Here is a 55,145-nt window from a genome sequence, read left to right on the forward strand (position 1 = left end):
AAGATCGCCATCGCCGGCAAGCCGTGCTCCTACAGGGGTTAGGTGTGCGGCGAGATTTCAGCGGTAATCATCCACTGGAACGCAGGCGCAAAACAGGTTTCTATCGCCGTAGACGTTATCAACCCGGTTCACCACCGGCCAGTATTTGTGCAGTTTGGTATGCGCATCCGGCGTCACCGCCTGCTCCATGCTGTACGGCCGCTCCCATACCCCGGTGATGTCCGCCAATGTGTGTGGCGAACGCTTCAGCGGGTTGTCCTCGGCCGGCCAATTGCCGTTTTCCACCTCACTGATTTCCGCCCGGATACTCAGCATCGCCCCGATAAACCGATCCAGCTCTGCCTTCGACTCACTTTCAGTCGGCTCAACCATCAAGGTCCCCGGTACGGGAAACGACATGGTCGGCGCGTGGAAACCATAATCCATCAGGCGCTTGGCAACGTCTTCTTCGCTGATGCCGGTCAGCACTTTCAGCGGTCGCAAATCCAGGATGCACTCGTGAGCCACCCGCTCGTTGCGCCCGGTGTAGAGCACCGGGAACGCCCCGGATAAATGCTGCGCCAGGTAATTTGCAGCGAGGATCGCCACTTCGCTGGCGTCAGCCAGTTGCGGCCCCATCATCGCGATGTACATCCAGCTGATCGGCAGAATGCTCGCGCTACCCCAAGGCGCTGCGCTCACTGCGCCGTTCTGCGGCAAAGGTCCGTCGATGGGCACCACCGGGTGATTGGCCACGAACGGCGCCAGGTGCGCCCGCACACCAATCGGCCCCATGCCCGGCCCGCCGCCGCCATGGGGAATGCAGAACGTTTTGTGCAGGTTCATGTGCGACACGTCGGCGCCAATGTCCGCCGGGCGTGCCAGGCCGACCTGCGCGTTGAGGTTGGCGCCATCCATGTACACCTGACCGCCGTGGCTGTGGATGACTTCACAGATCTCGCTGATGCCTTCCTCGTAGACGCCGTGCGTCGACGGATACGTCGCCATCAGGCAGGCGAGTTTGTCCCCCGCCTCCGAGGCTTTTTGCTTGAGGTCATCCAGATCGACGTTGCCGGCGTCGTCGCACTCGACAATGACCACGCGCATCCCGGCCATTTGCGCCGATGCCGGGTTGGTGCCGTGGGCCGAGGACGGAATCAGGCAAATGTCCCGCGCCCCTTGATGACGGCTCTCGTGGTATTTGCGGATCGCCAGCAACCCGGCGTATTCGCCCTGAGCGCCGGAGTTGGGTTGCATGCAAATCGCATCGAAACCGGTGATCGCGCAGAGCCAGCGTTCAAGTTCTTCGATCATCAGCGAATAACCCATGGCCTGATCCTTCGGCACAAACGGGTGCAGGTTGGCGAACTGCGGCCAGGTGATGGGGATCATCTCGCTGGTAGCATTGAGCTTCATGGTGCAGGAGCCCAGCGGGATCATTGACTGGTTGAGGGCAAGGTCCTTGTTCTCCAGTTGCTTGAGGTAGCGCAGCATTTCGGTTTCGCTGTGGTGCGCATTGAACACGGGGTGGCGCAGATAAGGCGAGGTGCGCAGCAGCCCGTCAGGAATCCCGGACTCCAGCTTTTCGGCGTCCAGTTCGTCGACACTCAGGCCATGATTGGCACCGAGGAACACATCGAACAACTTCGCGACGGTGGTTTCGTCCGAGGTTTCGTCGAGGCTCAACCCCAACTGCCCTCGCCCCAAAATCCGTAAATTGATCTGCGCCGCTTGAGCGCTTTCGATGATCGCGGTCTGGGTGCCTCCGACCTCCAGGGTCAGGGTGTCGAAATAGTGTTTGTTGAGGCGGCTGACGCCACGACGCTCAAGGCCGGCGGCGAGGATGCAGGTCAAGCGGTGCACGCGTTGGGCAATTCGCTTGAGCCCTTCGGGACCGTGGTAGACCGCGTAGAAACTGGCGATGTTGGCCAGCAGCACTTGAGCGGTGCAAATGTTCGAGTTGGCTTTCTCCCGCCGGATATGTTGCTCGCGGGTTTGCAGGGCCATGCGCAAGGCAACATTGCCGCGAGCATCCTTGGACACGCCGATGATCCGCCCCGGAATCGCTCGTTTGTACTCATCGCGACTGGCAAAAAACGCCGCGTGCGGTCCGCCGTAGCCCATGGGCACGCCGAAACGTTGGGATGAGCCGAAGACCACATCGGCACCCAACTCCCCCGGCGGCGTCAGCAACAACAGGCTCAGCAAGTCCGTGGCGACACACGCCAGGGCTTGCTGCGCGTGCAGGTGATCGATCAACGGCCGAAGATCACAGATCTCTCCGTGGGTGTCGGGGTATTGCAGCAGGGCACCGAACACCTTGTGTTGTTTCAAGTTATCCACTGAGTCGATGACCAGCTCGAACCCGAACCCTTCGGCCCGGGTCTGCACTACGGAAATGGTCTGCGGATGACAATGCTCGTCGACGAAGAACAGATTGCTTTTGGACTTGGCGACACGCTTGGCCAGCGCCATGGCTTCCGCCGCTGCCGTGGCCTCATCCAGCAGTGAGGCGTTGGCCAGTTCCAGGCCGGTGAGGTCGATGGTCAGTTGCTGGAAGTTCAGCAGCGCTTCGAGCCGCCCTTGGGCAATCTCTGGCTGATAAGGCGTGTACGCGGTGTACCAACCGGGATTCTCGAGCACGTTGCGCACAATCACGGTCGGCGTGAGGGTGCCGTGGTAGCCCATGCCGATCAGGCTGGTCCAGACCTGGTTTTGCTCGGCGTAACCGCGCAGTTTGGCCAGCGCGGCTTCTTCGTCGAGGGCGGGCGGCAGATCGAGCGGCCTGTTCAGGCGGATTCCCGGCGGCACCGTCTGCTCGATCAGTTCAACCCGGCTGCCGAGGCCGAGACTGTCGAGCATCGCCTGCTGCTCGGCGGCATCAGGCCCGAGATGGCGGCGCAGGAAGGCATTGGGATCGCGTAACTGACTCAAGGACGGCAACTGGGACATGACGGGCTCTCTCTTGTCTGGCGCTCAGCGTCGATGCAACACGGTCAAACCAGCATAGCAGTCGATATCCAAGCGGATGGCTTGGCGCCGACGTCCATTGCGGACATCATGCTCGGCATCTGCCTAATGTCCGCTGATCAGGTGCCTGTATTTATGAGCCAACTGCCTTTCCTGCCGTTCTCCAAACCCACCATCGATGAAGCGACAATTGCCGCGGTCGGCGACGTGTTGCGCTCGGGCTGGATTACCAGCGGCCCCAAGGTTCAGGCCTTTGAGCAACAACTCTCGGCGTATTTTGGCGGACGCCCGGTGCTCACCTTCAATTCCGGCACCTGCACCATGGAAATCGCCTTGCGCGTTGCCGGGGTCGGGCCGGGCGATGAAGTGATCACCACGCCGATTTCCTGGGTGGCCACGGCCAACGTCATTCTGGAAGTCGGCGCCACCCCGGTGTTTGCCGACATTGACCCGATCACCCGCAACATCGACCTGGCACAACTCGAAGCCGCCATCACCCCGCGCACCAAAGCCATCCTGCCGGTGTTTCTCGCCGGGCTGCCGGTGGACATGACGCGTCTGTACGCGCTGGCGAAGAAGTACGACCTGCGGGTGCTGGAGGATGCAGCCCAGGCGCTGGGCTCCAGCTGGAATGGTCAGCGCATTGGCTCGACCGGGGATTTCGTGTCTTTCAGTTTCCAGGCGAACAAAAACGTCACCTCGTCAGAGGGCGGCTGCCTGGTGCTAAACAATGCCGAAGAGGTGCGACTGGCGCAGAAGTACCGTTTGCAGGGCGTCACTCGCAACGGCTTCGATGGTCTGGATGTCGATGTGCTGGGAGGCAAGTTCAACATGACCGACGTCGCGGCAGCCATTGGTCTTGGGCAGTTTGCTCACATCGAAGCGATCACTGCTCATCGCCGTGAACTGGCCAGGCACTATTTCGCGTGTTTTGGTGAAGATTTCGAATCGTTGTACGGGGCTCAACTGCCCCCGGCGGATTTCGAGAACAGCAACTGGCATTTGTTCCAGCTGGTGTTGCCGGAGCGCAGGGATGGCCAGCCGGCTCGGGCGACCTTCATGGAGCAGATGCAGGCATTGGGCGTCGGTATCGGCTATCACTACCCGCCGATTCACTTGCTGAGCCTTTACCGCGAGCGCGGTTTCAAGGAAGGCATGTTCCCGGTCGCCGAGCGGGTCGGACGCCTGATTGTCTCGTTGCCGATGTTCACGGCCATGAGCAAAGCGGATGTCGAACGTTCGGTGGCGGCGGTCAAGGCCGTTCTAAAGCCTTGAATCGTTCCTTGTAGGAGCACGGCTTGCCCGCGATGGCGTTTTCGAGGACGCCATCGCTGGCAAGCCATGCTCCTACAAGAGCAACGTTATTCGCCGATAGCGGCTTTATAGCCTGCCGCGTCGAGCAGCTTTTCCAGGTCAGCCGTGTTGCTTGGCTTGAGCTTGAAGATCCACGCGCCGTACGGGTCGGTGTTGAGCAACTCTGGCGAACCGCCCAGATCTTCGTTGATCGCGATCACTTCACCACTGATCGGGGCATAGATGTCGGAAGCGGCTTTAACCGACTCCACCACACCGGATTGATCACCGGCAGCGAAGACTTTTCCAACTTCAGTCAGCTCCACGAACACCACATCACCCAGCGCTTCCTGCGCGTGATCGCTAATGCCCACGGTGACGGTGCCGTCGGCTTCCAGGCGGGCCCATTCGTGACTTTCGGCAAAACGCAGGTCGGCAGGAATATCGCTCATGTTCTGTGTCCTCAAGAAAAATGTCAGCGGTTTTAGTCCGCCAAAAAAGGTTAGATCAAGGTTTTGCCGTGGCGTACGAAGGTCGGCTTGACCACTCGGACCGGGTACCACTTGCCACGGATTTCCACTTCTGCGCGGTCGGCAGTTGCCATCGGCACGCGCGCCAGTGCTATCGACTTGCTTAGCGTAGGAGAGAAACTACCACTGGTGATCTCCCCTTCGCCAACATTGGCGATACGGACCACTTGATGAGCGCGCAAAACCCCTCGCTCCTCAAGGACCAGCCCCACCAGTTTGTGCTGCACGCCACCGGCCCGTTCGGCTTCCAGGGCCGTACGCCCGATGAACTGGCGAGTGTCCGGCTCCCAGGCAATGCTCCAGGCCATATTAGAGGCCAGCGGCGATACATCTTGATGGATGTCCTGGCCGTACAGGTTCATGCCGGCTTCGACGCGCAGAGTATCGCGCGCCCCGAGGCCGATCGGCGAGATGCCCGCGCCCACCAGATCGTTGAAGAATCCTGGCGCTTGATTGGCCGGCAGCACGATTTCCAGGCCATCTTCGCCGGTGTAACCCGTGCGCGCGATGAACCAGTCACCATCGGCCTGGCCTTCGAAGGGCTTGAGCATCTGGATCAGGTTGCCGCGGGACTGGGTCACCAGTTCGGAGATTTTGTGCCGGGCCTGAGGACCTTGAATGGCCAGCATCGCCAATTCGGAGCGCTCGTTGAGCCGCACCTTGAAACCATCGAGGTGAGCCTGCATCCAGGCCAGGTCCTGATTACGGGTGGAGGCGTTGACCACCAGCCGATAACCTTCGTCGAGACGGTAGACGATCATGTCGTCGACGATGCCGCCGCGCTCGTTGAGCATGGTGCTGTACAAGGCACGGCCAGGGCTGTGCAGACGTTCGACGTCATTGGCCAGCAAATGCTGGAGCCAGGCCTTGGCCTGAGGGCCGCTGACATCGATCACGGTCATGTGGGATACATCGAAAACCCCGCAATCGCGGCGCACCTGATGGTGTTCCTCGACCTGCGAGCCGTAATGCAGAGGCATATCCCAACCGCCAAAATCGACCATCTTCGCGCCAAGGGCGAGATGAAGGTCATACAGAGGCGTACGCTGTCCCATGGGTTTCTCCTTCCGGGCGTGGCGAGGGTGCGGACAGGTGCTGCACGGGGTGAAAACCTTGAAGTAGAAGGCTCCCAGCCGATTTCAGCCACCGGGTCTGTCAGACGGACCGCACCGAATGCCGCGCATTGTAGCCGCAAGGTGTAGGACTGGCACCTAGCTGTTTCGATGTGCCGATCGTCGAATCAATCCGATGACCGGCAACAGCCCGACCAACACCAGGGTCAGTGCCGGCAAAGACGCCCTCGCCCACTCACCTTCACTGGTCATTTCAAAAATCCGAACAGCCAGCGTGTCCCAGCCAAACGGGCGCATCAGCAGGGTCGCGGGCATTTCCTTGAGCACATCGACAAACACCAGCAATGCGGCGCTCAACGTACCCGGCAACAACAATGGCAGATACACCTTGAAAAAAAGCCGTGGCCCACTGACGCCAAGGCTACGTGCTGCTTCGGGCAAAGATGGCCGTATACGCGCCAGGCTGCTTTCCAGTGGCCCATAAGCCACCGCGATAAACCGCACCAGATAGGCCAGCAACAACGCCGACAGACTGCCCAGCAGCAAGGGTTTGCCGGCGCCACCGAGCCAGCCGGACAACGGGATGACCAGCTCGCGATCCAGGTAACTGAACGCCAACATGATCGAGACCGCCAACACCGATCCCGGTAAAGCGTAGCCGAGATTCGCCAGGCCAATACCGGAGCGGATCGCTCGGGTGGGTGCCAGGCGTCGGGCAAAGGCCAGCACCAAAGCAACGCTGACTGTAATCAATGCCGCCATGCCGCCCAGGTACAAGGTATGAAGGATCAGCCCGGTGTAACGTTCGTCCAGATCGAAACGCCCACGCTGCCAGAACCACACCACCAGTTGCAGCACCGGGATGACGAACGCACAGGCGAACACCAGGCCGCACCAGCTCATTGCCGCCAGCGCCTTGACCCCGCGCAGGTGATACAGCGCCTTGACCCGCGGCCGCTCGTTGCTCGCGCGGTTGGCCCCGCGCGCACGACGCTCGCCGTACAGCACCACCATCACCACCAACAGCAACAGGCTGGCCAGTTGTGCTGCCGTGGAAAGGCTGAAAAATCCGTACCAGGTTTTGTAGATGGCGGTGGTGAACGTGTCGAAGTTGAACACCGACACCGCACCGAAATCGGCCAGGGTTTCCATCAATGCCAACGCCACCCCCGCGCCGATGGCCGGGCGAGCCATTGGCAACGCCACTCGCCAGAACGCCTGCCACGGGGACTGACCGAGAACCCGAGCCGCTTCCATCAGGCCTTTGCCCTGAGCGAGGAACGCGGTGCGGGCCAGGAGATACACGTAGGGATAGAAAACCAGCACCAGCACAAGGATGACACCGCCAGTGGAGCGCACGCGCGGTAGCCTCAGGCCGCTGCCAAACCATTCGCGCATCAGGGTTTGCACGGGGCCGGCGAAATCCAGCAAACCGACGAAGACAAACGCCAGCACGTAGGCCGGAATCGCAAACGGCAGCATCAACGCCCAGTCCAGCCAGCGCCGACCAGGAAACTCACAGAGGCTGGTGAGCCAGGCAAGACTGACGCCCAGCAGGGAAACGCCGATGCCGACGCCGAGTATCAGGGTCAGCGTATTGCCCAAAAGACGCGGCATCTGCGTGTCCCAGAGGTGGGACCAGATCTGTTGATCGATGGTTTGCCATGACAGCAGTAAAACACTGAGGGGCAACAAGACCAGCGCAGCGATGGCGAAGACCAAGGGATACCAGCGGCGTTGGGCGGGGTGAGCCAAGGAAAACTCTCGTTAAATAATTGTGCCCACGCTCTGCGTGGGCACACATCTTGTGCCGCTCTGCATCACGCTTTGACGCGGAGCGTCGGGGGATGCATTCCCACGCAGAGCGTGGGAACGATCAGCGCTGGTGTCAGTTCCAGCCAGCGCGATCCATCATGCGGATCGCTTCAGCCTGACGCTTGCCCGCCACTTCCACCGGCAAGGTATCGGCCACGAACTTGCCCCAGGCCGCGACTTCTTCCGAAGGCGCTACCACCGGGTTGGCCGGGAATTCCTGATTCACATCGGCGAAGATCTTCTGCGCTTCAGGGGTGGTCATCCATTCCACCAGCGCCTTGGCCGCTTCCGGGTGAGGAGCGTGTTTGGTCAGGCCAATACCCGACAGGTTGACGTGCACACCGCGATCAGCCTGGTTCGGCCAGAACAGCTTCACGCCCAGGTCGGGCTTTTGCTTGTGCAGGCGACCGTAGTAGTACGTGTTGACGATGCCCACATCGCATTGACCCGCATTGATCGCTTCCAGTACCGCGACGTCATCCGAGAACACGTCGGTGGACAGGTTGCTCACCCAGCCCTTGAGGATCTTCTCGGTTTTTTCGGCACCGTGGGTTTCGATCATGGTGGCGGTCAGGGACTGGTTGTAGACCTTCTTCGCCGTGCGCAGGCACAGGCGCCCTTCCCAGTTCTTGTCGGCCAACGCTTCATAAGTGGTCAGCTCGCCCGGCTTCACTCGATTCGTGGAATAAGCGATGGTCCGCGCCCGCAGGCTCAGGCCGGTCCAGGCATGGGAGGACGCTCGGTATTGCAGCGGAATGTTGGCGTCGATCACCGGGGAGGTGAACGGCTGCAGGATGCCCATTTGCTCGGCTTGCCAAAGGTTACCGGCGTCAACGGTCAGCAGCAGGTCGGCGGTGGCGTTCTCGCCCTCGGCCTTGATCCGCTGCATCAACGGCGCTTCCTTGTCGGTGATGAACTTCACCTTCACTCCGGTTTTGGCGGTGTAGGCGTCGAAGACCGGTTTGATCAGCTCGTCGATACGCGAGGAGTAAACCACCACCTCGTCAGCGGCCTGGGCGGCGGTGCTGCCAATCAGGGTCAGGGCGAGTGCGGTCAGTAGACGCTTCGGCAACATGGGAGCGATCTCTCGATTGAAAAAGTGAGGGCAAATGATAAGGAATCACATTTAGCATCTCAATCGATCAGTTTGCGGAGGAGTTACCAGATGTTGCACTGCTTGGATTGTGTGGTGAATGTTCCGGCCTCATCGCGAGCAGGCTCGCTCCCACAGTGGTTCTGTGACAGACATCTACTTTGTGTCCACTGGAGATCAATTGTGGGAGCGAGCCGGCTCCGGGCGGCGTTCCGACGAAGGGGCCATGAGCCGCAACGAAAATGTCAGGCCTTGGCCAGCGCCGGCAAATCACCAGTCAACCCCAGCGCCTCGCGCACAAACAACGCCTTGGCCTCAGGCATCTGCTCAACCATCTTCAACCCGGCATTACGCAACCAGCGCACCGGCAGCGGATCAGCCTGAAACAACCGCTCAAACCCTTCCATCGCCGCCATCAGCGCCAGATTGTGGGGCATGCGCCGACGCTCGTAACGGCTCAGCACTTTTACATCTGCCAAGCGTTCGCCCCGTTCAGCTGCTTGCAGCAACACTTGCGCCAGCACAGCGGCGTCAAGGAAGCCGAGGTTCACACCCTGCCCGGCCAGTGGGTGAATGGTGTGCGCCGCGTCGCCGATCAGCGCCAGGCCCTCGGCCACATAACGCTTGGCGTGACGCTGACGCAGCGGCACGCACAGACGCGGGTCAGCGCTGAGCACGGTGCCGAGTCGGCCTTCGAAGGCGCGTTCCAATTCGCGGCAGAAGCCGTCGTCGTCCAGCGCCATCAGGCGTTCGGCTTCACTCGGCGTCGTTGACCAGACGATCGAACACCAATCCTGCTGACCATCGCGCTCCAGCGGCAAAAACGCCAATGGACCGTTGTCCGTGAAGCGCTGCCAGGCCGTCATTTGATGCGCTTTGGAGCTGCGTACGCTGGTGACAATCGCGTGGTGCATATAGTCCCACTCGCGCGTAGCCATGCCGGTCAGACGCCGAACGGCCGAGTTGGCGCCGTCCGCCGCAATCACCAACGGTGCGCGCAACGTACGGCCGTCGGCCAGGGTCAGCAGCCAGTCATCGCCCGAGCGGCGCATCTGTTCCAGACGCGCATTGGCCAACATTCCCAAGTCGCAGTCGTGCAGACGGTCGAGCAAAGCATCTTGAACCACACGGTTCTCGACAATGTGCCCAAGCACCTCGGCATGCACGCTGGCAGCCGAGAAATGGATCTGCCCGGTGCCACTGCCATCCCAGACGTGCATGTCGGTGTAAGGACTGCTGCGTCGCTTGGTGATGCCGTCCCACACGCCCAGGCGTTCGAGAATCCGCTGGCTGGCTGCCGACAAGGCGCTCACCCGCGGTTCGAACGGCGCCTGGCCATCGAAGGGTTTGACGCTCAGGGGGCTGCCGTCCAGCAACAGAACCTCCAGCCCACTGTCCTGCAACGCCAGCGCCAAGGCGCTGCCGACCATTCCGGCCCCGACAATCAGCAGATCTGCGCGCATGTCCATGCTTTAAGCCTGTCTCGCTTGCGGCTTGAGCCGCACGTAAAGGGTTTTTTCGACCCGCGCCACCAAGGTGCCGGCGCCGTCGTGAATATCGACCTGCAATCGCGGCAGGTATTTTTCGCCATCGGCCGTTTGCCGACGGATCTCGTCGAGCAAGGTCTCATCGATCCGGAAGTTGGCGAACACCGGGCCTTTGCCCGGCGAAATGAAATCGATGTCGGCGGTTTTGTCCCAGACGATGTATTGGCGTCCGAGGTTTTCCATCAGCATCAGCATGTAGAACGGATCGACCATCGAATACAGGCTGCCGCCAAACTGGGTGCCTACGTAATTGCGGTTGTACCAGCTCAGGCCCATGGTCACCGTGACGTCCCGAAAGTCATCGCTGATGTGCCGCACCCGGACTCCGGCGCCCAGGTACGGCGGGTAAAAGGACATGAACCATCGCATCAACCGCGCTTTGCCGAATGTGTTCGTTAGCCACTTAAGCATCGGGACGGGTACCCAATCCCATGGCCTGCCGGGCGAACCAGCGCTTGGCCGGCGGCAACAGATCGAGACCCAGCAAGCCGAGGTTGCGCCCCAGCGACACCAGCGGCTGGGTGCTGCCGAACAAACGGGTGACCTGATCGGAGAAGCCTACCGTCAGGTTCTGATCCAGACGTTGGCGCTCGCGGTACGCCTGCAAGGTTGCGAAGTCGCCGGGCGATGTCTCGCTTGCCAGTAACGCATCCGCCAACGCTTGCGCATCGCGCAGCGACAGGTTGAAGCCCTGGCCGGCAATCGGGTGCAGGCTGTGAGCCGCGTTGCCGAGAATCGCCAGATGCGGACGCACCTGCTCTTCGGCTTCGATCAGCGTCAGCGGGTAAAGATGCCGCGCGCCGACCTGTTTGAGGGTGCCGAGGCGATAACCAAACACACCCTGCAACTCACTGAGGAAGCTCTTTTCATCGAGCGCCGCCAGCCGTTGCGCGTCCATGCCCAGACGGGTCCAGACCAGCGCGCAGCGGTTTTCCGGCAGCGGCAACAGCGCCATCGGGCCATCGTCAGTGAACCGCTCAAAGGCCATGCCGTTGTGCGCTTCGCTCGGGGTGATGTTGGCAATCAGCGCGCTCTGGTTGTACGGACGCTTCTTGATGCCGATCCCCAGTTGCTCGCGCAGGCCTGAACGGCCGCCATCGGCAAGCACTGCAAGATCGCATTCCAGGGTGGTTTCGTCATTGAGGGTCAGGCGGTAGCCATCGGTCAGCGGCTCCATGCGCGTGACTTCCGCCGGGCAACGCCAAGCGACCACGTCCTTGTCCAGACCTTGCCAGAGGCATTGGCCGAGCCAGGCGTTTTCCACCACGTAACCCAGCGCCGGAACGCCTTCTTCCATCGCCGATAAACGTGCGGTGGAAAAACGTCCACGGTCGGAGACATGAATCTGCTTGATCGGCTCGGCGCGGCGGGAGATTTCCTGCCACACGCCAAACCGTTGGTAAATCTGTTTGGCGCCATAGGACAGCGCCGAAGAGCGGGCGTCGTAGCTCGGCTGATAGGTATCGCCGGGGGCGAAGGGCTCGATCAGGACGATCTTCCAGCCGCGCGCCTTGGCCCCGGCCTGCAACGCCAACGCGAGACTGGCGCCGACCAGGCCGCCACCGATAATCGCCAGATTGACCCGGCTCATGCTGCTTGTGTCCGCGCTTGCGCCATCAGGGCCTCGATGTCGGCGACCGTTTTCGGCACGCCTTTGGTCAAAATTTCACAACCGCTCTTGGTCACCACCACGTCGTCCTCGATGCGCACGCCGATGCCGCGCCATTTCTTCGCCACGTTCTGGTTGTTCGGGGAAATGTAGATCCCTGGTTCAACAGTCAGCGCCATGCCGACCTCCAGCACCCGCCATTCGCCGCCGACCTTGTACTCGCCGACGTCATGCACATCCATCCCCAGCCAGTGGCCGGCGCGGTGCATGTAAAACGCCTTGTAGGCTTCGCTGGCGATCAATTCGTCGACGTCGCCCTGCAACAGCCCGAGTTTCACCAGCCCGGTGGTAATCACCCGGACCGTGGCTTCGTGCGCCTGATTCCAGTGTTTGTTCGGGGCGATTTCGGCAAACGCGGCTTCTTGCGACGCCAGCACCAACTCGTAGATCGCTTTCTGTTCCGGTGAATACTTGCCGTTGACCGGCCAGGTACGGGTGATGTCGCTGGCGTAGCAATCGATCTCGCAACCGGCGTCGATCAGCACCAGATCGCCGTCCTTGAGCACCGCGTCATTCTGCTGGTAATGCAGGATGCAGCTGTTGCGCCCGGCGGCGACGATTGAACCGTAGGCCGGCATTTTCGCGCCGCCCTTACGGAACTCGTAATCGAGCTCGGCTTCGAGGCTGAACTCGTGCAGCCCGACCCGGCTGGCTTGCATCGCGCGGATGTGCGCCTGGGCGGAAATCCGTGCGGCTTCGCGCATGACCTTCACTTCTGCCGCCGATTTATACAGGCGCATGTCGTGAAGCAGGTGATCCAGGGCAACAAATTCGTTTGGCGGCTGGGCGCCGAGGTGCGCCTTAGAGCGGATCACGTTGATCCAGTCCATCAGGTGCCGGTCAAATTCGGGGTTGCTGCCCATGGCCGAATACACCCGGTCGCGCCCTTCAATCAGGCCCGGCAGGATGTCGTCGATGTCAGTGATGGGAAAGGCGTCGTCGGCACCGAAGTCGCGAATCGCGCCTTCCTGGCCGGCGCGCAAACCGTCCCACAACTCTCGCTCGGCGTTGCGCTCACGGCAAAACAGGATGTATTCGCCATGCACGCGCCCCGGCATCAACACGAGAACCGCCTGAGGCTCGGGGAAACCGCTGAGGTACTGAAAATCGCTGTCTTGACGATAGACGTGCTCGACGTCACGGTTGCGGATGGCAACCGCGGCGGCGGGCAGGATCGCGATGCTGTTGGGTTCCATCTGCGCCATCAAGGCCTTGCGGCGACGGCTGTATTCCGATTTCGGGATATGAATCATGGGCAGATGGCTTTTCCTGGCACGCGATTAATGCAAAGACGGTTTGGCGGCTGGTGGCGCGTCCGCTTTTTTGGTTTCGGAGAACAGCAGCAGCGGAGCGACGCGCAGGTACTCCATCACTTCCATGTAATCGCTTTCGCCGTCTTCGGACTCTTCCAGGGCATCTTGCACCTGAGAAATCGCCGCCAGGTCCTGCAGCACTTCGGTGGCCTCGGTGCTGAGTGTGCTGCTGTCCCGGCAGTTCAAACCGAAACCGCTAAGGAAGCCTTGGCACCACTCACCCAGTGCGATGGCACGGTCAACCAGGGGCGCGTCATCGGTCGGCAGCAACAGAACGACGGTCACATCGTCGCCGGTAAGCTCGCCCTTGACCATCGCCTGCAAGCCGATCAAGGCGTTGCGGACGTTGTCCTGCGGTTCGTTTTCGAGCAACTCGGCGGCATCGACCAACCAGCCTTCGGCATCAAAGCCGGCACCGGCGCAACTGCGACCGAGCAACAGGCCATGCAGTTCGGCAGGCGAGACGTTATAACCGCTGGAGGTCAGCAGAGTGGCGAAGGCTTGGTACGGGGAATTCTGAATGGTCATGGGTAGCTAGGCGCCAGACGGCGCTATGTCTAGAATGAAGGCCTTGTATCCTACATCGACAGACTCGCCAAGACTATTAAAGGCTGTCCGCCAGTTACCACCCATCAGACTCTCTATGTGGACACTATGGACGACACCGACCTGCAAGCGCTGATGGCCAGACTCGAACTGCTGATTAGTCGAGTCGAGCAACTAAAGAGTCAAAACGGACTCTTACTAGCTCAGGAAAAGACCTGGCGCGAGGAACGCGCACACCTCATTGAAAAAAACGAAATCGCCCGGCGTAAGGTCGAATCGATGATTTCGCGCCTCAAGGCCCTGGAGCAAGACTCATGAGTTCAAGCAATAGCGTCACCGTGCAGATCCTCGACAAAGAATATTCGATCATTTGCCCCCAGGAAGAACGCAGCAACCTGGTGAGCGCCGCCCGCTACCTGGACGGCAAAATGCGCGAAATCCGCAGCAGCGGCAAAGTCATCGGCGCCGACCGCATTGCAGTAATGGCCGCGCTGAACATCACGCACGACCTGCTGCACAAGGAAGAAAGGCCGGACGTACAAGCCAGCGGCTCGACTCGCGAACAGGTTCGCGACCTGCTGGACCGCGTCGATCTGGTGCTCGCGACCGATCCGGACGTCACCAAGGGCTGATTCGTCGAACCGCTTGGGTTATACTCGCAACACTCCCTGGGGTGCTTGCCAGTTGACCACGTCCCTGAGCCGATTCGCACTACCCTGGAGGCTGCACGTTGGGCTGGTGTGCATGTCCGCTAGACGGAAAGCCTTAAAGCCTACTGCATCTTCCACCTTGAACTTTCGGGTTCAAGGGCTAAGTCAGCAGCGGTTCATCCGGGGAGCCTGATTCCAGTCCGATGCCGGTTTAATTACCGGCATCGGCTTTTTTACGGGTACGCTTTACGTATTCGTCCTGTTGAAGCCTGATTCCATGACCGAACTTGCGCTGCTGCCCCGCCCGCTACTTCGACGCATGCTGCGCAAGGCCCGCCGCGCACTGACCCCCAGTCAGCAGCGCCAGGCTGCTCGCGGGCTGTACAAGCAATTGGCCCAGCAGCCGTTGTTTCGCCGCGCCAAACACATCTCCCTGTACCTGCCGACCGACGGTGAAATCGACCCGCGCGTACTGCTGCGCGCCGCTCAACGCCGGGGCAAGGCGACGTATTTGCCGGTGCTCAGTGCCTGGCCGCGAACCAAAATGGTATTCCAGCGAATTCGCCCGGGCGAAAAACTCCAACCCAACCGTTTCCGTATTCTCGAACCCCGAGCCAACCTTGCCCGACAACGCAAGGTTTGGACACTGGATCTCGTGCTGTTGCCATTGGTGGGATTTGATGATGTCGGCGGGCGGCTCGGAATGGGCGGAGGTTTCTATGACCGAAGCCTGGCCTATCTGGCGCGCCGCAAAACCTGGCGCAAGCCGACGCTGTTGGGGCTAGCCCATGAATGTCAGAAAGTCGAACGATTGGCTCAAGCGAGCTGGGATGTGCCGTTGCAAGGAACGGTAACAGACAAGGCGTGGTATTTCGCAGACTAGACGCCACTGCCATCAGCGGCGTCCAAAAGACAGGTTTAGCGCTTGAAGGCCGACGGCTGTTGTTGCTGAGCGATTTCGATCGGCGCGTCAGTCTTGTTGTTCCACAGGCTTTGGGCATAACCGGTGGTTACGACGCCGAGGCCGAACAAAATAACCAAAATCCATAGTAAATCCGGTTTGCGTTTCATCGATTGCCCCCCAAAGGCACATCAACACGATGACAGCAGCGGTTCCGTTGTAGGTGTAGGCCGTGCAGCAGCGTCAAGCTAAGAAGGCCGGCATTTTGCGACAACGTGATCTGACACGCAAACGCTGGCGTCAACCGACTGTCGGTTTGTCATAAAATGACCTGACAACCTCTCCACTCATCTCGCAAGGAGCAAAATCCATGGCCTATTGGCTGATGAAATCCGAGCCCGACGAACTCTCGATCAAAGGCCTGGAGAAACTTGGCCGAGCGCGCTGGGATGGGGTTCGCAACTATCAGGCACGTAACTTTTTGCGGGCCATGGCGGTTGGTGACGAGTTTTTCTTTTATCACTCCAGCTGCCCGGAGCCGGGAATTGCCGGGATCGGCAAGATTGTCGAAGCCGCGTACCCGGACCCGACGGCGCTGGAGCCTGAGAGTCATTACTTCGACCCGAAGGCCACTGCCGAGAAAAATGCCTGGAGCGCGATCGATGTGGTGCATGTCGAGACGTTTTTCAGGGTGCTGAAGCTGGATTATCTGAAGCAACAGACCGCGTTGGCGGAGATGCCGTTGGTGCAGAAAGGTTCGAGATTGTCGGTGATGCCGGTTACTGCTGAGCAGTGGGCGGCGGTTATAGCACTGCGCTGAAATGTTTTTTTAATGGCCGTTACTTGCTGAGGCGCTTTTGTAGGAGCACGGCTTGCCGGCGATGGCGTCCTTGAGATCGCGCCTTTTGTAGGAGTACGGCTTGCCGGCGATTGCGTCCTTGAGATCGCGCCTTTTGTAGGAGCACGGCTTGCCGGCGATGGCGTCTTTGAGATCGCTATCGCTGGCAAGCCATGCTCCTACAGGATCCAGCATTACTGGATGATCAGGTTGTTAAACAACAAATCCTCAATCACCGGTTTGCCGGTTTCGTCGTTCATTACCTGCTGAGTCTGCTTCAGGGCTTCCTGCCGCAGTTTTTCCTTGGCCTCAACGTTGCTCATCGTCTCGGTCGTCTGCTGAGCAAACAACGCCACCAGCTGATTGCGGATCAGCGGCTCGTTGGCCTTCACCGCTTTGGTGGCATCCTCACCGGTCACGCGCAAGGCCACATCAGCCTTGTACACCTTGAGCTTGGGCGTACCGTCCAGCCCATAGTTGCCCACGAACGGCGGGCTGAGGGTGATGTAATTGACCTTCGGAGCTTCACCTTCTTTAGCTTCTTCGGCCATCGCTGCCACAGGCAGAGACAGGGCCAGCAACAACATGATCCACGCTTTCACAATTCGCTCCTTATCCGGTTTGCGGCCAAGCATAACGACCCGCCGCTCAAGCACAAGCTTATGGCTGACTATCAGGGTCGGGCATGCTCGTTGACCCATCGACTCACACACTTACACTTATCGGCCATCACTCCCAAAGGAATAGCCCTGATGAAAGCCGTGCTGTGCAAAGCCTTCGGCCCTGCCGAATCGCTGGTACTGGAAGACGTCGCCAGTCCTGTCGCCAAGAAGAATGAAATCCTGCTGGACGTGCACGCCGCCGGGGTCAATTTCCCGGACACGCTGATCATCGAGGGCAAATACCAGTTCAAGCCACCCTTTCCGTTCTCTCCGGGCGGTGAAGCGGCTGGCGTGGTTAGTGCGGTGGGCGAAAAGGTCAGCCACCTCAAGGTCGGTGATCGAGTCATGGCGCTGACCGGCTGGGGCAGCTTCGCCGAACAGGTTGCCGTGCCGGGCTACAACGTACTGCCGATCCCACCGTCGATGGACTTCAACACCGCCGCCGCTTTCAGCATGACCTACGGCACTTCCATGCATGCCCTCAAGCAACGCGCCAATCTGCAACCCGGCGAAACCCTGCTGGTGCTCGGTGCTTCCGGCGGTGTGGGCCTGGCCGCCGTGGAAATCGGCAAAGCCATGGGCGCCCGCGTGATCGCCGCCGCCAGCAGTGCCGAAAAACTTGCGGTGGCCAAGGCTGCCGGCGCCGATGAACTGATCAACTACAGCGAAACCAACCTCAAGGACGAGATCAAACGCCTGACCGACGGCCAAGGCGCCGACGTGATCTACGACCCGGTCGGCGGCGACCTGTTTGACCAGGCCGTGCGCGCCATCGCCTGGAACGGCCGCTTGTTGGTGGTTGGCTTCGCCAGTGGACGCATTCCGGAATTTCCAGTGAACCTGGCGCTGCTCAAAGGTGCCGCTGTGGTCGGCGTGTTCTGGGGTGCCTTTGCCCAACGCCAGCCTCAAGACAACGCGGCGAACTTCCAGCAGTTGTTTGGCTGGTTTGCCGAGGGCAAGTTGAAGCCGTTGGTGTCGCAGGTGTATCCGCTGAGCAATGCCGCGCAGGCGATCAATGATCTTGGCCAGCGCAAGGCGGTCGGGAAAGTGGTGGTTCAGGTTCGCTGAGCCTGAAAATGCGGTCTGGGTTGTCCAGACCGCGTTTTTATTGGCCGAGACTAAAACAACTTCCGAACATCCTCCCTCCGGCAATGCCCCCTCCCCTCGCCACTGAAATGCCGGACCTGGCCCCGCACAAAGGTCAAGGCTCGGCCCCCAAAACAGGACGCCACAACCTCCCATACCAACGCAGGACATTTCCCAAAGCTATGTCCTACTCCGGAGCGCAATGCGTCTTTAAGGGCCGCGAAGGACGTTTCCCACACCGCCCTTCACTTATGCCTGTACGACATGTTCATAAAGGAACACACGATCGCCCACATTTCCGCTTTTTGGCCAATACGAACCAGTGCTATTTTCGGTAACGAAACTGTAACATTCGCATCCGCAGTCAAAACAAGAAATCTGGAGCTCTTGAATGTTTGCTTTCTTTCGCCCTGCCGCACATCAGGCTCCATTGCCTGAAGAAAAAATAGACGACACGTACAAACGCCTTCGCTGGCAGATCTTCGCCGGGATTTTCATTGGGTATGCGGGTTATTACCTGCTGCGCAAGAACTTCACCCTGGCGTTCCCGGACCTGATTGCCCAAGGCTACACAAAGGGTCAGCTGGGCGTGGCCATGTCGGCGATTGCGATCGCCTATGGCCTGTCCAAGTTTCTGATGGGCATCGTGTCCGACCGCTCCAACCCGCGTTACTTTCTGCCTTTTGGCCTGGTGGTATCCGCCGGAGTCATGTTCGTGTTCGGTTTCGCACCTTGGGCGACGTCCAGCGTGACCATGATGTTCATCCTGTTGTTCATCAACGGCTGGGCGCAAGGCATGGGCTGGCCGCCGAGCGGGCGGACCATGGTGCATTGGTGGTCGCAGAAAGAACGCGGTCAGGTGGTGTCGGTGTGGAACACCGCGCATAACGTGGGCGGTGGCTTGATCGGCCCGTTGGCGATTCTTGGCATGGGCTGGTTCAACGACTGGCACAGCAAGTTCTATGTACCTGCCGCCGTGGCGCTGCTGGTCGCCGTGTTTGCCTTCATTGTGATGCGCGATACACCGCAATCGACGGGCCTGCCGCCCATCGAGAAGTACAAGAACGATTACCCGGAAGGCTACGACGCCAGCCACGAAGAAGAATTCAGCGCCAAGGACATCTTCGTCAAATACGTGCTGCGCAACAAAATGCTCTGGTTCATCGCGCTGGCCAACGTCTTCGTCTACCTGCTGCGCTACGGCATTCTGGATTGGGCGCCGACCTACCTCAAAGAGGTCAAACACTTCGACTTCGACAAGACGTCGTGGGCTTACTTCCTGTACGAGTGGGCAGGCATTCCCGGCACACTGCTGTGCGGCTGGATGTCGGACAAGATCTTTCGCGGCAACCGTGGCCTGACCGGCATGGTGTTCATGGCGCTGGTGACCGTCGCGACAATCGTCTACTGGCTGAATCCGCCGGGCAACCCGATGGTCGACATGATTTCACTGTTCGCGATCGGCTTCCTGATCTATGGCCCGGTGATGCTGGTCGGCTTGCAAGCACTGGAACTGGTGCCGAAGAAAGCCGCCGGCACAGCGGCTGGCTTTACCGGCCTGTTCGGTTATCTGGGTGGCTCAGTCGCGGCCAGTGCCCTGATGGGTTACACCGTGGACTACTTCGGCTGGGATGGCGGTTTCATCCTGTTAGTCGCCGCTTGTTTGCTGGCGATGGCCTTCCTGGCACCCACGCTGGGACACAAGCAAACCGCCAGTCAGACCCGCGAAGCAGCGATCGCCTGATCGGACTTTGACTTGCAGCGTTTGAGCCGCGCCTCCAGATTTCGGTCTGGCATGGCGTGGCTACGCAGGGCATGCGCCGTCTGCTCCACATAATCGCGAGTGGTGCCATACCGCCCGCAAGCGCTTTCGAACACTTGGCTCAGCACATGATCCGGCAAGTTGCCGGCATAGCTGGGCAGGTGCCGCTCCAATACAAATCCCAATGCCTGAACCTGGTTTCCGTCTTCGAGACGGCAGTTGAGCCAGTGCGGGCGATAGGAGGGGACGGGCATTTCGCGCTGCCACAGCGCGTAAAGCGAGGCTTCCAGTTGTTCTTCGGGCAAGCGATAAGCGAAGCCACTGCAAGAGCCGCCACGATCCAGACCGAACACCAGGCCAGGCATTTCCGGTGTGCCGCGATGCTCGTGAGACCACAGGTACAAACCGCGATGGTAACCATGCACCCGACCGCGAACGCGCTCTACCGCCGTGCACTCTGGACGCCAGATCAATGAACCGTAAGCGAACAACCAGACAGGCCCGCCCTTGTGGCGCGCCATGGTCGACTGCATCGAGCCGAGCAACTGCTCGTGCGTAAGCTGCGGCCCCAAGTCGAGCCGCGGAGGGTAAGCCAGATTCAAAAAAGCCGATTCAATGGCGCTCATGGCGAATAGCGTTCAGCTCCCCGCGTGTAATGAATTACTTAATAGAACGCACCGCTGTAACAATAAGGCACATAAGTTTTAAGGCAATTTAGGTGCCATGGCACAGTTATTAAATTATTGCCCTAACGAGATATAACCTACCGGCATTTATATAAATCTATAAATACCGATCGGCTATATGTGGAGTTATATCGGATAAGACTGCGGATCAAGATCGAGGATCAAAATCGCGGATCAAGATCGCGGCGCGTACGCAAACACATCCGCACGCATCTGATGAGCATCCATTCCGGCTTCAACCAGCGCATCCAGCGTGCCGTAGACCATGGCCGGTGAGCCGCTGGCATAGACATGCAAGGATTTCAGGTCCGGAAAATCCTCGCACACCGCTTCATGCAGCATCCCACAGCGCCCTCCCCAACCACACTGATCACTCACGACTTTGTGCAGGAACAAATTGGGCAGCTTCAACCATTCATCCCAATGTTCAATCTGGTAGAAGTCTTCAGGACGGCGCACGCCCCAGTACAGGTGAACCGGATACTTGAAGCCCGTGGCGCGGCAGTGTTCGATCAGGCTGTGGATCTGGCCCATGCCGGTGCCCGCGGCGATCAACACCAGCGGGCCGTCCGGCAATTCCGCCAGATGCGTATCGCCAAATGGCAGTTCGACTCGCACCATCGGATTGCGCTGAAGCTGGTTGATCAGATTCAACGCACTGCTTTCGCGCGCCAATACATGAATTTCCAGATCACGCCCACCATGGGGTGCGGACGCCAGGGAAAACGCGGATTTTTCGCCGCTTTCACGCTCGATCATCAGGTACTGGCCCGCGTGATAACGCGGTGGTTTACCGGCCGGCGCGCGCAGACGCACACGCCAGGTGTCGCCGCCGACGTCCCTGCATTCAATGACCTGACACGACACGCTACGCACCGGCAGTTCTCCCAGCGCGAGCACGCCATCCCACAGCACGATGCAGTCTTCCAGCGGCTCTGCTATGCAAGTGTAGAACTCGCCATGGTCGCGCACATTACCGGCTTGTTCGACCCGCCCTTCCACCAGCAACGCCGCGCACACGTGGCAATTGCCGTTACGGCAGCTTTGCGGGCATTCATAGCCCAGGCGCCGCGCACCATCGAGAATCCGCTCGCCGGGCAGAATATCCAGCACTGCTCCGGAGGGCTGCAAGGTTACACGCATCAATCTATTCCTAACTGATTCCAGATGGCATCGATCCGTTGGGTCACGGCGTCGTCCTTGACGATCACCCGGCCCCACTCGCGAGTGGTTTCGCCCGGCCATTTATGCGTGGCATCGAGCCCCATTTTCGACCCCAGGCCTGAGACCGGCGAGGCGAAGTCGAGGTAGTCGATCGGCGTGTTGTCGATCATCACCGTGTCGCGCTTGGGGTCCATGCGCGTGGTGATGGCCCAGATCACGTCGTTCCAGTCCCGCGCGTTGATGTCGTCATCAGTGACGATAACGAACTTGGTGTACATGAACTGTCGCAAAAACGACCAGACACCGAGCATTACCCGCTTGGCATGCCCCGGATACGACTTCTTCATGGTCACGATGGCCATGCGGTAAGAACAGCCTTCCGGCGGCAGGTAGAAGTCGGTGATTTCCGGGAACTGCTTCTGCAGGATCGGTACGAACACTTCGTTCAGCGCCACGCCGAGAATCGCCGGCTCATCCGGTGGACGGCCGGTGTAGGTGCTGTGGTAGATCGGCTTGATCCGGTGGGTGATGCGTTCGACGGTGAACACCGGGAAGCTGTCGACTTCGTTGTAGTAACCGGTGTGGTCGCCATACGGACCTTCATCGGCCATCTCACCCGGATGGATCACGCCTTCAAGGATGATCTCGGCAGTGGCCGGGACTTGCAGGTCATTGCCACGGCACTTCACCAGCTCGGTGCGATTACCGCGCAGCAGACCGGCAAACGCGTATTCGGAAAGACTGTCCGGTACCGGCGTTACGGCACCGAGGATGGTCGCCGGGTCAGCGCCCAACGCCACGGACACCGGGAATGGCTGGCCAGGATGCTTCTCGCACCACTCGCGATAATCCAGTGCACCGCCACGGTGGCTCAACCAACGCATGATGACTTTGTTGCGGCCAATCACTTGCTGACGATAGATGCCGAGGTTCTGGCGGTCCTTGTTCGGACCTTTGGTGACGGTCAGACCCCAGGTGATCAGCGGACCGACATCGCCCGGCCAGCAGGTTTGCACGGGGAGCATCGCCAGATCGACGTCGTCGCCTTCGATGACCACTTCCTGGCACACCGCGTCTTTGACGACTTTCGGCGCCATGGCGATGATCTTGCGGAAGATCGGCAACTTCGACCAGGCGTCTTTCAAGCCCTTCGGAGGCTCGGGCTCTTTGAGGAAGGCCAGCAGCTTGCCGATCTCGCGCAGCTCACTGACCGCCTCGGCGCCCATGCCTAGCGCCACGCGCTCAGGGGTGCCGAACAGATTGCCGAGCACCGGGATGTCATAACCCGTGGGCTTTTCGAAAAGCAGCGCCGGACCTTTGGCACGCAGGGTGCGGTCGCAGACCTCGGTCATTTCGAGCACTGGGGACACCGGAACCTGGATGCGCTTGAGTTCGCCGCGCTTTTCCAGGCCGCTGATAAAGTCGCGCAAGTCGCGATACTGCATGCGTGAGCCTCGTATTGGCCGTGCCGTTCGGGGGTGGCAGTTTAGCGCCGAACCCCTCTATTCAGAACCACGAACTGCCGATTGATCAAAAATCAGATAGCAAAAAGCCGGGTTTCCCCGGCTCTAGTGCCCTGTATGGCTGTCTCTGTTAGTCAACTTCGGCGCCGCAAGCACATATCCTGCGTTGCTGCTCCTCGCCATAGCGGGCTATGACTCGTCGCAGCGCCTTGGCTATGAGCCTGCGGCATCCGAATTTGAACTAACGAGACAGCCACACAGGGCACAGCCCTTATCGACTTACTTGCGTTTCATCGACAGGAAGAACTCATCGTTGGTCTTGGTCGTTTTCAGCTTGTCGACCAGGAACTCGATGGCAGCGATTTCGTCCATCGGGTGCAGCAGCTTGCGCAGGATCCACATGCGCTGCAACTCGTCGTCGGCTGTCAGCAACTCTTCGCGGCGCGTGCCGGAGCGGTTGATGTTGATGGCCGGGAAAACGCGTTTTTCAGCGATACGACGATCCAGAGGCAGTTCCATGTTGCCGGTGCCTTTGAATTCTTCGTAGATCACTTCGTCCATCTTCGAGCCGGTTTCAACCAGCGCGGTGGCGATGATGGTCAGCGAACCGCCTTCCTCGATGTTCCGCGCGGCGCCGAAGAAACGTTTCGGTTTCTCCAGGGCGTGGGCATCGACACCACCGGTCAGTACCTTGCCGGAGCTCGGGATCACGGTGTTGTAGGCGCGAGCCAGACGGGTGATGGAGTCGAGCAGGATCACCACGTCTTTCTTATGTTCGACCAGGCGCTTGGCCTTCTCGATCACCATTTCGGCAACCTGCACGTGGCGGGTTGGCGGCTCGTCGAACGTCGAGGCAACCACTTCGCCGCGCACGGTGCGCTGCATTTCGGTTACTTCTTCCGGACGTTCGTCGATCAGCAGAACGATCAGATGAACTTCAGGATTGTTACGGGCGATGTTCGCTGCAATGTTCTGCAGCATGATGGTTTTACCGGCTTTCGGCGGTGCAACGATCAGACCGCGCTGGCCTTTGCCGATCGGGGCGCACAGGTCGATGACACGACCGGTCAAGTCTTCGGTGGAACCGTTACCGGCTTCCATCTTCATGCGCACAGTCGGGAACAGCGGGGTCAGGTTCTCGAAGAGAATCTTGTTTTTCGCGTTCTCGGGACGATCGTAGTTGATCGTATCAACCTTGAGCAGCGCGAAATAACGCTCGCCTTCCTTTGGAGGGCGGATCTTGCCAACGATGGTGTCACCGGTGCGCAAGTTAAAGCGGCGGATCTGGCTTGGCGAGACGTAGATATCGTCCGGGCCGGCCAGATAGGAAGCGTCAGCGGAGCGCAGGAAGCCGAAGCCGTCCTGGAGAATCTCCAGCACGCCATCACCGGAGATTTCCTCGCCGCTTTTAGCGTGCTTTTTGAGCAGGGAGAAAATCACGTCCTGCTTGCGCGAACGGGCCATATTTTCTATGCCCATCTGTTCGGCCAATTCGAGCAGTTCGGTAATCGGCTTTTGCTTGAGTTCAGTCAGATTCATATAGGAATGACGTAATCATTTATGGAGGGGGGAAATTAAGCTTTTGGCTTAATGAGGCCGCGCCGCAGAGAAGGCGACAGGATCGCGTACTTATTCGAAAAGGAGTGCGTCGGCGACGGCTAGCAGGGGGCAATGGAGAAACCAGTGCGGGGCCGAATGTAACACCTGAGTTTCGGAGCGTCTAGCCCTGAATAACGAAAAGGCCCCGCAATGTGCGGGGCCTTTTTGATGACGCTTAAATCGACGCTTAAATGTTGGCGTCGAGGAAAGCAGCCAGCTGCGACTTGGACAGTGCGCCGACCTTGGTCGCTTCAACGTTGCCGTTCTTGAACAGCATCAGCGTCGGGATACCACGCACGCCATGCTTGGCCGGTGTTTCCTGGTTTTCGTCGATGTTCAGTTTGGCAACGGTCAGCTTGCCTTTGTAGGTTTCAGCAATTTCGTCCAGAACAGGAGCGATCATTTTGCAAGGGCCGCACCATTCAGCCCAGTAGTCGACCAGTACAGCGCCTTCGGCCTTGAGTACGTCGGCCTCGAAGCTAGCGTCGCTAACGTGTTTGATAAGATCGCTGCTCATGGAAGTCTCCAGGTTGTAAGCAAAAAAACGTGGCCCATCATAGCCGCCCTTCCTTCGTTCAGGAAGGTGCAGATGATTGAGTCTCGCTATGGTGGTCCATGAGTTTGGGTATAGCTCAAGTCATGAGGCGGCGGGAGCAACGAAGGCAATACCTGTACGCAGCGCCGCGTTTCGTACATGTTCTTGCATAGCTTTCTGTGCCGCGCCGGAGGCCCGGCGGGTCAGCGCGCGGAGGATTTTTCGGTGTTCCTGCCAGGTTTCCAGGGCCCGTTCAGCCCGGATGAACGGTAGCTTTTGGCTCTCCAGAAAGATCTCGGCGCTGGCGCTCAGGATGCTCAGCATCGCCTGATTCCCGCTGGCCAGCAGGATGCGCCGGTGGAACTCGAAATCCAGCCGTGCCGCCGCCTCGAAGTCGCCGGCCTTCAATTCCTTGCGCATGGCAGCGACGTTGTCTTCCAGCGCATCAAGCTCTTGAGTGCTCAGGGTCACCGCCGCCAAACCGGCGGCAAAACCCTCCAGGGCATAACGCAACTGGAAAATATCCAGCGGCGAGGCTTGGGCAGCGAACGGCCAGCTCACGACGGCCTCGCCACGCGGCAGGTCCACCGGCGACTGCACGAATACGCCTTTGCCTGGCTGGATATTGATCACACCCACTGCGCTCAGCGACGACAACGCCTCACGCAATGACGCTCGACTGACCCCCAACTGCACCGCCAGGTCCCGTTGCGAGGGCAAGGCATCCCCCGGCCCGAATCCTTGCTCGGTGATCAGTTTACGAATGGCTTGCAGTGCCACTTCTGGAACGGCGCGAGAGAGCGAATTCATGGTTTTTCAAACGAACCAGGCCAAAGAGCGGTCAGTTGTAAAGCTAATCGCAGCGCCCGGCAAGTCCTGCCCCATGGGGGTTCGGTGGTTTCCGGCAATGCGCTATCGGGGTGCGAAACACGACCTGACTGTTCAGACCAGTAAGACCGAACAATGTCAGTAAACCCGTGGTCTGCGCCCCCCAAAATCCACTCTTGGCATGGCCCGTGCTCTGTCGATCCGCAGAATTCACTTCTCGCCGATCCGGAGATTTGCCATGACCCAGCGTTACAGCGCCCTCCTTGCCACCCTGTTTGCCAGCCTGATGCTGAGCCAGGCGCCCGCCCACGCCGACGGTCTGGAGGATGTGGTCAAGCGCGGCGTTCTCAAAGTCGCCGTGCCGCAGGACTTCCCGCCGTTCGGCTCGGTCGGCCCGGACATGAAACCGCGCGGCCTGGATATCGATACCGCGAAACTGCTGGCCGATCAGCTCAAGGTCAACCTCGAACTGACCCCGGTCAACAGCACCAACCGCATCCCGTTCCTGACCACCGGCAAGGTGGATCTGGTGATATCCAGTCTCGGCAAGAACCCCGAACGCGAGAAAGTCATCGACTTCTCCAGCGCCTACGCACCGTTCTACCTCGCGGTGTTCGGCCCGCCAGATGCCGACATCAAAAGCCTGGACGACCTCAAGGGCAAAACCGTCAGCGTCACCCGTGGCGCCATCGAAGACATCGAGCTGACCAAGGTGGCCCCCGAAGGCGTGACCATCAAGCGCTTCGAAGACAACAACTCGACCATTGCCGCCTACCTCGCCGGCCAGGTCGACCTGATCGCCAGCGGCAACGTGGTGATGGTGGCGATCAGCGAGAAAAACCCGAAACGCGTACCCGCACTGAAAGTGAAGCTCAAGGATTCGCCGGTCTACGTTGGCGTGAACAAGAACGAGCCCGCGCTGTTGAGCAAGGTCAATCAGATCCTCGCCACCGCCAAGACTGATGGTGCGCTGGAGAAAAATTCCCGGACCTGGCTGAAAGAACCATTGCCGGCCGATCTCTGATTTTCACCAAGGAGACTGAGCATGGCTTATCAGTTCGACTTTCTGCCGGTGGTGCACAACACCGACCTGTTGCTGCGCGGTGCGCTCTTCACCCTCGAGCTGACGGCAGTCGGTGCCGTGCTTGGCGTAAGCCTTGGCATCGTGGGAGCGCTGGTGCGGGCGTGGAACATTCGACCGTTCTCAGCGATTTTCGGGGTTTACGTCGAGTTGATCCGCAACACACCGTTTCTGGTGCAGTTGTTTTTCATCTTCTTCGGATTGCCATCCCTGGGCGTGCAGATTTCAGAATGGCAGGCCGCGGTGCTGGCGATGGTGATCAACCTTGGCGCCTATTCCACCGAGATCATTCGAGCCGGCATCCAGGCGATTCCCCGGGGGCAGCTTGAAGCCGCAGCCGCCTTGGCGATGAACCGCTTCGAAGCGTTCCGCCACGTGGTCCTGCTGCCGGCCCTGGGCAAGGTGTGGCCGGCGCTGAGCAGCCAGATCATCATCGTCATGCTGGGTTCCGCCGTCTGCTCGCAGATCGCGACCGAAGAACTGAGTTTCGCCGCCAACTTCATTCAATCGCGCAACTTCCGCGCCTTTGAAACCTATGCCCTGACCACCCTGCTCTACTTGTGCATGGCGTTGTTGATCCGCCAATTGCTTAACTGGATCGGTCGCCGGTATATCGCCAGGAGTAGCCAATGAGCGATTTCACCTTTTGGGACGTCGTGCGCAACTTGCTCACGGGCCTGCAATGGACCCTGGCGCTGTCGCTGGTGGCGTTTATCGGCGGCGGGTTGATTGGCTTGCTGATCATGGTCATGCGTATTTCGAAAAAATCCGTGCCGCGCAGCTTTGCTCGCACTTACATCGAACTGTTCCAGGGGACGCCGCTATTGATGCAGCTGTTTCTGGTGTTCTTCGGCGTGGCGCTGGCCGGCATGGACATTTCGCCGTGGATGGCCGCTGCGGTTGCCTTGACGCTGTTTACCAGCGCGTATCTGGCGGAGATCTGGCGCGGTTGCGTCGAATCGATTCCCGACGGCCAGTGGGAAGCTTCATCAAGCCTGGCGCTCAATCCACTGGAGCAACTGCGTTACGTGATCCTGCCGCAAGCGTTGCGAATCGCCGTGGCGCCGACCGTGGGCTTTTCGGTGCAAGTGGTCAAAGGCACCGCCGTGACGTCCATCATCGGTTTCACTGAACTGACCAAAACCGGCGGCATGCTCGCCAACGCCACCTTCGAACCCTTCATGGTGTATGGACTGGTTGCCCTCGGTTACTTCCTGCTCTGCTACCCCTTGTCCCTCAGCGCGCGCTACCTGGAAAGGAGACTGCATGCCTCTGCTTAGAATTTCCGCCCTGCATAAATATTACGGCGATCACCATGTGCTCAAAGGCATCGACTTGAGTGTCGAGGAAGGCCAGGTGGTGGCGATCATCGGCCGTAGCGGCTCGGGCAAATCCACGTTATTGCGCACCCTCAATGGCCTGGAGTCGATCAACGACGGCGTGATCGAAGTGGACGGCGAATACCTCGACGCCGCCCGCGCAGACTTGCGCAGCCTGCGGCAGAAAGTCGGCATGGTGTTCCAGCAGTTCAACCTGTTTCCGCACCTGACCGTTGGCGAGAACGTCATGCTCGCGCCGCAAGTGGTGCAGAAAGTACCGAAAGCCAAAGCGGCCGTGTTGGCGCGGCAGATGCTGGAACGCGTAGGGCTGGGGGAAAAGTTTGACGCCTTCCCCGACCGGCTGTCCGGCGGGCAACAACAGCGGGTGGCCATTGCCCGAGCGCTGGCAATGTCGCCCAAGGTGTTGCTGTGCGATGAAATTACCTCGGCGCTGGACCCGGAGCTGGTCAATGAAGTGCTGAGTGTGGTTCGACAACTGGCCAGGGACGGGATGACGCTGATCATGGTCACCCACGAAATGCGATTTGCCCGGGAGGTTGGGGATAAGTTGGTGTTCATGCATCAGGGCAAGGTGCATGAGGTGGGGGATCCGAAAGTGCTATTCGCCAATCCGCAGACGGCGGAGCTGGCGAATTTCATTGGCACAGTGGAAGCGGCGGTTTGAAAGAACTTTAGCGTCTGTAAGGCCGCCTTCGCGAGCAGGCTCGCTCCCACATTGGTTCTGCGTCGGCCGCGAGAATAAGGGCAACATAGGACCTGTGGGAGCGAGCCTGCTCGCGATTGACCGCGCAGCGGTCACCGGCGTCACTGCACTGGATCACGGCTTTGAACACTGCGCGTTGGCGCCAGCCTTTGATCGTGGCAGGATGTCGAGGTTATCGACCGAGACCCCCTGACCATGCCGCAATCCCAAGCCAAGAATCTGTCCCTGATCGCCGCAATCGACCTGGGCTCCAACAGCTTTCACATGGTCGTGGCCAAGGCCCAGAACGGCGAGATCCGCATTCTCGAGCGCCTCGGGGAGAAGGTTCAGCTGGCCGCCGGCATCGACGAAGAGCGCCATCTCAGCGAAGAATCCATGCAACGCGGGCTCGACTGCCTCAAGCGTTTTGCCCAACTGATCAGCGGCATGCCCCCGGGCGCCGTGCGCATCGTCGGCACCAACGCCCTGCGTGAGGCTCGTAACCGCGTCGAATTCATCCGCCGCGCCGAAGAAATCCTCGGCCACCCGGTAGAAGTCATCTCCGGCCGTGAAGAAGCGCGCCTGATCTACCTTGGCGTGTCCCACACCCTCGCCGACACCCCGGGCAAACGCCTGGTGGCAGACATTGGCGGCGGCAGTACCGAATTCATCATCGGCCAGCGTTTTGAGCCGCTGCTACGCGAAAGTTTGCAAATGGGCTGCGTCAGCTACACCCAGCGTTATTTCAAGGACGGCAAGATCACCCCGGCCCGCTACGCCCAGGCGTACACCGCGGCACGGCTGGAGATCATGAGCATTGAACACGCCCTGCACCGCCTGACCTGGGATGAAGCCATTGGCTCCTCGGGCACCATCCGCGCCATCGGCCTGGCGCTGAAGGCCGGCGGCCACGGCACTGGCGAGGTGAATGCCGAAGGCCTGGCCTGGCTCAAGCGCAAGCTGATCAAGCTCGGCGACGTCGAGAAAATCGACTTCGACGGCATCAAGCCCGACCGCCGGGCCATTTTCCCGGCGGGCCTGGCGATTCTCGAAGCGATTTTCGACGCCCTCGAACTCCAGCGCATGGACCACTGCGAAGGCGCCCTGCGTGAAGGCGTGCTCTACGACCTGTTGGGCCGTCATCACCACGAAGACGTCCGTGAACGCACGCTCAGCTCGCTGATGGAGCGTTATCACGTCGATCAGGAACAAGCGGTGCGGGTCGAACGCAAGGCGCTGCATGCCTTCGATCAAGTCGCCAAGGACTGGGATCTGGATGACGGTGTCTGGCGTGAACTGCTCGGCTGGGCCGCCAAAGTCCACGAAGTGGGCCTGGACATCGCGCACTATCAGTACCACAAGCATGGCGCCTACCTGATTGAGCACTCGGACCTGGCCGGGTTCTCCCGCGAGGACCAGCAAATGCTGGCCCTGCTGGTACGTGGTCACCGACGCAACATTCCCAAGGACAAATTCGCCGAGTTCGGCGATGACGGCATCAAGTTGATTCGTCTTTGCGTATTGCTGCGCTTTGCGATTCTGTTCCATCACATCCGCGGCACCCAGCAAATGCCTCAGGTAGAGCTGCGCGCCAATGGCAACAGCCTTGAGGTGCTGTTCCCGGAGAAATGGCTGGACGACAACCAACTGACCCAGGCCGATTTCGCCATCGAAGCGGAATGGCTCACCCGCGTCGACATTGTCCTGAACGCTCGCTGAAACACGCTCTTGTAGGAGCACGGCTTGCCGGCGATGGCGATCTCACGGGCGCCATCGCCGGCAAGCCGTGCTCCTACAGGGGGCGGTGGTGAAACAAAAATGGCGATCCCTTGGGATCGCCATTTTTTACATCAGGCCAGCGTTAACGCACCGTCAGGATCGGACTGCCCAAGCGCTCCAGCAATGTGGCCTGGGCACTGCGCGGGTTCTGGTTGCCGGTCGGCGTGTTACGGACGTAACGACCGTCCGACTGCAAGCTCCAGCTATGCGTGTTATCGGTGAGGTACAGCTCCAGCTCTTTTTTGACCCGCACAATCAGCTTGCGACCTTCCACCGGGAAGCAGGTCTCGACGCGCTTGTCGAGATTGCGCTCCATCCAGTCGGCACTGGAGAGGAACATCTGTTCTTCGCCGCCATTGAGGAAGTAGAAGACCCGGGTGTGCTCCAGGAAGCGACCGATAATCGAGCGCACGTGGATGTTGTGCGAAACCCCGGCGATACCCGGCCGCAGGCAGCACATGCCGCGCACTATCAGATCGATTCGCACCCCGGACTGACTGGCCTTGTACAGCGCGCGGATGATCTTGGGATCGGTCAGCGAGTTGAACTTGGCAATGATGTGCGCCGGCTTGCCGTCGAGGGCGAACTGAGTCTCCCGGGCAATCATGTCGAGCATGCCCTTCTTCAGCGTGAACGGCGCATGCAGCAGCTTCTTCATGCGCAGGGTTTTACCCATGCCGATTAACTGGCTGAACAGTTTGCCGACGTCTTCGCACAAGGCGTCGTCGGAGGTCAGCAGGCTGTAGTCGGTGTAGAGGCGAGCGTTGCCGGCGTGATAGTTGCCCGTGCCCAAGTGTGCGTAACGGACAATTTCACCCGCCTCGCGACGCAGAATCAGCATCATCTTGGCGTGGGTCTTGAAACCGACCACGCCGTAGATCACCACCGCACCGGCCGCTTGCAGGCGGCTGGCCAGTTGCAGGTTGGATTCTTCGTCGAACCGTGCACGCAATTCGATCACCGCCGTGACCTCTTTACCGTTACGCGCCGCATCCACCAGCGCATCGACGATTTCCGAGTTGGCGCCAGACCGGTACAGGGTCTGACGCACGGCCAGCACGTGAGGGTCCTTGGCGGCCTGACGCAGCAGGTCGACCACCGGGGTAAACGATTCGAACGGGTGCAACAGCAGGATGTCCTGCTTGCTGATCACGCTGAAGATGTTCTCGCTGTTTTGCAGCAGTTTCGGGATCTGCGGCGTGAACGGCAGGTATTGCAGCTCGCGCTGGCTGTCCAGGCCGGTGATGCTGAACAGACGCGTCAGGTTCACCGGACCGTTGACCTGATACAGCTCGGACTCGCTCAAGTTGAATTGCTTGAGCAGGTAGTCCGACAGGTGTTTCGGGCAGGTGTCAGCCACTTCCAGACGCACTGCATCACCGTAGCGACGCGAGAACAGTTCGCCGCGCAGCGCGCGGGCCAGGTCTTCGACATCCTCGGAATCCAGCGCCAGGTCGGCGTTTCGGGTCAGACGGAACTGGTAGCAGCCCTTGACCTTCATGCCCTGGAACAGGTCATCGGCGTGGGCGTGGATCATCGACGACAGGAACACATAGTTGTCGCCGGCGCCGCCGACTTCTTCCGGCACCTTGATGACTCGCGGCAGCAGACGCGGCGCCGGGATAATCGCCAGACCGGAATCGCGACCGAAGGCGTCGATGCCTTCAAGCTCGACGATGAAGTTCAGGCTCTTGTTCACCAGCAACGGGAACGGGTGCGTCGGATCGAGACCGATCGGGGTGATGATCGGCGCGATTTCGTCGCGGAAATAACGGCGAACCCAGGTCTTGAGCTTGGTGGTCCAGTGACGACGACGGATGAAGCGGACCTGATGTTTTTCCAGCTCCGGCAACAGAATGTCATTGAGGATCGCGTACTGACGGTCAACGTGACCGTGCACCAATTCGCTGATGCGGGCCAGGGCCTGATGCGGTTGCAGACCATCGGCGCCGGCTTGTTCACGGGCGAAGGTGATCTGCTTCTTCAAGCCGGCCACACGAATTTCGAAGAACTCGTCCAGGTTGCTGGAGAAGATCAGCAAAAACTTCAGCCGCTCCAGCAAGGGGTAGGACTCATCGAGCGCCTGTTCCAGCACGCGGATGTTGAACTGCAGTTGCGAAAGCTCGCGATGGATGTACAGGCTGCTGTCATCCAGTCCGGGAATGGCAATCGCCGGCACCGCGGCTACGGTTTCGGCCACCACCGCGGGCGGAGCAGGCTCCAGCTCCGGCGGGGTTTCGGCGATTTGCTCGACCACAGGTTGAGCCTCTTTTACAGCAACTTCAGTGAGTACTTCGGTATTCATGGAATGTTCCTGTGAGGGCTATTGTTGCTCTCGTAACAATTGAGCGGCGCGGACGGCAAAGTAAGTCAGGATGCCATCGGCGCCTGCACGTTTAAAAGCGGTCAGGGATTCGAGAATAACCCCTTCGCTCAACCAGCCATTCTGGATCGCCGCCATATGCATGGCGTATTCGCCACTGACTTGATAAACAAACGTCGGCACTTTGAATTCTTCTTTGACCCGGTAAAGAATGTCCAGATACGGCATGCCTGGTTTGACCATGACCATGTCCGCGCCTTCTGACAAGTCTGCCGCCACTTCGTGCAGGGCTTCGTTGCTGTTGGCCGGGTCCATCTGATAACTGGCCTTGTTGGCCTTGCCCAGGTTCAGCGCCGAACCGACCGCGTCGCGGAACGGACCATAGTAGGCGCTGGCGTATTTTGCCGAATAGGCCATGATGCGCACGTTGACGTGATCGGCCAGCTCCAGGGCTTCGCGGATGGCCTGGATGCGCCCGTCCATCATGTCGGACGGTGCCACCACCTGCGCGCCGGCTTCGGCGTGGGACAGGGCCTGCCTGACCAGTGCATCGACGGTAATGTCGTTCTGCACGTAGCCTTCTTCGTCGATAATGCCGTCCTGACCGTGGGTGGTAAACGGGTCCAGGGCAACATCGGTGATCACCCCCAGCTCAGGGAACTGCGCCCGTAGTGCGCGAGTGGCGCGCTGGGCAATACCGTTCGGGTTCCAGGCTTCTGCGGCATCCAGTGTCTTGAGCTCCGGCGGCGTGACCGGGAACAGCGCCAACGCCGGAATTCCCAGCTCGACCCACTTCGCGGCTTCTTCCAGCAACAAATCGATGGTCAGGCGTTCGACGCCCGGCATCGAGGCCACCGCCTCACGACGGTTTTCACCGTCCAGGACGAACACCGGCAAGATCAGATCATCGACGGTCAGAACGTTTTCACGGACCAGTCGTCGCGAAAATTCATCACGACGGTTGCGGCGCAGACGGGTGGCGGGAAACAGACGGTTGGCGGGGGTAAAGCTCACGGCAGACTCCTGAGCTCGCGCTGGCGGGCGAGCGTGACAGTTATAAGCGATCATTATGACTAACGCATTACAGTTATGTGCACCCCTGCGACAGGTAGCCGCATTCCATTGTCGTTGCAGGAAATGTTCACGTCGAGACACATTTGGACACTTTCATGAATGTGCACGAAGGGTTAGGCTGCGCGTTCATTTCGCCAGCACCCAGACAATGCTCCAACAATTTCTGCACGACTTTGGCTATTTTGCCCTGTTTCTCGGCACGTTCTTCGAAGGCGAAACCATCCTTGTGCTCGCCGGCTTCCTCGCGTTCCGCGGATACATGGACATCAATCTGGTGGTGGTCGTGGCGTTCTTCGGCAGTTATGCCGGTGATCAGCTGTGGTACTTCATGGGGCGCAAGCACGGTCGCAAATTGCTGGCCCGCAAGCCGCGCTGGCAAATGATGGGTGATCGGGCGCTGGAGCACATCCGCAAGCACCCGGACATCTGGGTGCTGAGCTTCCGCTTTGTCTACGGTTTGCGCACGGTGATGCCGGTGGCCATCGGCCTGTCGGGCTATCCACCGGGACGTTATCTGCTGTTGAACGGGATTGGTGCGGCGATCTGGGCGGCCGCACTGGCTGCGGCGGCTTATCACTTTGGCGCCGTGCTGGAGAGCATGCTCGGCAGCGTCAAGAAGTACGAACTGTGGGTGCTCGGGGCCTTGCTGGTAGTGGGCCTGGGCCTCTGGCTGCGTCGTCGTTTCAAGAATGCCCGCCTGGCGAAGAAAGTCTACGCCGACGAGCAAGCCCTGAAAGCCGAACGGATCAATGTAGAAGTACCTAAGACGCCAAGCGAGTGAAGCGGTTTCTGCAACAGTAGAGACCGATGACACTGAACAAGCTGTAACTGAGCAGGCCGACCCAACCCACCGCGCTGGCCGGCCACAGCCCGACTACCGGCGCCAGCCATATCAGCGGCACGTTCGATGCCAGCCGCAGCAGCTCCAGCTTCAACGCCCACGGGCGATTCTCCAGGGCCACGCCCAACGTAAACAACCCCAGCGCCACCGCACCCCAGCCCAGTACCAACGCGGCAGTTGGCAGGTTACTTCCCAGGTTCATCAAGTAGCTGCCGAGCGCGATGTAGGCGCAAAACTGCAACACCACATACAGTTGCTGACGGCTGTCCAGCGGCACCTCGAACTTACGGAACAGACTCAAGTCAGGCTTGCTCGTCGGGAACCTGGCCGCCACATCCGCCGGACGCCAACCGGTGCGCATGAACCAGATCCGCAGCTTGTCCCACGTGCTCTCGGCACGCCGCGCGTCATCCCACAATTGCGTATAGAACTGCACGTTGGCCCACAGCGGATTCCAGCTCGCCAACGGCGTGGTCACGCCGAAAATCACCGGCTCGTTGTCGTCTTCTTCTTGAAACGAGCCAAATAGACGGTCCCAAATAATGAACACCCCACCGTAGTTGCGATCCATGTAGAGAGCATTCTGCGCATGGTGAGCCCGGTGATTGGACGGCGTCACGAAGAACCATTCGAACCAGCCGAGCTTGGGAATGTGCTTGGTATGCACCCAGAACTGATACAGCAGATTCAGCGCCGCCACGCTGACCAACACCAGCAGCGGCACGCCGAGCACGGCCATCGGCAGGTAGAAAATCCAGCTCAGCAGGAAGCCGGTGCTGGTCTGACGCAACGCTGTTGACAGGTTGTACTCCTCGCTCTGGTGATGCACCGAGTGTGCGGCCCAGAGGATATTGCGTTCATGGCCCATTCGGTGCAGCCAGTAGTAGCAGAAGTCGTAGAGAACAAAGGCAAATACCCAGACCCAAACGCTGTAGGCCGATAGCTCGAATAGCGCCATATGCTCAAGAGCAAACGCATAGGTCACCAGCCCGACACCTTTGGTCAACAGGCCCGTGGTGGTCGACAGCACACCGGTGCTCAAGCTGTTGATCGCATCGGCCACACGGTAATTGCTGACCCCGCGCCAACGATCGGCCAGCAGCTCCACGGCAATCAGCACAAAGAAAAACGGCACCGCATACAGAATGAAGTCCATGACGCGCTCTGATCGGAATCTTGAGGACAGATGCTAGGTGTAACCGCGTATTTACCCTATGGCAACGAGCGTCAAATTAGTGGACATTTAACGCCATGAATCTGGAGAACAACCCATGAGCAAAAAAATTGCAGTGATCCTTTCCGGCTGTGGCGTGTACGACGGCGCCGAGATCCATGAAAGCGTGATTACCCTGCTGAGACTGGACCAGCGTGGCGCTCAGGTGCAGTGCTTTGCCCCGAACATCGCGCAATTGCATGTGATCAACCACCTGACCGGCGACGAAATGCCTGAGTCGCGCAATGTATTGGTGGAGTCGGCACGGATCGCCCGGGGCAACATCAAGGATATTCGCGAGGCCGACGTCGACGACTTCGACGCGCTGATCGTTCCCGGCGGATTTGGCTCTGCCAAGAACCTGTCGAACTTCGCCATCGAAGGCGCGGGTTGCACCGTGCAACCGGATGTCCTGGCGCTGACCGAAGCCTTCGCCGAAGCAGGGAAACCTGTCGGCTTGATGTGCATCTCGCCTGCGCTGGCGGCGAAGATCTATGGCCCGGGGGTGAATTGCACCATCGGCAACGACGCCCAGACCGCGGCAGCCATGAACAAAATGGGCGCGACCCACACCGATTGCGCCGTGACCGAAATCGTCGAAGACAGGGCACGTAAACTGGTGAGTACACCGGCGTACATGCTGGCGCAGAGCATCAGCGAAGCGGCGTCCGGCATCAACAAAATGGTCGACCGAGTCCTGGAACTGACCCACGAAAACGACGCCTGACCCTATTCCACTGTAGGAGCTGGCTTGCCAGCGAAAGCGGTGGGTCAGCCACATCGATGCTGGATGTGCCGCCGTCTTCGCTGGCAAGCCAGCTCCTACAGGGATTACTACTTGGCTCAGGGTTTTCGGGTCAGCCGGGTGAGTATCCGGTCCAGCGCATTGGCAAACGCCTGCTTCTCTCGCTCGCCAAACGGTGCCGGTCCACCGCCCATCTGCCCCTGCTCCCTCAGGTCGGTGAACAGATTGCGCACCGCAAGTCGGTCACCCATGTTCTGCGCATCGAACTCCTTGCCACGCGGGTCCAACGCGGCCACGCCCTTCTTCACCAGGCGATCCGCCAGCGGCACATCGCTGCAAATCACCAGCTCACCCGGCACCGCATGCTCCACCAGGTAATCATCGGCGGCGTCCGGGCCACTCGGCACCACGATCAACTTCACCAGCGCCAGCCCCGGCTTGATCTGCGGCTGCCCTGCCACCAGCACCACTTCGTACTGGCGCTTGAGGGCGAACTTCACCACCAGATCCTTGGCCGCCCGAGGGCAGGCGTCGGCGTCGATCCAGACACGCATCATTTTTCCCTCTTCCAAAAAAATCGCGAGCAGGCTCGCTCCCACAAGTTATACGCCATCCTGTGGGAGCGAGCCTGCTCGCGATTATGAGCGCAGCGAATGCTGTTTAAGAAACCTGCACCCGCCGCTTCTCGGCCATCCAACTGCGGCTATACAACACAACAATCGCAATGATCGCCACCGCCTGAGCACTCAGCGAATACGCATCCGCATGGATGCCCAGCCAGTCGAATTCAAAGAACGGCACCGGCCGGGTGCCGAAGATCCCGGCTTCTTGCAGCGCTTTCACGCCATGCCCGGCGAACACCACCGACAGCGCGCACAGCAGACCGGCGTTGATGCTGAAGAACAACGACAGCGGCAGTTTCGCCGAACCGCGCAGGATGACCCACGCCAGACCCACCAACAGCACCAGCGCCGTGGCGCCGCCGGCCAGCACGGCGTTGTGCCCCGCAGGCCCGGCCTGCAGCCACAGGGTTTCGTAGAACAGAATCACTTCGAACAACTCGCGATACACCGAGAAGAACGCCAGGATCGCAAAGCCGAAACGCCCGCCGCCACCCACCAGGCTGCTCTTGATGTAATCCTGCCATGCCGCCGCGTAACGACGATCATGCATCCACACCCCGAGCCAGAGCACCATGACCGAGGCAAACAGCGCCGTCGCGCCTTCCAGCAATTCACGCTGCGAGCCGCTGACATCGATCACATACGCCGCCAGCGCCCAAGTCGCCAGACCAGCCACCAGCGCCAGCCCCCAGCCGACGTTGACGCTGCGCACGGCCGATTGCTGTCCGGTATTGCGCAGGAAGGCCAGGATGGCCGCCAGCACCAGAATGGCTTCCAGACCTTCACGCAGCAGAATCAGCAAACCGGAGATGAAGCTCAAGGACCAACTCAGGCCATCGCTGCCCAGCAGGCCCGCAGATTCCTTCAACTTGGCCTTGGCCGTGTCCAGACGTTGCTGCGCCTGAGCCACCGGCAAGCCGTCCTGCAACGACTGACGGTAGGCCATCAGCGATTTTTCAGTGTCTTTGCGCACGTTGGCATCGACGTTGTCCAGAGAGCTTTCGACCAGCTCGAAGCCTTCCAGATACGCTGCGACAGACAGGTCATAGGCCTGGTCGTGATCGCCGGCACGGTAGGCAGCGATGCTCTTGTCCAGGGTGGCAGCCGTGTAATCGAGCAACTGCGCCGGGCCACGCTTGACCTGCGGCGGTTGCGCCCGCTGCGCACGGAACGTGGCGGCGGCTTGTGGGCCATCAGCGGCCTGCACTTCGGCCGGCGTCTGACGCCCGAGGTCGGCGATGTTGTAGATCTTGTCGGATTTGGCAGCCGCCGGATCGGCGCTGAAGCTGGCGATGTAGGTCGCCAGATCCCAGCGCTGACGATCGTCAAGCTGATCGGCGAAGGCCGGCATGTCGGTGCCTTCGGTACCCTGGCCCAAGGTGCTGTAGAGCGCGTAGAGGCTCAGATGATCCAGGCGTGCCGTATCACGCAGATCGGACGGTGGCGGCATCAGGCCGACACCTGCCGGGCCGTCGCCAGCGCCTGCATCACCGTGGCAAACCGAGCAATGCTGGGCATACAGCGGCGCACCACGGGTCGGGTCCGGGGTTATGATCGGTGCCTGACTGATTTCATAAGTCACGGCCAGCTTCGCACCGAGTTGCCGAGCCTGACGGGCCACGTCCGCACCGTCCTGACGGGCTGCAATGGCACTGGCCAGCGAACTGACGCCCTGCTCCAGCCCTGCTTTCTCCGGCTTGGCCGGCATCGCACCGATCAAGCCTTGCAAGGTTTTGATGGATTCCAGCTGCTCGCGGTATTCGGACTCATCGATCACCTTGCCCGTTTGCACGGTTGGCGGGTAATCCGCGCTGATGTAATCGAGCAAATGCAGCGCTTGCGGCGCGCCTTCCACGGTGTCGGCCAGCAGATTGGAACTGCACAAGGCAAACAGCGGAAGCACCAGCCAGGCCAGAAAACGGGACGGGGCAGTCATGAATGAATCTCAATTGGTAATACGAAGTAACACATTGTTCCCTCCCAATGACTTTCACTCAAGCTTTGTTCGCGAGCGCCGCAGGTTCTGTGCTTGTTCAGACATGAAAAAGGCGACCTCAAGGGTCGCCTTTTTTGGATCTGACTGCTTTTTAAACCGCGGCTTTACGCAGTGTCGCCATGAACGCCGCCGCGCCGATGAACAGCCCGGCAAAGGTGCGGTTCATGCGTTTTTGCTGCTGGGGCGTGCGCAACAGACGCAGCACCTTGGAGGCCAGCCCGGTGTAACCGGCCATGACGATCAAGTCGACGCAGATCATGGTCACGCCGATGATCAGGTACTGGGCCAGCAATGGAGCATGCGGGTCAATGAACTGCGGCAATACCGCCAGCATGAACACCAGCGCCTTGGGGTTGCTGATGTTGACCAGGAAACCACGGAACACCAGCGCCATCGGCTTGCCGATCTGACGCACCGCCGCGTCATCGCTCATGTCGCTGGGCAGCGCGCGCCATTGCTTGATGGCGAGGTAAACCAGGTACGCCACGCCGAACCATTTGATCGCATAAAAGGCCGATGCTGAAGCCGTGAGAATCGCGCCCACACCGGCGCCGACAATCGCGATCTGCACCGCCAGGCCCAATTGCAGGCCCAGGGCATTCCAGTAACCGCGCCAGAAACCGTACTGCAAACCGCTGGACATCGACGCAATGGCGCCGGCACCGGGAGACAGACTGATCACCCAGCAGGCGGCGAAAAACGCCAACCATGTTTGAAGCTCCATTGCACACCTCGACTCAGACTCGTGACAGACGTCTAAGCTAATGCGGCTTTGGGTTGGTGACTACCGATTTTTTGCAGGATGTTGCGGCTGTCGACCAGCGTTTTCGGCCTTCGGGCCCCATCGCGAGCAGGCTCGCTCCCACTGTGGATCTTCAGTGGACAGAAATTTTTTGAACAACCGAGATCCAATGTAGGAGTGAGCCTGCTCGCGATGGCGGTATGTCAGGCGACAGCAGTCTTACTTTTCAAACCCGTTGGAAGGAAGTACATCACTACCGCGCCAGCGTCGAACCGAGCGCTGGAAGAACAGGCTGTTAGGCACCTGAACCATGGCGCTGCCGGTGCCGAGCTCTTGCGCTTCGATCAACGTGGTGTAAAGCAGATTGATCGCCACCACCCGACCTTTGACACCCGGCTTGTCGGTGGTATCCACCAACTCGACCACGTCGCCGAGGCGAAACGGGCCGACAGTGAAGATCAGGATCGCGCACAGCAGGTTGGAGAGCACGCTCCACATGGCGAAGAACGCCACCGCCGCCACCGCGACGAAGCCGGACAGCGCGGTCCAGAGTACCGTGGCCGACACTCCGAGGCGTTCGAGTACGAAAATCAACGCGCTGCCCATGATCAGCCAGCGCAGTCCGCCTCGCAGCGGCATCAGCAACTGCGGCGGAAACGGATAACGTTCGCCCAGCCTGGTCAGGCCCTTGGCAACGAAACGCTGGGCGAAATAACCGGCCAGCAGAATCAGCAGGATTTGCACGACGAGCCAGAGGGGTTCGATCCACACCGCCGGCAACGGCAGCTTGAACGCCTCCATCAAGACAATGCCTCCAGCTCCGCCTGCATGCTTTCAAGCAGTTCCAGCGCTTCCATCCAGGCTTCTTCCAGCTCGGCTTCACGCACCTTCAGCTTGGCCTGTTCAGCCAGCAGATCGCGCAAATCATTCTTGCGCGCCGGTTCGTAGATATCGCTTTCGCCGAGGCTCGTATCTATCTTCGCCAGCTTCTCGTGCAGCTTGCCCAGCTCGGCTTCCAGCTTGTCAGCCTCACGCTTGTGCGGCGCAAGTTGCTGACGCAACGCAGCAGCGGCCTGGCGCTGGGCTTTCTTGTCGGTCTTGTCCGGATTAACCGGCGTGTTGCTGACCGGCGCATTGCGCTGGCGATAGTCGACCAGCCAACGGGCGTAGTCTTCCAGGTCGCCGTCGAATTCCTCGACCTTGCCGTCCGCCACCAGATAGAAATTGTCCGTGGTGCTTTTGAGCAAATGACGATCGTGGGAGACCACCAGAACTGCACCACTGAACTCCTGCAGCGCCATGGTCAATGCCAAGCGCATTTCCAGGTCCAGGTGGTTGGTCGGTTCGTCGAGCAGCAGCAGGTTCGGCCGATCCCAAGCGATCAACGCCAGGGCCAGACGCGCCTTTTCGCCACCGGAGAAGTTCAGTACCGGCTCATCGATACGCGCACCCCGGAAGTCAAAACCGCCGAGGAAGTCGCGCAGGGTCTGCTCACGCTCGGTCGGGGCCAGACGCTGCAAGTGCAGCAACGGGCTGGCCTTGGAGTCGAGAGAGTCCAACTGATGCTGGGCGAAGTAACCCACCACGGTATTTTCGCCACGGGTCAGGCGACCGGCCAACGGCTCGAGCTCACCGGCGAGGTTTTTGATCAGCGTCGATTTACCCGCGCCGTTCGGGCCAAGCAAGCCGATGCGCGCGCCAGGGGTCAGTTGCAGCTTGACCTTCTCCAGCACGGCTTTGTCGCCATAACCCAAACGGGCATCGGACAGGTCGATCAGCGGGCTGGAGATTTTCTGCGATTCACGGAAAACGAAATCGAACGGCGAATCAACGTGGGCGGCGGACAGTTCTTCCATCCGCTCCAGCGCCTTGATCCGGCTCTGGGCCTGACGGGCCTTGGTGGCCTGGGCCTTGAAGCGGGCGATGTAGCTTTCCATGTGCGCACGTTGCGCCTGCTGCTTCTCGTAAGCCTGCTGTTGCTGGGCCAGACGCTCGGCGCGGGCGCGTTCGAAGGCGCTATAACCACCGCGATACAGCGTGATTTTGCGTTGATCGACGTGAGCCACGTGATCGACCACGGCATCGAGGAAGTCCCGATCGTGGGAAATCAGCAACAAAGTGCCGGGGTAACTTTTGAGCCACTCTTCAAGCCAGATGATGGCGTCGAGGTCCAAGTGGTTGGTCGGTTCGTCGAGCAGCAGCAGGTCCGAGGGGCACATCAAAGCCTGCGCCAGGTTCAGACGCATCCGCCAGCCACCGGAGAAATCTCCTACCGGGCGATCCATCTGCTCGTTGGTGAACCCAAGGCCGGCCAGCAGCTTGCGGGCCCGGGCGTCGGCGGTGTAACCGTCAGCGCTGTCGAGTTCCGAGTGCAGGCGGGCCTGAGCGGCACCGTCATGCGCCGCTTCGGCTGCGGCGAGGTCGCGTTGCACCTCACGCAGTCGCAGGTCACCATCGAGCACGTAGTCGACCGCCAGGCGTTCGAGCGTCTCGATTTCCTGGCGCATGTGGGCGATGCGCCAGTCAGCCGGCAGGAAGCAGTCACCCGAGTCCGGGTGCAGTTCGCCCCGGATCAAGGCGAACAGGCTCGATTTGCCGGCGCCGTTGGCACCGATGAGGCCGGCTTTGTGGCCGGCGTGCAGGGTCAGCTCGGCGTCTTCTAGCAGACGTTGCGGGCCACGCTGTAAAGTCAGGTTCTGAAGTCGAATCATAATGGCGGCGGAGTCTACCAGCTTCGCTCGCAACTGGCGCGAGTAGCACTATGTCCTCTGACCTGTGGAGCTTTTCCCTGACGACTTACGCCCGTCCCGGCGTTGAGCGCGCTTGCCTGCAATTGCAGTCGGCAGGCATCAATGTGTGTTTGCTGCTCTGCGGATCGTGGTTGGGACAACGTGGCGTCGCCTGCAATGAACAGCGATTAAAGCGGCTACGCGACGTGGCACAACCTTGGGATGCGGATGTTGTGCAACCGCTGCGCGCATTGCGAATGCAATGGAAAGCCTGCGCGACTGAGGATGCAGAACTGAAAAAGTTGCGCGAACAAGTGAAGGCACTTGAGCTGGAAGCCGAGCGACATCTGTTGTTGCGACTGGAGCGAACGGCGCAGAGTTGGCCGCAGGGTGAGGCGACCGATCTAACGGCCTGGCTGGAAGGTGTGGCAGCAGGCGCCGCCAACCTGAACCGCGACGCGCTGCATCAGCTGCGCGTCGCGGTAACCGGCACTTAGGAAGCGCTGGTTGGGGTGGTTGCTGCGATCGATGCGGCGGCCGGCGTTGGCGCTGGCGTGGCTGTCGAAGTGGCTGCTGCTAAAGCAGACGTCGCTACCGGAGCCGGGTTGGCTGTCTTGGCAACTGGCGCGGTGGCCGGCTTGGCAACGGCAGGTTTTGCAACAGCAGGTTTGGCTGCAGGCTTGGTCGCTGGTTTTGCAGCGGTAGGTTTGGCTGCTGGTTTAGCAGCAGCAGGTTTGGCTGCTGGTTTAGCTGCGGCTGGCTTAGTGGCAGCAGCGGGTTTAGCGGCAGCAGTTCTGGCAGCTGGTTTAGCGGCAGGTTTGGCTGCAGCTTTTACAGCGGGTTTCGCAGCAGCTTTTACAGCCGGTTTAGCGGCGGTTCGCGCAGCGGCTGGCTTGGCAGCAGGTTTTGCAGCAGCCGGTTTAGCGGCTGGTTTCGCAGCCGGTTTAGCAGCTGCTGTTCTTGCTGCAGCAGGCTTGGCAGCAGGCGATTTTGCAGCTGGTTTGGCAGCAGCGGTTCTCGCAGCGGCTGGCTTGGCGGCAGGTTTCGCAGCAGCTGTTTTAGCGGCAGGTTTAGCAGCAGTTTTTACCGGAGCCTTGGCGGCAGGTTTAGCCGGTGCTTTTGCAGCAGCGGGTTTGGCAGCGGCTTTCTTGGCAGGTGCCGCAGCAGGCTTGGCCGCACGCAGGGACAATGCCTTGCCGACAGCCTCTTGGACACGACCGACGCCCTGGGCCAGTTTCAGGCTTTCTTGAGCATCGCGCTTGAGTTGCAGAATGTAGCTGCGGGTTTGCGACTGACGATCTTTGAGGGCATCGAGCAATTCCTCAAGTTCACTCACCGCGCCCTTGGCTTTGGCTTGTGCCTTGGCCTTGCCAGCCGCCGCGGCGTCCTGCAATTTGGTACGGGACTTGTGCAATTTTTCTTGCGCTTTTCCGCGCTGCTTTTCCAGTTTGGCGAGCAATTTTTCAGCATCAGCCAAAGCTTGTGAACAAGCGTTTTCCAAATGATCGAGCAGGCTGCCCGACAGTTGTTGGAGTAAGTGCAACGGGGTATTTACAGGCTTCTTGGTGGCCGACATGGTTTACCTCCTGGCTGACGTGGGTGCGGCTCATACTAGACCTCTGCTGCTACCGCCGCTAGGGCATGTTGACAGTATCGAAAGCGCTGCGTTGCAACGGATCGAAAATCTTCTGCGCTTGCGCAAAACCAGTTCACCTTTGTGCGCATTCACACTGGCATAATCCAACGCATATCAGGCTGGAGAGTGCCCATGTCGCGCTACCTTTTTTTATCGCTATGCGTGTTTTTTTCGGTGGCTCAGGCCGACGAAAAAACCTCCGCAAATAACGCTCACGATCTTGCCTACAGCCTGGGGGCGAGCCTCGGTGAACGCCTGCGCCAGGAGGTTCCCGACCTGCAACTTCAGGCACTGCTGGAAGGCTTGCAACAAGCGTATCAAGGCAAGCCGCTGGCATTGAAAGACGAGCAGATCGAGCAAATCCTGGCCGAGCATGAAGCACGGATCGCCGAGCAACCGGCACTCCCGCAAAGCGAAGCCGCACTCGAAAAAGAGCAGCGTTTTCTCACTGAAGAAAAAGCCAGGCCGGGCGTTCGCGAATTAGCGGATGGCGTATTGCTGACCGAGCTGATTCCCGGTACGGGGGCCAAGGCTGGCCCTGACGGCAAGGTCCAGGTTTTGTATGTCGGGCGCCTGCCGGATGGCACGGTGTTCGATCAGAATAGTCAGCCGCAGTGGTTCAGTCTCGACAGCGTGATCAGCGGCTGGCGCAGTGCACTGCAAAACATGCCGGTTGGTGCGAAATGGCGGCTGGTTATTCCATCGTCTCAGGCCTATGGCGCGGAGGGTGCCGGCGACCTGATCGCACCGTTCACACCACTGGTATTTGAAGTCGAATTGCGCGGCGTCACCAGCTGAATCGCGGACACAAAAAACGGCGCGCCTAGCGCACCGTTTTTAGCTTGCAGGAAGCGATTCAGGCCTGAACCGAGTCCTCTTGCTTGTGAGCTGTGTGCAACACTTCGATCAGGCAATCTTCCAGCTCGAAGCGTTCGTGCAACAAGCCGCCCAATTCCTTGAATTTCTCCGCGACGCAATTGCCTGCATCACACAGGTCATTGAACGCCAGCAGCTTCTCGGTGATGACATCGATGCGCGGGTAGATGGTCTCGGCCAGTTCCAGACCACGCTTGTCGTTGAAGGCCTTGGCCTCCCCCGTCAACTGCTCGTAGATCTCGAAGTGTCCGGCAGACACGTAATCAACCAGCACGCCGCAGAACTCCTGCAACGGCTTGCGGTTGTCGCCGAGAGCCTCTGGCTTGGCGCCGAGAGCATCATAGGCTCGAACCAGCTCGTGACGTTCCTGCAACCAACGATCGATCAGCAGATGCACTCCACCCCAACGTTCCTGAGCATTCTGACAACTTTCGAGCATGGTGATCTCTCTTCCCTTGTGGGTCATGCTGCCCTACACCTGCCGCACACTTGAAGGTCAAGTACCGGTCAGGCAGAGCGTCATCGAGCAACATAATTCCAATGACACGTGCGGGCCAGATTATGCCCGCGCGGCTGTGGCTTCAAGGTACGCAGCAGATAAAGTTCATACAAGTGTTTAATCGTTCAACCGCACCCGTTGCGACAACTCGCCGCTGAGCGGTCGCTCGCACGCAAGCCAGACGATGTGCAGCAACTGATAAATCCCCAGAATCGTCATCGCTACAAAGAGCAACAGACTCCATTCCGGAACGCTCAGGTCGAATAACGTCCAGGAAATCTCGGCACAATCGGCGTCCCCTTGGAACATCTGCGTGACTTGGCATAACCAGGGCATGTTCTCGTACGCCGCTTCCAGGTTGGGCGGACATGTCGATAACTCATGCAAAGGATCACTCTGCAACAAAATCTGCCGCCACGCCGTAATCGTTCCCGCGAGGCTGCAGAAAAATCCGAGCAACCAATACAGGAATGATCCAAAACGCCCGGGCCCTTGCACGGAGGCCGTCAGGCAAACACCCGTTAGTAACACCAGGCAAAGACGCTGCAAAAGGCACAAGCCGCAAGGTCTGAGTCCGACCGCATATTCCAGGTAAAAGGAAACACCCAAGGCCAGGGAGCCTGTAATGAAAATCATGAAAAACAAGGAGCGTGAGCAGGCCAAAGACATGGCTTTTCCGTACCAGTAGAGACAGGTGGTTACGGTAGAGGAAAGCGCGCCAGCCTTTCAAGGCAGGCCGGCACGGACACTTCACCAGAAGTGTAGGGAATTCCCGACAGCGTCGAGAGGAATTGATGTAGTCCACTGTAGGACGATGCCGACAAGGGACTACAAAGCTAAACACGCGGCGACTTTTAAGCCTTCGGAGCGCCCTTTGAGCGCCCCTTGCTCAGCACTTCACGCGTGAGCCAGCGCCGGAAGCGGTGCCGCCAGCAGGCGCTCGTCAAGCATCCCGAGCCCTTCTTGAAACAGCTGATTACTGCGTTCAGTGTCACCCAGTTGCGCCAGCAATCGCGCCAATTCTGCACAGGCTTCCGGATTGCGTTGAACCCGCAGGCTGCTTTCCAGATAATCTCGCGCCTTGCCCCACAAACTGTTTTGCAGACACAAGCGGCCCAATGTCAGCAACAGGCTTGGGTCGCCCGGATGACCTTTGAGCCAGCCCTCGGCAGTCTGTAGCTGCCGAGCCGGATCGCTGCCGCGAACCAGCCCATACAGACGCGCCAGATGGCTGTCGTAATTGTGCTTGAGGGCGGTGCGCAACACCTCTTCCGCTTCGACCTGCGCGCCCAGCTGCCGCAGCTGCTCGGCATAGGCCAGCACCAGTTGAGGCTCCTGGCGCTGAGCCGAGGTGAGCTGCTGCCAAGCGCGACCGAGTGATTGCAAACCGACCTTGCCGTCCTCTTCCTGATGCGCCGCCAGAGACAGGTTTTCGCCCCACGCACGGCGCTCCAGTTCGGCCAGTTCGGCGGGCGGCAGGACTTTATCCTTGCGCAGCTCGGGCAACAGGCGAATCACCGCCGACCAGTCACCCCGCTGCTGCTGCAGGCGCTGTAACTGGCGCAACATCTGGGCGTTATGGGGATGACGTTCATGCATGACCTGAAGCGTTGCCAAGGCGCTGTCGGTGTCGCCACGGTCGGTCTGCAATTGAGCGTGATTCAAGGCAATCGCCAATTCAGCCTGCGGCTGGCGCTCGAGTGCACGCTCCAGCAAGTTGTCGCTTTCTTCGTAATGACCTTGTTCGTTTGCGGCACGAGCAGCGCCCAGGTAAAAGAGCAATGGTTGACGCTCGGCTTCGGCAGCCCGCTGCAAATGACGCTGCGCACTCGCCCAGCGACCTTCTGCCAAATCCAACTGACCGTGCTCGATTGCCACTTGCACCCGACGGCTGCGATTACGGCGCGACCAGGGATTGACCACGCCGCTGGAGGTCATCACCAGCTCAATCAACACCTTGATGCCCCAGAACACCAGCCACAATACCGCGACCAACGCCAGGGTCGCCCACAGGCTCGATTCGTAACGAAAGCTCTTGTAGGCAATCAGCACGTAACCGGCATGCTCGGCAATCGCCAATCCCAGCGCAGCAGCAGCGGCGATCACCAGGAACACGACCACATAGAGGCGTTTCATGGCGTTGCCTCCTGAACGGTATCTGCAGCCGGTTTAGCCATCGGCTTGATCGAGTCTTCGGCGTTGACGTTACGTCGCTCCAGATAACCCTGGACAGCGCTTAGCGTACCGGTCAGATCCGGCGTCACGACTGTGACCCGTTGTTTGCTCAATTCACCCACCTGCTCGAGCATCACTTTGCTCTGGGGATTGTCCGGGTTGAAGTTGCCGGTCAACACATCCCGTGCTTCCGCCAGCGACTGGGTGTAAACCGCTGCCTGGCCATTGAGCGCGGCCCATTGCGCCTGCTCCAGTGCCAGGCTCAGGGCAAGACGCACCTGGCTCAGGCTCTGCCCGGCCAACAGTGGCCGAACATTTTTGTCAGCGTTGAAGTCGATGCGGATGTAGCGAGAGATCTGATCCCACCACTGCGCCCATCGGCTGGCACCGTCGCCATCGGCAGTCAGGCCCAGCAGCGAATCACCCCGGTCCTTGTACTCGGGCGCAAGCTCGGTCAGGTCGATCACCTGATCACGCAAAGCGCCCAGTCGCAGGAACAACCCGGTGCGATCCGGCTGCTCGGTGCTGCGCAACGCCACCAGGGTTTTGGCTACTTGCTCGCGAGCGGCGAAGGAGCCCGGATCGTTTTGTTCACGGAGAATTTCGTCGGCACCCTGCACCAGCGCCTGGGCGCTGCTGATGTCCTGCAATGCCGACAGACGCAGGCTGGCCAGCCGCAGCAAGTGCTCGGCCTCGGCCAGACGCCAGTCCTTGCGGCTGGCACCGAGGACGGTTTCCAGGCGCTGGTTCAGGCGCTGTTGATCGCCCTGCAACTGTGTCACCAGACGGGCGCGCGCTTCCAGTTCATCAACGGCAGGCAACTGCTCCAGGCGTGCGCTAATGCGTTGCTCATTGAGCTTGAGGTTTTGCGCCTGATCGTTCAGCGCCTGTACCTGAGCCAGTTGCTGCTGGTTATTGGCCTGCAGGTGACGCACCTGCCAGACGCCCCAACCACCCACCGCAACACCGGCAGCGCCGAGCAACAGCGCGACGATTGCCAGCCCATTGCCTGGGCGCTGCACGGCGGCAGGCGGTGCAGTTTCAACCGGTGCTTCAACCGGCGCATCGAGTACCGACCGGGCGTCATCTTTAGGCAAGGCAGTTTCGCTCACGTATCCATCCTTTGCGTTAGAGAACGGGTTCGGGATGCTCCCGCAACGCCGTCAGCAATGCCGCGGCGCTGGCGCCACGACAATCCACAACTGTTTGGGCCCCGGCAGCACGTGCCAGCTCGGCGACCCTGGGGCTTGGAACAAACAACGGCAACCGCGCCAATTGTGGCCAGGCAGCGCCGGCCAGTTGATGCAGATACTCAAAACCTTGCCCACTGCTGACCACCAGCGCGTTCAAGCGTTCCGCTTCGATCCGGTCAGGCAGTGCCGCCAGCGGGTAGTGAGGCAGGCCGCGGCGGTACAACTCCAGATACTCGACACTAGCACCAAGCTCGCGCAAACGCTCAGCCAGGAGTTCGCGCCCGCCCTCCCCGCGCATGATCAACACTCGCGGATCGGGCCGGATGATAGCCTCGCGCAACTGCGCAAGCTCAAGCAATGCTTCGCTGTCATCACCTTCGGCTGGACAGATCACGTCCAGCCCGCCGTCTTCAAGGATTTGCGCGGTGGCGGCGCCTACACTGAACCACTTCAGCGCAGGGGGATTCGGCCAATACTGGCTGACCAGTTCGACGCCGATTCTGGCCGCGGGTTTACTGACCACGATCACCGCGCAAAAACGATCCAGCCTCTGAATCGCCGCGCACATTGTGTCAGAGACTGGAATCGGCTCGATTTCCAAAAGCGGCAAGCAACTGCTGAATATCCCCGCTTGCGCAAGAATATCGCTCAGTGCCGCGGACTCATCCGCAGGGCGCGTCAGCAGCAAGCGCCAACCCGTCACTCGTGACCTGCCTCGCCATAAACCGCTTTCAGAATATCGTCAGCGCCCTGGCTCAAAAGGTCTTCGGCCACTTGTATGCCCAAGGATTCGGCGTCGGCGCGTGGCGCGCGGGCCTCGGCACTGAGCAACAGACCGCCACTTGGGTCACCGACCAGACCACGCAACCAGATCTGTTCGCCTTCCAGCACGGCATAGCAGGCGATCGGCACCTGGCAACCGCCATTCAAATGTTTGTTAAGTGCACGCTCGGCGGTCACGCGAGTGGCGGTGTCCTGATGATGCAACGGCGCCAACAAGGCATGAATTTCGCTGTCCGCCGTGCGGCATTCGATACCGACTGCGCCCTGGCCACCGGCCGGCAAGCTGTCGTCAACGCTGATCGCCGACGTAATGCGGTCTTCGAAGCCCAGGCGAATCAGGCCAGCGGCGGCGAGGATGATGGCGTCGTATTCACCGGCATCGAGCTTGGCCAGGCGCGTATTGACGTTGCCACGCAGGAAACGGATTTCCAGATCCGGACGATGGGTCAGCAACTGTGCCTGACGACGCAGGCTGGAGGTACCGACGATGCTGCCCTTTGGCAATTCGTCCAGGCTGGCGTAGGTGTTGGAGACGAAAGCATCGCGCGGGTCTTCACGCTCGCAGATGCAAAACAGGCCGAGGTTTTCGGGGAAGTCCATCGGCACATCTTTCATGGAGTGCACAGCGATGTCGGCTTCGTTGTCCAGCAGCGCGGTTTCCAGTTCTTTGACGAACAGGCCCTTGCCGCCGATTTTCGACAGTGGCGAGTCCAGCAGCTTGTCGCCGCGACTGACCATGGGTACCAACGTCACGAGCAGACCGGGATGGGCCTCTTCCAGACGGGCTTTGACGTGCTCGGCCTGCCATAGGGCCAGGGCACTTTTGCGGGTGGCGATGCGGATTTCGCGAGTGGACATGGATCAATCCGTACTGAATAGATACGGCGGATAATAACAGCTCAGCCAAATCCACTTTGACTTGTATCAGAAACTGCGCGGCCTCCCTGGCCTTGACGTCCTGCAAGCGGGTGTAAAATTCGCCGGTGAATGGCGGTTTAAAGCTGCTGCATCATCTTGCGCACGCCGGCCACATGCCGCCGGCTGACGATCAATGCGTCACCGTTCAAGCCTTTAAGGAACAGCTGGAAATGCCCCAGAGGCGTGCGCTGCAGGCGTTCGATGCGCTCGCGGGCGACCAGAGCGTTGCGGTGGATACGCACGAATCGGTCGCCAAACTCATCCTCAAGGGCCTTCAGCGGCTCATCCAGCAACACTTCGCCGCCTTCGTGGCGCAAGGTCACGTATTTGTGATCGGCAATGAAGTACACCACCTGATCCAACGGGATCAGCTCGATCCCCTTGCGGGTTCGCGCGCTAATGTGGCTACGGGGACCGCTGCCACTTTCGGCGGCGGGGCGTGTCAGGGCAGCGAGCTGGATACGGTTGGGTCGCTCGGCTTTCTTTAATGCTTCGTGAAGATGTTCAGTACGCACTGGTTTCACCACATAGCCTACGGCGCTGGCCTGTAAGGCTTCCACGGCAAATTCATCGGGTCCTGCACAAAACACCACCGCGGGCGGAGTTTCGCGTTCACACAACCGCGCAGCCACTTGCAGGCCATCGAGGCCTGGCATGCGGATATCGAGCAGCACGATATCCGGCTTGTGACTGTCGATAAGAGCCAACGCCTCTTCGCCGTTCGTGGCGCTGGGCTCCAGGACACTGTATCCCTCGAGTTCGCCGACCATTCGGCTCAGGCGCTCGCGGGCCAAGGGTTCGTCATCAACGATCAGGACATTCATATTGCGCTGGATTCCTGCGTGAGTCTCGCACAAGGATAGCGTAGACAGGTGAAGTGACGTCCGTCACCGCGATCCACGCTAAGACTAGCGCGAGGGCCAAAAAGTGCCGCGTAATCGGCGGCTAAATTTTCAACTGCCGCGTGATCGGAGGCTCTGGCCCGCGTTAGCGAGGGATCGCCGTAGGGTTTGCCGATACACAATATGAACACCCCCTCTTCTTATAGTCGGTTGTTGCACCAAGAAGTGCGCGGATACTACTGTCCAACTGTAGACGGTTGCCGGGACGATATTGCTCAATTGACAAATATCGTTGCGCAATTTCGCAAAGACTTACCTTGAGTATGGACCGAGGTATAAGAAAAAAACGTATCGACCAGTGTCAGCGACAGGATTGGCAACCCTGTTATTATCCGCGACAGCTTTCAACGTCACTTTTCTCCAGCCGATACGAGCGAATTCATGAGCACTGACAAGACCAATCAGTCCTGGGGCGGCCGCTTCAGTGAACCCGTCGACGCCTTCGTCGCCCGCTTCACCGCCTCCGTCACTTTCGACCAGCGCCTGTATCGCCACGACATCATGGGCTCGATCGCCCACGCCAGCATGCTGGCCAAGGTCGGCGTGCTGACCGATGCCGAGCGCGACAGCATCATCGATGGCCTGAACACCATCCAGGGTGAAATCGAGGCCGGTCAATTCGACTGGCGCATCGACCTCGAAGACGTGCACATGAACATCGAGGCGCGCCTGACCGATCGCATCGGCGTCACCGGTAAGAAGCTGCACACCGGCCGCAGTCGTAACGATCAGGTTGCCACCGACATTCGCCTGTGGCTGCGTGACGAGATCGACCTGATCCTGGGCGAAATTACCCGCCTGCAAAAAGGCTTGCTGGAGCAGGCCGAGCGCGAAGCCGGTAGCATCATGCCCGGTTTCACCCACCTGCAAACCGCGCAGCCCGTGACCTTCGGGCACCACATGCTGGCCTGGTTCGAAATGCTCAGCCGCGACTACGAGCGTCTGGTCGACTGCCGCAAGCGCACCAACCGCATGCCATTGGGCAGCGCCGCGCTCGCCGGTACCACCTACCCGATCGACCGCGAATACACCGCGCAGCTGCTGGGCTTCGACGCCGTCGGCGGCAACTCGCTGGACAACGTGTCCGATCGTGACTTCGCCATCGAGTTCTGCTCGGCGGCAAGCATCGCGATGATGCACCTGTCGCGCTTCTCCGAAGAACTGGTGCTGTGGACCAGCGCGCAGTTCCAGTTCATCGATCTGCCAGACCGTTTCTGCACCGGCAGCTCGATCATGCCGCAAAAGAAAAACCCCGACGTGCCAGAACTGGTTCGCGGCAAGTCCGGCCGTGTCTTCGGCGCGCTGATGGGCTTGCTGACCTTGATGAAGGGTCAGCCGCTGGCCTACAACAAGGACAACCAGGAAGACAAAGAGCCGCTGTTCGACGCCGCTGATACCTTGCGCGACTCGTTGCGGGCCTTTGCCGACATGATCCCGGCGATCAAACCCAAGCACGCGATGATGCGTGAAGCAGCGCTACGCGGGTTCTCCACCGCCACCGACCTGGCCGACTACCTGGTGCGCCGTGGCCTGCCGTTTCGTGACTGCCACGAAATCGTTGGTCATGCCGTGAAGTACGGTGTGGAAAGTGGTAAAGATCTGGCGGAAATGAGCCTGGAAGAGCTGCGCAAATTCAGCGACCAGATTGATCAGGACGTGTTTGCCGTGCTGACCCTGGAAGGTTCGGTCAATGCGCGCAACCATATCGGCGGCACTGCGCCGGCACAGGTCAAGCTGGCAGTGGTTCGCGGCCAGGCTTTGCTCGCCAGCCGCTAAAAGCTTCGCGAGCAGGCTCGCTCCCACAGGGGATCTTTGGTGTTCACAAAATCTGTGCTCACTGGAGATCTAATGTGGGAGCAAGCCGGCTCCGGGCGGCGTTCCGACGATGACTGACTTCAGAACACTATAAAACCTACTTTTTGGACGCGATCATCGCCATAAACGCTGGCATCGCCGCTTCCTTGTCCGCCGCAATCCGCTGCACATTCGGATTCTCTCCCAGACGCTCCAACAGCGCCTTGGCCGCTGGCATCTCGGCCAACAAATCCAGGCCAAACAGTTTCTGCCCCACCGCACACGCCAACGGCACGCTATATAGGAAATAAACGTCGGCAATGCTCAGGCTGTCGCCCGCCACATAAGGGGCGAACTTGCCGTGCCGGGCCAACGAGGCAAACCCCAGCAGCAACTCGGTTTGGGTCCTTTCCTTGATCGCCTCCGGCACCTGCATGCCAAAAAACGCCTCGCCGTAGCACATGCGTCCCGGTAACTCGATGTACAGCTCGATTTCCTTGGCCAGCGCCAGCACCTGGGCACGCTCGAAAGGATCGCTCGGCAACAGCGGCGTGCCTTGCTGGCTTTGTTCGATGTATTCAAGAATCACCGCGGTTTCGTTGATGAAACCTTGCTCGGTGTGCAGCACTGGCACCTTGCCGCGCGGGCTGACGGCCAGTGCTTGCGGGGTGGTGCCGCCATAAAACGGCACCTCTTCGAACGACAGCCCCTTCTCCAGCAGTGCCAGTTTCACCATGTTGTAGTAGTTGCTGACGCAAAATCCATAAAGCTTGAGCATCACATAGCCTCCAGGCCGTGCGGGGTTGGCAGTCCTGTTTTATAGAACGCCCGGGCGATTCTTGCCAGCAGCATCACAGCGCTGAATGCAGGTAAACTGGCCGCCTTAACTTGAGGAGCCTGCCATGAGCGAGCCAACCCCCGGCATCAACAACGACGAAATCGACGAAGAAGAGTTCGCCGAAAACACTCTGATCGAAGCCATCGAAAACCAGATCGAAAGCGACAATCCGCCTGCGGCCAAGGCAACTTTCAACAAGCTGACGCTGGTCGGTTACGAGCGCGAGGAAATCCTCAACCTGATGGCCCACGTTTTAGCGGTAGAAATCGACGCGATCCTCGAAGAAGACCGCGCGTTCAATACTGAATGGTACGAAACTGCGCTGCGTGCGCTGCCGGAATTGCCACCGGAAAAGAAGTAA

The 55,145-nt window shown here is 59.8% G+C and carries 54 protein-coding genes, 1 other RNA gene and 1 pseudogene; 19 read left to right on the top strand and 37 right to left on the bottom strand.

Translation table 11 applies throughout. From position 1 onward, the window contains the following. Window positions 1-57: 57 nt before the first annotated feature. Window positions 58-2,931, bottom strand: coding sequence for an aminomethyl-transferring glycine dehydrogenase (gcvP, locus tag AC1DWM_RS11540; protein ID WP_477795221.1), 2,874 nt, complete (start codon window positions 2,929-2,931; stop codon window positions 58-60). A 153-nt stretch (window positions 2,932-3,084) separates the two neighbouring features. Here gcvP and AC1DWM_RS11545 point away from each other — a divergent pair, with 153 nt between their 5' ends. Continuing rightward, window positions 3,085-4,224, top strand: coding sequence for a DegT/DnrJ/EryC1/StrS family aminotransferase (locus tag AC1DWM_RS11545; RefSeq protein ID WP_477795222.1), 1,140 nt, complete (start codon window positions 3,085-3,087; stop codon window positions 4,222-4,224). A gap of 86 nt (window positions 4,225-4,310) precedes the next feature. Here AC1DWM_RS11545 and gcvH read toward each other — a convergent pair whose 3' ends face one another. The 9 genes from gcvH to AC1DWM_RS11590 form a co-directional block, all read right to left on the bottom strand. Then, the gene (gcvH, locus tag AC1DWM_RS11550; protein WP_477795223.1) at window positions 4,311-4,694 is read right to left on the bottom strand and encodes a glycine cleavage system protein GcvH; all 384 of its coding nucleotides are present in this window, start codon (window positions 4,692-4,694) and stop codon (window positions 4,311-4,313) included. Between the two features lie 50 nt (window positions 4,695-4,744). After that, window positions 4,745-5,827, bottom strand: coding sequence for a glycine cleavage system aminomethyltransferase GcvT (gene gcvT / locus AC1DWM_RS11555; protein ID WP_477795224.1), 1,083 nt, complete (start codon window positions 5,825-5,827; stop codon window positions 4,745-4,747). A gap of 156 nt (window positions 5,828-5,983) precedes the next feature. Continuing rightward, a complete protein-coding gene (locus tag AC1DWM_RS11560) occupies window positions 5,984-7,600 on the bottom strand; it encodes an ABC transporter permease (RefSeq protein WP_223517834.1) in 1,617 nt (538 codons plus the stop codon). Window positions 7,601-7,733: 133 nt separating this feature from the next. Further along, window positions 7,734-8,735, bottom strand: a complete 1,002-nt coding sequence (locus AC1DWM_RS11565; protein ID WP_223517832.1) for an extracellular solute-binding protein — start codon at window positions 8,733-8,735, stop codon at window positions 7,734-7,736. Window positions 8,736-8,998: 263 nt separating this feature from the next. Continuing rightward, window positions 8,999-10,216, bottom strand: coding sequence for a 2-octaprenyl-3-methyl-6-methoxy-1,4-benzoquinol hydroxylase (locus tag AC1DWM_RS11570; protein WP_477795260.1), 1,218 nt, complete (start codon window positions 10,214-10,216; stop codon window positions 8,999-9,001). A gap of 9 nt (window positions 10,217-10,225) precedes the next feature. Beyond that, window positions 10,226-10,711 carry a DUF4442 domain-containing protein gene (locus tag AC1DWM_RS11575; RefSeq protein WP_477795225.1) on the bottom strand — a complete coding sequence of 162 codons (486 nt, stop codon included), beginning with the start codon at window positions 10,709-10,711 and terminating at the stop codon, window positions 10,226-10,228. Next, complete coding sequence (gene ubiH / locus AC1DWM_RS11580) at window positions 10,704-11,891, bottom strand: 2-octaprenyl-6-methoxyphenyl hydroxylase (RefSeq protein ID WP_477795226.1); 1,188 nt, start codon at window positions 11,889-11,891, stop codon at window positions 10,704-10,706. The genes AC1DWM_RS11575 and ubiH overlap by 8 nt, the downstream gene beginning before the upstream one ends. Beyond that, entirely contained in the window at window positions 11,888-13,222 is a 1,335-nt protein-coding gene (gene pepP, locus AC1DWM_RS11585) for a Xaa-Pro aminopeptidase (protein ID WP_477795227.1), read from the bottom strand. Before pepP ends, ubiH begins: the two co-directional genes overlap by 4 nt. Before the next feature lie 27 nt (window positions 13,223-13,249). After that, a complete protein-coding gene (locus AC1DWM_RS11590) occupies window positions 13,250-13,810 on the bottom strand; it encodes a YecA/YgfB family protein (RefSeq protein ID WP_477795228.1) in 561 nt (186 codons plus the stop codon). Between the two features lie 126 nt (window positions 13,811-13,936). On the opposite strand from AC1DWM_RS11590, the gene AC1DWM_RS11595 reads away from it, so the two are divergent. From AC1DWM_RS11595 to AC1DWM_RS11610, 4 genes are all read left to right on the top strand, one after another. Then, on the top strand, window positions 13,937-14,146 hold the full coding sequence (locus AC1DWM_RS11595; RefSeq protein ID WP_223517825.1) for a TIGR02449 family protein: 210 nt from the start codon (window positions 13,937-13,939) through the stop codon (window positions 14,144-14,146). Next, a complete protein-coding gene (locus AC1DWM_RS11600) occupies window positions 14,143-14,460 on the top strand; it encodes a cell division protein ZapA (RefSeq protein WP_007942435.1) in 318 nt (105 codons plus the stop codon). Before AC1DWM_RS11595 ends, AC1DWM_RS11600 begins: the two co-directional genes overlap by 4 nt. A gap of 30 nt (window positions 14,461-14,490) precedes the next feature. Further along, window positions 14,491-14,669: non-coding RNA, 6S RNA (gene ssrS, locus AC1DWM_RS11605), on the top strand. Window positions 14,670-14,755: 86 nt separating this feature from the next. Further along, a complete protein-coding gene (locus AC1DWM_RS11610) occupies window positions 14,756-15,361 on the top strand; it encodes a 5-formyltetrahydrofolate cyclo-ligase (protein WP_223517824.1) in 606 nt (201 codons plus the stop codon). A 35-nt stretch (window positions 15,362-15,396) separates the two neighbouring features. On the opposite strand, the gene AC1DWM_RS11615 is transcribed toward AC1DWM_RS11610, so the two are convergent. Next, window positions 15,397-15,549: a hypothetical protein gene (locus tag AC1DWM_RS11615; RefSeq protein ID WP_007942433.1), complete on the bottom strand. Its 153-nt coding sequence runs from the start codon at window positions 15,547-15,549 to the stop codon at window positions 15,397-15,399. Window positions 15,550-15,749: 200 nt separating this feature from the next. On the opposite strand from AC1DWM_RS11615, the gene AC1DWM_RS11620 reads away from it, so the two are divergent. Then, window positions 15,750-16,199 carry an EVE domain-containing protein gene (locus tag AC1DWM_RS11620; protein WP_477795229.1) on the top strand — a complete coding sequence of 150 codons (450 nt, stop codon included), beginning with the start codon at window positions 15,750-15,752 and terminating at the stop codon, window positions 16,197-16,199. Between the two features lie 9 nt (window positions 16,200-16,208). On the opposite strand, the gene AC1DWM_RS11625 is transcribed toward AC1DWM_RS11620, so the two are convergent. Next, a complete protein-coding gene (locus AC1DWM_RS11625) occupies window positions 16,209-16,412 on the bottom strand; it encodes a hypothetical protein (RefSeq protein ID WP_477795230.1) in 204 nt (67 codons plus the stop codon). Further along, window positions 16,412-16,819, bottom strand: a complete 408-nt coding sequence (locus AC1DWM_RS11630; RefSeq protein ID WP_223517821.1) for a flagellar basal body-associated protein FliL — start codon at window positions 16,817-16,819, stop codon at window positions 16,412-16,414. Before AC1DWM_RS11630 ends, AC1DWM_RS11625 begins: the two co-directional genes overlap by 1 nt. A 150-nt stretch (window positions 16,820-16,969) precedes the next feature. Here AC1DWM_RS11630 and AC1DWM_RS11635 point away from each other — a divergent pair, with 150 nt between their 5' ends. Next, on the top strand, window positions 16,970-17,947 hold the full coding sequence (locus AC1DWM_RS11635; RefSeq protein WP_223517819.1) for an NADPH:quinone oxidoreductase family protein: 978 nt from the start codon (window positions 16,970-16,972) through the stop codon (window positions 17,945-17,947). 409 nt (window positions 17,948-18,356) lie between these two features. After that, window positions 18,357-19,709 (top strand): glycerol-3-phosphate transporter, encoded by a 1,353-nt coding sequence (glpT, locus tag AC1DWM_RS11640; protein ID WP_223517817.1) that lies wholly within the window; start codon window positions 18,357-18,359, stop codon window positions 19,707-19,709. On the opposite strand, the gene AC1DWM_RS11645 is transcribed toward glpT, so the two are convergent. The 6 genes from AC1DWM_RS11645 to AC1DWM_RS11670 all read right to left on the bottom strand — a co-directional run bounded on the left by AC1DWM_RS11645 (window position 19,682) and on the right by AC1DWM_RS11670 (window position 25,984). Next, on the bottom strand, window positions 19,682-20,353 hold the full coding sequence (locus AC1DWM_RS11645) for a gamma-glutamylcyclotransferase (protein ID WP_223517809.1): 672 nt from the start codon (window positions 20,351-20,353) through the stop codon (window positions 19,682-19,684). The two genes, glpT and AC1DWM_RS11645, sit on opposite strands and share 28 nt — an antisense overlap. Window positions 20,354-20,587: 234 nt before the next feature. Continuing rightward, window positions 20,588-21,556 (bottom strand): CDP-6-deoxy-delta-3,4-glucoseen reductase, encoded by a 969-nt coding sequence (locus AC1DWM_RS11650; RefSeq protein WP_223517804.1) that lies wholly within the window; start codon window positions 21,554-21,556, stop codon window positions 20,588-20,590. Beyond that, window positions 21,556-23,022, bottom strand: coding sequence for a 4-hydroxy-3-polyprenylbenzoate decarboxylase (ubiD, locus tag AC1DWM_RS11655; protein ID WP_223517803.1), 1,467 nt, complete (start codon window positions 23,020-23,022; stop codon window positions 21,556-21,558). The genes AC1DWM_RS11650 and ubiD overlap by 1 nt, the downstream gene beginning before the upstream one ends. Before the next feature lie 297 nt (window positions 23,023-23,319). Beyond that, the gene (rho, locus tag AC1DWM_RS11660; protein ID WP_007942421.1) at window positions 23,320-24,579 is read right to left on the bottom strand and encodes a transcription termination factor Rho; all 1,260 of its coding nucleotides are present in this window, start codon (window positions 24,577-24,579) and stop codon (window positions 23,320-23,322) included. Window positions 24,580-24,826: 247 nt separating this feature from the next. After that, on the bottom strand, window positions 24,827-25,156 hold the full coding sequence (gene trxA / locus AC1DWM_RS11665) for a thioredoxin TrxA (RefSeq protein WP_003206727.1): 330 nt from the start codon (window positions 25,154-25,156) through the stop codon (window positions 24,827-24,829). Between the two features lie 120 nt (window positions 25,157-25,276). Next, the gene (locus AC1DWM_RS11670) at window positions 25,277-25,984 is read right to left on the bottom strand and encodes a FadR/GntR family transcriptional regulator (RefSeq protein WP_477795231.1); all 708 of its coding nucleotides are present in this window, start codon (window positions 25,982-25,984) and stop codon (window positions 25,277-25,279) included. Between the two features lie 256 nt (window positions 25,985-26,240). Here AC1DWM_RS11670 and AC1DWM_RS11675 point away from each other — a divergent pair, with 256 nt between their 5' ends. The 5 genes from AC1DWM_RS11675 (at window position 26,241) to ppx (ending at window position 30,824) form a co-directional block, all read left to right on the top strand. Further along, a complete protein-coding gene (locus AC1DWM_RS11675) occupies window positions 26,241-27,026 on the top strand; it encodes a transporter substrate-binding domain-containing protein (RefSeq protein WP_477795232.1) in 786 nt (261 codons plus the stop codon). Between the two features lie 21 nt (window positions 27,027-27,047). Then, window positions 27,048-27,716, top strand: a complete 669-nt coding sequence (locus tag AC1DWM_RS11680) for an amino acid ABC transporter permease (RefSeq protein WP_223517800.1) — start codon at window positions 27,048-27,050, stop codon at window positions 27,714-27,716. Continuing rightward, entirely contained in the window at window positions 27,713-28,363 is a 651-nt protein-coding gene (locus tag AC1DWM_RS11685; RefSeq protein ID WP_223517798.1) for an amino acid ABC transporter permease, read from the top strand. Before AC1DWM_RS11680 ends, AC1DWM_RS11685 begins: the two co-directional genes overlap by 4 nt. Continuing rightward, entirely contained in the window at window positions 28,350-29,087 is a 738-nt protein-coding gene (locus tag AC1DWM_RS11690) for an amino acid ABC transporter ATP-binding protein (RefSeq protein WP_223517797.1), read from the top strand. The genes AC1DWM_RS11685 and AC1DWM_RS11690 overlap by 14 nt, the downstream gene beginning before the upstream one ends. A gap of 234 nt (window positions 29,088-29,321) precedes the next feature. After that, window positions 29,322-30,824 (top strand): exopolyphosphatase, encoded by a 1,503-nt coding sequence (gene ppx / locus AC1DWM_RS11695; RefSeq protein ID WP_223517795.1) that lies wholly within the window; start codon window positions 29,322-29,324, stop codon window positions 30,822-30,824. A gap of 142 nt (window positions 30,825-30,966) precedes the next feature. On the opposite strand, the gene ppk1 is transcribed toward ppx, so the two are convergent. Together ppk1 and hemB are read right to left on the bottom strand one after the other, a co-directional pair. Then, window positions 30,967-33,189, bottom strand: coding sequence for a polyphosphate kinase 1 (gene ppk1, locus AC1DWM_RS11700; protein WP_223517794.1), 2,223 nt, complete (start codon window positions 33,187-33,189; stop codon window positions 30,967-30,969). An 18-nt stretch (window positions 33,190-33,207) separates the two neighbouring features. After that, entirely contained in the window at window positions 33,208-34,221 is a 1,014-nt protein-coding gene (gene hemB, locus AC1DWM_RS11705; RefSeq protein ID WP_223517792.1) for a porphobilinogen synthase, read from the bottom strand. Window positions 34,222-34,429: 208 nt separating this feature from the next. On the opposite strand from hemB, the gene AC1DWM_RS11710 reads away from it, so the two are divergent. Beyond that, on the top strand, window positions 34,430-35,062 hold the full coding sequence (locus AC1DWM_RS11710) for a DedA family protein (RefSeq protein WP_223517791.1): 633 nt from the start codon (window positions 34,430-34,432) through the stop codon (window positions 35,060-35,062). Here AC1DWM_RS11710 and AC1DWM_RS11715 read toward each other — a convergent pair. After that, the gene (locus AC1DWM_RS11715; protein WP_477795233.1) at window positions 35,043-36,278 is read right to left on the bottom strand and encodes a sterol desaturase family protein; all 1,236 of its coding nucleotides are present in this window, start codon (window positions 36,276-36,278) and stop codon (window positions 35,043-35,045) included. The genes AC1DWM_RS11710 and AC1DWM_RS11715 overlap by 20 nt on opposite strands. A 115-nt stretch (window positions 36,279-36,393) precedes the next feature. Here AC1DWM_RS11715 and elbB point away from each other — a divergent pair, with 115 nt between their 5' ends. Then, the gene (gene elbB / locus AC1DWM_RS11720; protein ID WP_223517788.1) at window positions 36,394-37,062 is read left to right on the top strand and encodes an isoprenoid biosynthesis glyoxalase ElbB; all 669 of its coding nucleotides are present in this window, start codon (window positions 36,394-36,396) and stop codon (window positions 37,060-37,062) included. 116 nt (window positions 37,063-37,178) lie between these two features. Here elbB and AC1DWM_RS11725 read toward each other — a convergent pair whose 3' ends face one another. The 5 genes from AC1DWM_RS11725 to AC1DWM_RS11745 all read right to left on the bottom strand — a co-directional run bounded on the left by AC1DWM_RS11725 (window position 37,179) and on the right by AC1DWM_RS11745 (window position 43,152). Next, window positions 37,179-37,634 carry a YaiI/YqxD family protein gene (locus AC1DWM_RS11725; protein ID WP_027926433.1) on the bottom strand — a complete coding sequence of 152 codons (456 nt, stop codon included), beginning with the start codon at window positions 37,632-37,634 and terminating at the stop codon, window positions 37,179-37,181. Between the two features lie 106 nt (window positions 37,635-37,740). Further along, window positions 37,741-39,639 carry an FTR1 family protein gene (locus AC1DWM_RS11730; RefSeq protein ID WP_477795234.1) on the bottom strand — a complete coding sequence of 633 codons (1,899 nt, stop codon included), beginning with the start codon at window positions 39,637-39,639 and terminating at the stop codon, window positions 37,741-37,743. 151 nt (window positions 39,640-39,790) lie between these two features. After that, window positions 39,791-40,423: a homoserine/homoserine lactone efflux protein gene (rhtB, locus tag AC1DWM_RS11735; protein ID WP_027926427.1), complete on the bottom strand. Its 633-nt coding sequence runs from the start codon at window positions 40,421-40,423 to the stop codon at window positions 39,791-39,793. 237 nt (window positions 40,424-40,660) lie between these two features. Continuing rightward, complete coding sequence (locus AC1DWM_RS11740; protein ID WP_477795235.1) at window positions 40,661-41,242, bottom strand: mechanosensitive ion channel domain-containing protein; 582 nt, start codon at window positions 41,240-41,242, stop codon at window positions 40,661-40,663. Further along, complete coding sequence (locus AC1DWM_RS11745; protein ID WP_477795236.1) at window positions 41,242-43,152, bottom strand: ATP-binding cassette domain-containing protein; 1,911 nt, start codon at window positions 43,150-43,152, stop codon at window positions 41,242-41,244. Before AC1DWM_RS11745 ends, AC1DWM_RS11740 begins: the two co-directional genes overlap by 1 nt. A gap of 50 nt (window positions 43,153-43,202) precedes the next feature. On the opposite strand from AC1DWM_RS11745, the gene AC1DWM_RS11750 reads away from it, so the two are divergent. Continuing rightward, window positions 43,203-43,667, top strand: coding sequence for a TIGR02444 family protein (locus AC1DWM_RS11750; RefSeq protein ID WP_477795237.1), 465 nt, complete (start codon window positions 43,203-43,205; stop codon window positions 43,665-43,667). Here AC1DWM_RS11750 and AC1DWM_RS11755 read toward each other — a convergent pair. Next, on the bottom strand, window positions 43,664-44,746 hold the full coding sequence (locus AC1DWM_RS11755; protein ID WP_477795238.1) for an AlgP family protein: 1,083 nt from the start codon (window positions 44,744-44,746) through the stop codon (window positions 43,664-43,666). The two genes, AC1DWM_RS11750 and AC1DWM_RS11755, sit on opposite strands and share 4 nt — an antisense overlap. Before the next feature lie 192 nt (window positions 44,747-44,938). On the opposite strand from AC1DWM_RS11755, the gene AC1DWM_RS11760 reads away from it, so the two are divergent. Beyond that, window positions 44,939-45,604, top strand: a complete 666-nt coding sequence (locus tag AC1DWM_RS11760) for an FKBP-type peptidyl-prolyl cis-trans isomerase (RefSeq protein WP_477795239.1) — start codon at window positions 44,939-44,941, stop codon at window positions 45,602-45,604. Window positions 45,605-45,662: 58 nt separating this feature from the next. Here the strand turns inward: AC1DWM_RS11760 and rsd are convergent, their stop codons facing one another. The 8 genes and pseudogenes from rsd to AC1DWM_RS11800 all read right to left on the bottom strand — a co-directional run. Next, window positions 45,663-46,121 carry a sigma D regulator gene (gene rsd, locus AC1DWM_RS11765; protein ID WP_477795261.1) on the bottom strand — a complete coding sequence of 153 codons (459 nt, stop codon included), beginning with the start codon at window positions 46,119-46,121 and terminating at the stop codon, window positions 45,663-45,665. Window positions 46,122-46,298: 177 nt separating this feature from the next. Next, window positions 46,299-46,850 carry a disulfide bond formation protein B gene (locus AC1DWM_RS11770; RefSeq protein ID WP_477795240.1) on the bottom strand — a complete coding sequence of 184 codons (552 nt, stop codon included), beginning with the start codon at window positions 46,848-46,850 and terminating at the stop codon, window positions 46,299-46,301. 228 nt (window positions 46,851-47,078) lie between these two features. Continuing rightward, the gene (locus AC1DWM_RS11775) at window positions 47,079-48,317 is read right to left on the bottom strand and encodes a heme biosynthesis HemY N-terminal domain-containing protein (RefSeq protein WP_477795241.1); all 1,239 of its coding nucleotides are present in this window, start codon (window positions 48,315-48,317) and stop codon (window positions 47,079-47,081) included. Continuing rightward, a complete protein-coding gene (locus AC1DWM_RS11780) occupies window positions 48,314-49,468 on the bottom strand; it encodes a uroporphyrinogen-III C-methyltransferase (RefSeq protein ID WP_477795242.1) in 1,155 nt (384 codons plus the stop codon). Before AC1DWM_RS11780 ends, AC1DWM_RS11775 begins: the two co-directional genes overlap by 4 nt. 16 nt (window positions 49,469-49,484) lie before the next feature. Beyond that, complete coding sequence (locus tag AC1DWM_RS11785; protein ID WP_223517774.1) at window positions 49,485-50,252, bottom strand: uroporphyrinogen-III synthase; 768 nt, start codon at window positions 50,250-50,252, stop codon at window positions 49,485-49,487. Further along, entirely contained in the window at window positions 50,249-51,190 is a 942-nt protein-coding gene (hemC, locus tag AC1DWM_RS11790) for a hydroxymethylbilane synthase (RefSeq protein WP_477795243.1), read from the bottom strand. The genes AC1DWM_RS11785 and hemC overlap by 4 nt, the downstream gene beginning before the upstream one ends. 137 nt (window positions 51,191-51,327) lie before the next feature. Beyond that, window positions 51,328-52,074: a LytR/AlgR family response regulator transcription factor gene (locus AC1DWM_RS11795; protein ID WP_007942384.1), complete on the bottom strand. Its 747-nt coding sequence runs from the start codon at window positions 52,072-52,074 to the stop codon at window positions 51,328-51,330. Continuing rightward, window positions 52,071-52,187 (bottom strand): annotated as a pseudogene (locus AC1DWM_RS11800) (sensor histidine kinase); the annotation flags it as partial. The pseudogene AC1DWM_RS11800 and the gene AC1DWM_RS11795, both read right to left, overlap by 4 nt. Before the next feature lie 346 nt (window positions 52,188-52,533). Between AC1DWM_RS11800 and argH the strand changes: the two are divergent. After that, window positions 52,534-53,928, top strand: coding sequence for an argininosuccinate lyase (argH, locus tag AC1DWM_RS11805; protein ID WP_223517772.1), 1,395 nt, complete (start codon window positions 52,534-52,536; stop codon window positions 53,926-53,928). Window positions 53,929-54,064: 136 nt separating this feature from the next. Here argH and AC1DWM_RS11810 read toward each other — a convergent pair whose 3' ends face one another. Next, on the bottom strand, window positions 54,065-54,724 hold the full coding sequence (locus AC1DWM_RS11810) for a glutathione S-transferase family protein (protein WP_477795244.1): 660 nt from the start codon (window positions 54,722-54,724) through the stop codon (window positions 54,065-54,067). A 124-nt stretch (window positions 54,725-54,848) separates the two neighbouring features. Between AC1DWM_RS11810 and AC1DWM_RS11815 the strand changes: the two genes are divergently transcribed. Then, complete coding sequence (locus AC1DWM_RS11815; protein ID WP_223517769.1) at window positions 54,849-55,145, top strand: hypothetical protein; 297 nt, start codon at window positions 54,849-54,851, stop codon at window positions 55,143-55,145.

Source organism: Pseudomonas sp. P4_C8 (assembly GCF_056401975.1).

Excerpts from the sequence above, each read along its gene's own strand:
- gcvP (WP_477795221.1), bottom strand. The coding sequence starts at position 2,931 with ATGTCCCAGTTGCCGTCCTTGAGTCAGTTACGCGATCCCAATGCCTTC.
- AC1DWM_RS11545 (WP_477795222.1), top strand. The coding sequence starts at position 3,085 with ATGAGCCAACTGCCTTTCCTGCCGTTCTCCAAACCCACCATCGATGAA.
- gcvH (WP_477795223.1), bottom strand. The coding sequence starts at position 4,694 with ATGAGCGATATTCCTGCCGACCTGCGTTTTGCCGAAAGTCACGAATGG.
- gcvT (WP_477795224.1), bottom strand. The coding sequence starts at position 5,827 with ATGGGACAGCGTACGCCTCTGTATGACCTTCATCTCGCCCTTGGCGCG.
- AC1DWM_RS11565 (WP_223517832.1), bottom strand. The coding sequence starts at position 8,735 with ATGTTGCCGAAGCGTCTACTGACCGCACTCGCCCTGACCCTGATTGGC.
- AC1DWM_RS11570 (WP_477795260.1), bottom strand. The coding sequence starts at position 10,216 with ATGCGCGCAGATCTGCTGATTGTCGGGGCCGGAATGGTCGGCAGCGCC.
- AC1DWM_RS11575 (WP_477795225.1), bottom strand. The coding sequence starts at position 10,711 with ATGCTTAAGTGGCTAACGAACACATTCGGCAAAGCGCGGTTGATGCGA.
- ubiH (WP_477795226.1), bottom strand. The coding sequence starts at position 11,891 with ATGAGCCGGGTCAATCTGGCGATTATCGGTGGCGGCCTGGTCGGCGCC.
- pepP (WP_477795227.1), bottom strand. The coding sequence starts at position 13,222 with ATGATTCATATCCCGAAATCGGAATACAGCCGTCGCCGCAAGGCCTTG.
- AC1DWM_RS11590 (WP_477795228.1), bottom strand. The coding sequence starts at position 13,810 with ATGACCATTCAGAATTCCCCGTACCAAGCCTTCGCCACTCTGCTGACC.
- AC1DWM_RS11595 (WP_223517825.1), top strand. The coding sequence starts at position 13,937 with ATGGACGACACCGACCTGCAAGCGCTGATGGCCAGACTCGAACTGCTG.
- AC1DWM_RS11600 (WP_007942435.1), top strand. The coding sequence starts at position 14,143 with ATGAGTTCAAGCAATAGCGTCACCGTGCAGATCCTCGACAAAGAATAT.
- AC1DWM_RS11610 (WP_223517824.1), top strand. The coding sequence starts at position 14,756 with ATGACCGAACTTGCGCTGCTGCCCCGCCCGCTACTTCGACGCATGCTG.
- AC1DWM_RS11615 (WP_007942433.1), bottom strand. The coding sequence starts at position 15,549 with ATGAAACGCAAACCGGATTTACTATGGATTTTGGTTATTTTGTTCGGC.
- AC1DWM_RS11620 (WP_477795229.1), top strand. The coding sequence starts at position 15,750 with ATGGCCTATTGGCTGATGAAATCCGAGCCCGACGAACTCTCGATCAAA.
- AC1DWM_RS11625 (WP_477795230.1), bottom strand. The coding sequence starts at position 16,412 with ATGCTGGATCCTGTAGGAGCATGGCTTGCCAGCGATAGCGATCTCAAA.
- AC1DWM_RS11635 (WP_223517819.1), top strand. The coding sequence starts at position 16,970 with ATGAAAGCCGTGCTGTGCAAAGCCTTCGGCCCTGCCGAATCGCTGGTA.
- glpT (WP_223517817.1), top strand. The coding sequence starts at position 18,357 with ATGTTTGCTTTCTTTCGCCCTGCCGCACATCAGGCTCCATTGCCTGAA.
- AC1DWM_RS11645 (WP_223517809.1), bottom strand. The coding sequence starts at position 20,353 with ATGAGCGCCATTGAATCGGCTTTTTTGAATCTGGCTTACCCTCCGCGG.
- AC1DWM_RS11650 (WP_223517804.1), bottom strand. The coding sequence starts at position 21,556 with ATGCGTGTAACCTTGCAGCCCTCCGGAGCAGTGCTGGATATTCTGCCC.
- ubiD (WP_223517803.1), bottom strand. The coding sequence starts at position 23,022 with ATGCAGTATCGCGACTTGCGCGACTTTATCAGCGGCCTGGAAAAGCGC.
- rho (WP_007942421.1), bottom strand. The coding sequence starts at position 24,579 with ATGAATCTGACTGAACTCAAGCAAAAGCCGATTACCGAACTGCTCGAA.
- trxA (WP_003206727.1), bottom strand. The coding sequence starts at position 25,156 with ATGAGCAGCGATCTTATCAAACACGTTAGCGACGCTAGCTTCGAGGCC.
- AC1DWM_RS11670 (WP_477795231.1), bottom strand. The coding sequence starts at position 25,984 with ATGAATTCGCTCTCTCGCGCCGTTCCAGAAGTGGCACTGCAAGCCATT.
- AC1DWM_RS11675 (WP_477795232.1), top strand. The coding sequence starts at position 26,241 with ATGACCCAGCGTTACAGCGCCCTCCTTGCCACCCTGTTTGCCAGCCTG.
- AC1DWM_RS11680 (WP_223517800.1), top strand. The coding sequence starts at position 27,048 with ATGGCTTATCAGTTCGACTTTCTGCCGGTGGTGCACAACACCGACCTG.
- AC1DWM_RS11685 (WP_223517798.1), top strand. The coding sequence starts at position 27,713 with ATGAGCGATTTCACCTTTTGGGACGTCGTGCGCAACTTGCTCACGGGC.
- AC1DWM_RS11690 (WP_223517797.1), top strand. The coding sequence starts at position 28,350 with ATGCCTCTGCTTAGAATTTCCGCCCTGCATAAATATTACGGCGATCAC.
- ppx (WP_223517795.1), top strand. The coding sequence starts at position 29,322 with ATGCCGCAATCCCAAGCCAAGAATCTGTCCCTGATCGCCGCAATCGAC.
- ppk1 (WP_223517794.1), bottom strand. The coding sequence starts at position 33,189 with ATGAATACCGAAGTACTCACTGAAGTTGCTGTAAAAGAGGCTCAACCT.
- AC1DWM_RS11710 (WP_223517791.1), top strand. The coding sequence starts at position 34,430 with ATGCTCCAACAATTTCTGCACGACTTTGGCTATTTTGCCCTGTTTCTC.
- AC1DWM_RS11715 (WP_477795233.1), bottom strand. The coding sequence starts at position 36,278 with ATGGACTTCATTCTGTATGCGGTGCCGTTTTTCTTTGTGCTGATTGCC.
- elbB (WP_223517788.1), top strand. The coding sequence starts at position 36,394 with ATGAGCAAAAAAATTGCAGTGATCCTTTCCGGCTGTGGCGTGTACGAC.
- AC1DWM_RS11725 (WP_027926433.1), bottom strand. The coding sequence starts at position 37,634 with ATGCGTGTCTGGATCGACGCCGACGCCTGCCCTCGGGCGGCCAAGGAT.
- AC1DWM_RS11730 (WP_477795234.1), bottom strand. The coding sequence starts at position 39,639 with ATGACTGCCCCGTCCCGTTTTCTGGCCTGGCTGGTGCTTCCGCTGTTT.
- rhtB (WP_027926427.1), bottom strand. The coding sequence starts at position 40,423 with ATGGAGCTTCAAACATGGTTGGCGTTTTTCGCCGCCTGCTGGGTGATC.
- AC1DWM_RS11740 (WP_477795235.1), bottom strand. The coding sequence starts at position 41,242 with ATGGAGGCGTTCAAGCTGCCGTTGCCGGCGGTGTGGATCGAACCCCTC.
- AC1DWM_RS11745 (WP_477795236.1), bottom strand. The coding sequence starts at position 43,152 with ATGATTCGACTTCAGAACCTGACTTTACAGCGTGGCCCGCAACGTCTG.
- AC1DWM_RS11750 (WP_477795237.1), top strand. The coding sequence starts at position 43,203 with ATGTCCTCTGACCTGTGGAGCTTTTCCCTGACGACTTACGCCCGTCCC.
- AC1DWM_RS11755 (WP_477795238.1), bottom strand. The coding sequence starts at position 44,746 with ATGTCGGCCACCAAGAAGCCTGTAAATACCCCGTTGCACTTACTCCAA.
- AC1DWM_RS11760 (WP_477795239.1), top strand. The coding sequence starts at position 44,939 with ATGTCGCGCTACCTTTTTTTATCGCTATGCGTGTTTTTTTCGGTGGCT.
- rsd (WP_477795261.1), bottom strand. The coding sequence starts at position 46,121 with ATGCTCGAAAGTTGTCAGAATGCTCAGGAACGTTGGGGTGGAGTGCAT.
- AC1DWM_RS11770 (WP_477795240.1), bottom strand. The coding sequence starts at position 46,850 with ATGTCTTTGGCCTGCTCACGCTCCTTGTTTTTCATGATTTTCATTACA.
- AC1DWM_RS11775 (WP_477795241.1), bottom strand. The coding sequence starts at position 48,317 with ATGAAACGCCTCTATGTGGTCGTGTTCCTGGTGATCGCCGCTGCTGCT.
- hemC (WP_477795243.1), bottom strand. The coding sequence starts at position 51,190 with ATGTCCACTCGCGAAATCCGCATCGCCACCCGCAAAAGTGCCCTGGCC.
- AC1DWM_RS11795 (WP_007942384.1), bottom strand. The coding sequence starts at position 52,074 with ATGAATGTCCTGATCGTTGATGACGAACCCTTGGCCCGCGAGCGCCTG.
- argH (WP_223517772.1), top strand. The coding sequence starts at position 52,534 with ATGAGCACTGACAAGACCAATCAGTCCTGGGGCGGCCGCTTCAGTGAA.
- AC1DWM_RS11810 (WP_477795244.1), bottom strand. The coding sequence starts at position 54,724 with ATGCTCAAGCTTTATGGATTTTGCGTCAGCAACTACTACAACATGGTG.
- AC1DWM_RS11815 (WP_223517769.1), top strand. The coding sequence starts at position 54,849 with ATGAGCGAGCCAACCCCCGGCATCAACAACGACGAAATCGACGAAGAA.